Source organism: Histidinibacterium lentulum (assembly GCF_003789055.1).
In the GTDB taxonomy this organism is placed as follows: Bacteria; Pseudomonadota; Alphaproteobacteria; order Rhodobacterales; family Rhodobacteraceae; genus Oceanicola; species Oceanicola lentulus.
The window spans coordinates 1-56581 of sequence record NZ_ML119086.1 but is presented as its reverse complement, the minus strand read 5'-3'; the positions used below and the strand labels follow the sequence as shown (position 1 = coordinate 56581).

Below are 56581 nucleotides of genomic sequence, written 5' to 3'. Positions count from 1 at the left end.
CCGCATCAGCCCGGCGTCGGGATCGCGCCCCGGCGCCCGCGCCCGCTCGTTCGCCCGCTTCATCGCCGCCACCGAGAGTCCGCTTGCCGCGGCCATCTCCAGCATCTCCGCGGCGGAGCGGAAGGGGAAGGGTATTGGAGGGCCGTCATCGGTATCCTTGCCCGCGGCAAGCTCCGCCTCGGTCAGAACGAAGCCGCCGCCCACGGAATAATAGGTCTCCTGCACCACCTCGTCGCCCTCGGCGTCGGTCGCGCGCAGGATCATCCCGTTGGCATGGCCGGGCAGGGCCCGCTCGTAGTCGAAGAGAAGATCGCGCGCGGGCACGAAGGCCAGCACCCCCAGCCCCTCGGGCGCCAGGGTGCCCTCGGCCCGGATCCGCGCCAGCTCCGCCTCCGCCCGGTCCGCGTCATAGGTGCCCGGCAGGACCCCCGCGAGCCCGAGGATCACCGCCCGGTCGGTGGCATGGCCCACGCCGGTGAAGGCCAGCGAGCCGTGGAGCGAGGCGCGCAGCCCCGCCACACGAAAGGGCTGGGCGCGCAGAAGGTCGAGAAACCGGCCCGCCGCCACCATCGGTCCCATGGTATGAGAGGACGAGGGGCCGATGCCGATCTTGAAGAGGTCGAAGACGGAGAGGAACATGCTTCCGAGCTATGGTTCCGCGGCGCCACCTGCCAGTCCGGCAAAGACCTTCCCCCGTGCGAATGCGACCCTGGCCTATCCGGGAAGCGCTGCAGGCCACCGGGGCCCTGCCTGCGTTTTTCTGGCCCGCAGAATGCGTGGGGAGTCGGCCGCAGACCGATGGGTGCAGCGCCCCCGCCCGAGCGCGCAGCGCGGCGAAACCGCTGCCTGGCCACCGGGAAATTCGCCCTCGCAGGAGACCCCCGTTCCGGTGTAGACCCTGGCGCATCTTCTGAAGGACCGCGCCCATGCCCGAGCTTTCCCCCATCGACAAGGCGAAGTTCGCCGCCGCGAAACGCGCCGCCGAGTTCGTCGAGGACGGCATGCGGGTGGGGCTGGGGACGGGCTCCACTGCGGCCTGGCTGGTGCGTTGCCTCGGTGAACTGGTGCGCGAGGACGGCTTGCGGATCACCGGAGTGCCCACCTCGAGCCGGACCGCCCAGCTCGCCCGCGACGCCGGCATCACCGTTGTCTCCCTCGACGAGGCGCGCTGGCTCGACATGACCATCGACGGCGCCGACGAGTTCGACGGCCGGCTCAACCTCATCAAGGGCGGCGGCGGGGCGCTGTTGCAGGAAAAGATTGTTGCCACCGCTTCGGACCAGATGATCGTCATCGCCGATATCTCCAAACAGGTCGAAACGCTCGGCGCCTTTCCCCTGCCGGTGGAGGTGATCCCCTTCGGCTGGCAGACCACCAAGGTGCTGGTTGAGGAGACGCTGATCGGTCTCGACGTGCTGGGCCGCGAGTGCGGCGTGCGGATGGCGGGTGACGCGCCCTATGTGACAGACGAAGGCAACTACATCCTCGACCTGCATCTCCACCGCATCGGTAACGCGCGGCAGCTCAGTCTGGTGCTCAACCAGATCCCCGGCGTCGTGGAGAACGGGCTCTTCATCGACATCTGCGACATCCTCGTGATCGGACAGGCCGACGGCCGCGTGGCCGTGCGCGACATCAACGAGGGCACGCTCGAGGAGAGCAGGCTCGACTTCGCCGAGACGACGAACCTCTTCTCCGACATCCTCGATTGATCTTCGCGCCACGGTGAGGGCCTCCGTAGGGTGGGTTTCCAACCCACCTCCCGCCGGAGAGGCCATCGCTCCGGGATCGGTGGGTCGCAAACCCACCCTACCGGCAATTCCGACTGTTCCGCGCGCGCCTCCAGCTACCCCGCGCGCCGCCAGACCTCCGCCCGCCTGGCCACATAGGCGGCCATCGTGCCGCCGGGCCGGCCGAGGACCTTCGCGAGGTCGCGGCTGACCTCGGCGCTGCGCCCGAAACGCAGTCCCAGGTGCAGCGCGGTCTGCACCGCCGCCTGGCCCCAGGGCTGCCCGGCCCGCCGCAGGTGGCGCAGGTAGCCCGGGACCGAAGCGGGGACATACCGGATACGGCGACCCAAGGCTTCGGTCAGCAGCCCCGCGACCTCGCCCATGGCCACTGCCTCGGGGCCTGTCAGGTGCCAGGCCGCGCCTGCATGGCCGCCGGGATCGAGGAGGCACGCGGCCGCAGCCTCTCCGACGTCTGCGAGATCGACGAAGGCTATCCGCCCGCGCCCCGCCGGAACGTAGATCCGGTCCGCTTCGCGGATGTCGCGCAGATAGGCGTCCTCGAGGTTCTGGGCAAAGAAATCGGGACGCAAGACTGTCCAGTCCCGCTGTCCGCCGGCCGCGAGCCGCGCCTCGACCTTCGCATGGGGCAGGACGGGCAGCCGGTCCGCCCCGGCGACAGACAGAAAGACCAGATGCCGCACCCCCACTGCACGCGCCCGGGTCACGAAGGGACCAAGGGTGGCCGCGATGTCGGCGATTGCCGGCGGGCGCATCAGGAACAGGGCCTCCACCCCCGCGAGGGCGGCGTCCCAACCGCCCGGATCGGTGAAATCGAGCGCCCGGTCCTCGGGCTGCCCGGGGCGCCGCACGCCGCGCAGCGGCACGACGCCGCGCCGGGCGAGGGCCGCACAGACCTCCCGCCCGGTCTTTCCGGTCGCACCGGTCACGAGGATCGCCGGGGCGGACGACATGGAACCTCCCGTTCCGGGGCGGCCGGGGCGCCCTGCGTGCCCCCGGACTGGCCATCGCCGCAAGGCTATGGGATACCCTTGGCGACAAGCAAGACGAGGACAGGATGAGCGGGCACGACTACGACCTCTTCGTGATCGGCGGCGGCTCGGGCGGCGTGCGCGCGGCCCGGCAGGCGGCCGCGACCGGCGCCCGGGTGGGGCTCGCCGAGGAATACCGGATGGGCGGCACCTGCGTGATCCGGGGCTGCGTGCCGAAGAAGCTGATGGTCTTCGCCTCCGCCTACCGCGAGATCTGCGAGGACGCCCGCGGCTACGGCTGGTCGATCGGCGAAGGCAGCTTCGACTGGCCCGGCTTCCGCACCCATCTCAACGCCGAACTCGACCGGCTAGAAGGCGTCTACCGCAAGCTCCTCGACGGCTCTGGCGTCACCATCCACGACGCCCGCGCGACGCTGAAGGACCGCAACACCGTGGCGCTTTCGACGGGTGAGACGGTGACCGCGACGACGATCCTCGTGGCCACCGGCGGCCATCCCGTCCGGCCCGATATCCGCAATGCCCATCTCGGCATCAGCTCCAACGAGATCTTCGGGCTCGAGACCTTGCCGAAATCCATCCTGATCGTCGGCGGCGGCTACATCGCCTGCGAGTTCGCCTGCATCTTGCACGGGCTGGGCGTCGAGGTGACGCAGTACTACCGCGGCGCCCAGATCCTGCGCGGCTTCGACGAGGAGGCGCGGGGCCTTATCGCCGACGCCATGGACGCTCGCGGCATCGCGATCCACACCGGCACCAACATCGTGGAGATGGCCCCCGCCGATGCGGACCGCCCGGCAGAGCCCGCAGGTGCCACCATGGGCAGCGACGTGCGCCACGCCGCAGAACTGGCGCCCGAGGCCGCGGGGCAGGGCGGCCCGATCCGCGTCAAGGCCACCAACGGCGACGAGCGCGTCTACGACGCCGTCCTCTTCGCCACCGGGCGCGATCCCAACAGCCGTGGCCTCGGCCTTGAGGATGCGGGCGTGGAAATCGGCCGCCGCGGCGAGATCAGGGTCGACGCCTACTCCCGCACCACGGCGGAGAACATCTACGCCATCGGCGACGTCACGAACCGCATCGCCCTGACCCCCGTGGCGATCCGCGAGGCCATGGCCTTCGTCCGCACCGTCTTTCACGACGATCCCACCCCGGCCGACCACGACCTCGTGCCCTCGGCGGTCTTCACCCAGCCCGAGTTCGGTACCATCGGCCTGACCGAGGAGGAGGCCCGGGACCGCGAGCCGATCGAGGTCTACTGCACCTCCTTCCGCCCCATGCAGACCGCCTTCATCGGTCGGCCCGACCGGGTGCTGATGAAACTGGTGGTCAGCCACGAGACGCGGCGCGTTCTCGGCTGTCACATCGTCGCACCGAACGCGGGCGAGATGATCCAGCTCGCGGGCATCGCGGTGAAGATGGGTGCCACGAAAGAGGACTTCGACAGGACCGTTGCGGTTCATCCGACCATGTCGGAGGAACTCGTGACAATGCGCGAGCCCGTGAGGCGGGGGTGAGGACCGGTTGAATTCCGGGGGACGGCCCACAGATTGCATATCAAGATATACTCCGGCACGGACGGGGACACCTACAGGAGGACGAGGCCAGATGGCAGGCAACAACGGAGGCCCCTGGGGGGGCGGTGGCGGCAACCGCGGCGCGGGAGGCGGCGGTAACGACGACGACCGGCGGCCGGCGCCCGGCCGCAGACCCGGTGAGACACCCCAGATACCCGAAATCGACGACCTCATGAACCGTGGCCGCGAGCAGTTGCGCGTCCTGATGGGCGGCGGCGGCGGCCAGAACGGCTCGGGCGGCGGTGGCGGTGGCGGCGGCGGTTTCAGGATCACCCGCGGCATGGTCGGCATCGCGGCGTTGGTGGCGGTAACGGGATGGCTCGCAGCTTCGGTCTATACCGTGCGACCGGAGGAACAGTCGGTCGAATTCCTGTTCGGCGAATACCTCAGCACCGGGATGCCAGGCCTGAACTTCGCGCCCTGGCCCGTGGTCACCTACGAGAAACTGCCTGTGACTCGCGAACAGATCATCGACATCGGCGACTCCCGGAGCGGGGCGACCGAGAACGGTCTGATGCTGACCGGGGACGAAAACATCGTCGACATCGACTTCCAGGTGGTCTGGAACATCAACGATGCGGCGCGTTATCTGTTCAATCTCTCCGATCCGCCGCAGGCCATCGCCGCGGTTTCGGAATCCGCGATGCGCGAGATCATCGCGCAGTCCCAGCTGGCGCCGATCCTCAACCGTGACCGTGGTCCGATTGCGGACAGGCTTCAGGGCCTGATCCAGGACACGCTCGACAGTTACGACAGCGGCGTCCAGATCATCCGCGTCAACTTCGACCGGGCGGATCCGCCCGAGCCCGTCATCGCCTCGTTCCGCGCGGTGCAGGCCGCATCCCAGGAACGTGACCGGCTGCAGAACCTCGCCGACGCCTATGCGAACCGGGTTCTCGCCGAGGCTCGGGGTGAGGCCGCGCAGATCCTCGAAGAGGCCGAAGGCTATCGTGCCCGTGTCGTCAACGAGGCCGAGGGCGAGGCGAGCCGCTTCGCCGCGATCCTTACCGAATACAGCCAGGCTCCGGACGTGACGCGCAAGCGGATCTTCCTCGAGACGATGGAACAGGTATTCTCGAACACAGACCTGATCCTGCTAGACGACCAGGGCGAAGGCGGGTCCGGCGTGGTGCCCTACCTGCCGCTTGACCAGCTGCGCCGCGGCAGCAGCGCGACGACCAACGGAGAGATGAACTGATGCGAAAGACAGCATTCCTCATTCCGATCCTGGTGGTCGCGATCGCGTTGGTCTTCTCCTCGCTTTTCGTCGTGGACGAACGCGAGAAGGGGCTGGTGCTGCGCTTCGGACGCGTGGTGCAGGTCAAGGAAACCCCCGGTCTGTATTTCAAGGTGCCCTTCATCGACGAGGTCGTGCGCTACGATGACCGGATCCTGAGCCGCGATCTCGATCCGATCGAGATCACCCCGCTCGACGACCGCCGTCTCGTGGTCGATGCCTTCGCGCGCTACCGGATCGCCGATGTCGAGCGGTTTCGTCAGGCCACCGGTGCCGGAGGCCAGCAGGCCGCGGCGCTTCGGCTCGACTCGATCCTGAGAGCCCAGGTTCGCGAAGTGCTTGGTCAGGTCACCTCGAATGACATCCTGTCCACGGACCGGGCCGAACTGATGCTTCGCATCCGGAACGGCGCCATCCAGGAGGCACAGCCGCTCGGGATCGAAGTGATCGACGTGCGCCTGAAGCGGACCGATCTGCCGCAGGCCAACCTCGAAGCGACCTTCCAGCGGATGATCTCGGAGAGGGAGCGCGAGGCCGCGGACGAGATCGCCCGAGGCAACGAGGCCGCCCAGCGGACCCGGGCCGCCGCGGACAGGACCGTGGTGGAACTCGTCTCCGACTCGACCCGTCAGTCTGAGATCATTCGAGGTGAGGCCGACGCGCGCCGGAACAACATCTTCGCCGCGGCCTATGGGGCCGATCCCGAGTTCTTCGAGTTCTATCGCTCGATGACGGCTTACGAGCGGGCGCTGCGGGGTGAAACGACCCGGATGGTCCTGTCGCCGGACAGCGAGTTCTTCACCTTCCTACAGGGGGCCAACCCGCGGGCCGTCGATCTGGAGGCAGCGGCAGAGGCAGCGGCCGAAGTGATCGAGGCGCTCGAACTGCCGAACACGGACGACCTCGAAGGCGTGCCGTCGGTCGATGAGATGCCCAACGCCGACACGCTGAGGGAGGAGATCGAAGAGAGCGTGCCAGAACTGGCGCCGGACAACGACCCCGAAGGATGAGGCACACCACATGACCACCGCCCTTCTGGCGCTGGGTCTCGTGTTGATCGTGGAGGGGCTGGCCTATGTGCTGGCCCCTTCGCTCGTTGAGAACCTGCTCGCGGCTCTTCGGTCGCTCTCGCTCGACCAGCGCCGCCTCGTCGGTCTCGCTGCCATGGCGCTCGGCGTGGCGCTACTCTGGCTCGACCGGACTCTTGGCGCCTGAGCCGGCGGATAACCGCGATCCTCCGACCTCCGCTGGTCGCCGGGAGGCTTCAAGCGACGCAGCCAGGGCGCGCCGGCCTCTCCGGACACGAAGGGAGCGCCCGTGGATCCCGCCGCGCGCTCTTCGGTACGCCCGCGCCCGGATGGCGCGGGGCCGAGACGTCCGTCAGGTGCCGTAGGCGCGCGTCTCCTCCATCACTTCGGCCGCTGCATCGACCAGCAGGCCCGAGACAAGATCGCATTCCTCGACCGTCAGCCGCGCGGGCAGCCGCACGTCGCACGCCTTCATCAGCATCGCCCGCGTCTTCGGCAGTACCCAGTCGCGGCCGAGGAACTTCCAGTTCCAGAATGCCCGCGCATTGTCCTCGCTCAGCCCGAAGACCTGCACCTTGATGCCCTTCGCACCCGCGGCGGCGGCGAAGGCGCGGGTCTCGGCCTCATCCATGCCCACGACGTTGAACTGGATCGAATCCGGCGCCCGCTCCTCGGGGGCAAGCTTCTTCGGCACCTCGAGCCATGGAGAGGCCTCCAGAGCCGCCGCCACCCGGTCATGGTTCCGCCGCCCGTCCCGCACACGGCGCGCCACCTCTCCCAGCTGCGGCCGGATGATTGCCGCAGCGAGGTTCGACAGGCGCAGGTTGTAGAGGGGCAGGGTATTCTGCACCTCGGCAAAGGCCGCCTGCAAGACGGGATGCTTCTTCCAGTTGTGCTCGTAGGCACCCGACATGATCACTGCCCGCGCGATCAGCTCCGCGTCGTCGGTGATCATGATCCCGCCCTCGCCGGAATTCACCAGCTTGTAGGACTGGAACGAAAAGCAGCCGACCCGCCCCAGCGTGCCGATGTTGCGCCCGTGCCAAGTGGTGCCCAGCGAATGCGCCGCATCCTCCACGACCGGCACCTCCGCCTGCGCCGAGAGCGCCATGATCGCGTCCATGTCCGAGGTATGCCCGCGCATGTGGCTGATCAGCACCGCGTTCGCGCCCGGCAGTTTCGCCGCGAAATCGTCCATGTCGATGCGGTAATCGTCGCCGCAGTCCACCAGCACCGGCTCGCAATCGGCATGGATGACCGAGGAGGGCACAGCGGCAAAGGTGAAGGCCGGGATCAGAACCTTCGCCCCCCGCGGAAGCCCCAGCGCCTTCAGTGACAGGAACAGCGCCGCCGAACAGGACGAGACGGCCAGCGCGTATTTCGCACCAAGAAGGTCCGCGAATTCCCGCTCCAGCAGCGCCACCGGCGCGTTCTCGGGCGCCGTGTAGCGGAACAGATCGCCCGAGCTCAGCAAGCGTTCGACCTCGGCGCGGGCGGCCTCGGGGATCGGCTCGGCGTCGTAGACATTGGGCGGAAGGGTCATGTTTTCAGCTTTCCCAAAAGTGCCTTTAAGAGAACCCTAACATGGCCGCCCGCTCCGGGCTACGCCAAACCCCGCGCTCCCGCCCGACCCGCGGAAGTGTGACTCGCTTGCACGGCCCCGTCCGGCCCCACCTGCCGGCTCACTCGGCCCGGCCCACCGCAACGGGCCGCAGCTCCCGCACGAGCTTGCGCCGCATCGCCGCCTCGAACTCCTCGAAACCCAGCGCCACCTCCACGAAGGCCCCGGGCCCGCGCAGGACCTCCGCCCGGAAATAGGCGACGAGCTCGCCGATCTCCACAAGCCGCCGCGGACCGGCAACATCCGCCTCGGCGCCGATCACAAGCCCGTTGACCACCATTCTCCCCGGAAGGGCGCCGGGATCGATCTCTCCGGGCCTCGGTCCGGTGTTGGACTTGCCGTCCCCCGACAGATCGAGCGTCAGCTGCCAGCACACGCCGTTCTGCTCGCGCAGCATCCGCGCACCGGTCAGGATCGCCGCCCCGAGGGCGGTCGTCGGCTCCGACTGCTGCCTCACGCCCCCGTGCAGCACGGCCACCGCTCCGGCCAGCGCCTCGGCATCGCCGATCTCGGTCCAGGGCAGCAACACCCTCTGCGCCGCGGGCCCGCTCCATTCGAAGACCGCGAGCCGCACATGCCCAGGACCCGCGAACAGCGCCTCCGCCACCTCCGGCGCGGTGAGCGCCGCCGCCACGCCGTCTCTCTGCAACCGGTATTCCGCGCCGTCGACCGAGCCCGAAACGTCGAGTCCCAGAACCAGCGCCTGCCGGCACGGCCCCGCACCCTCCGCCAGGACCGCCACCGGCAGAAGCAGCGCCAGGATCGCCCCGAGCCGCCTCACCGCTTCCGGTCCCCCAGCGCGCCGATCGCCTGGGCGCCAACCTCCCGCTCGAGCTTGCGGCGCATCGCCCGCTCGAAATCGGCGAAACCGTCCGCCACCTCGAGAAAGGCCAGGGGCCCCAGCAGGACCTCGCGCGCGTACCAGTCCCGCAGCGCGATATCTCCGGCCTCGGCGCCGCCCTCCTCGATCACGAGGCCGTTCACCGTGATCCCCTCGAAGGGAAAGGCCTCGTAGGTCAGGCGAGGCCCGAAGCCGTCGTTGTTGATGCCGTCCCCCGAGACATCCACCGTCTGCCGCAGGCAGCGCGGCGCCTCCCGCAGCATCGTCGAGGCATGGCCGAGGGCATGGCCCATGGCGGTGGGATACTGGTTCGTGCTCCGGCGCGATTCCGCGACCTCGGCCGCTGCACGGGCGAGATCGGCCTCGGATCCGATCAGCCTCCAGTCGAGGATGACCGTCTGGTTCCAGCGCCCCGACCATTCGAAGGCCGCGAGCGCCACCGGCAAGTCGCTGGCGAGAAAGGCCGCCGCCACCTCCGGCGCGGCCAGCGCCGCAGCGAGACCCTGCCGCTGGAGCCGGTCCTCCTCCGCATCGACCGAGGAGGAGACGTCGAGCGCCAGGACAAGCGCCACCCGGCAGACGATCTCCTGCGCCGGCGCGGGCCCGGCGGCGGCGAGCCCGAGAGCCGCGGCGAGCGCCCGAACCCCGCCGCCGCGCCGCGGGGCCGGGGCAGGGCGCCGCCGCCCCGGTCCGGCCATCGGCGCTACCAGTGCCCGGTATTCTCCATGCTGGACCAGGGCTCCGCCGGCGGCAGTGCCTCGCCCCTCTGCAGAAGCTCGATGGAGACGTTGTCGGGTGAGCGCACGAAGGCCATACGTCCGTCCCGGGGCGGGCGGTTGATCGTCACGCCGTTCTCCTGCAGGTGCGCGCACATCTCGTAAATGTTGTCCACCTCATAGGCCAGGTGGCCGAAATGCCGGCTGTCCGAAGGCAGCCCCTCGTCCCCGTCCCAGTTGTAGGTCAGCTCGACGGGCGTCTCGTGCTGGCCCGGGGGCGCGAGGAACACGAGGGTGAACCGGCCTCCATCGTTGTCGGTCCGCCGGGTCTCCTCCAGCCCGAGCAGCTTGTAGAAGGCGATCGAGGCGTCGAGGTCCTTCACTCGGACCATGGTGTGCAGATAGCGCAGGCTCATGCCGTACTCCCGGAATGTCTCGGTTACGGGCGCGAGCCTAGCACGTCCGGCCTCGGCGAAAAGCCCGCCCGGGGCTTGCCCGCGCCGTCACCGGCGCTTCGCGTCCTTCGGGGTCGTGGTGCGCCGGCGACGCCCCGCTCACACCTCCCCCGCATATGGCGTGAAAGACGTACCTGCAGAGCGCGCTCTCCGCCGCGTGCGCCGCCCGCTCCACACTCCGGGACGGCGCGCCGCCGTCCTTGGCAGTGCAGGCGCCCTCCGCCGGATCCGGAGGTCGGATCAGAAGGCGGACCGGAAGGTCAGGCCGACGCCCGTGCTTTCGGTATCGAAACGGCTCACGTTGCTCTCTGTGCGGGTCCGCTCGGCATTGATCACCGGCCTGAAACCGTAGACCTCCACCTGCGGGACCGGCACGGCAAGGCGCAGGGCATGGCGCGTGTCGGTGCGGGTGTCGATCACGAAGAGGCTTTCGTCGTAATTGCGCTCCTCGAGATCGTAGGCCACCGAAATTCCGGAGCCCGAGAATTGCCAGCCGAGTGTGACGGCACGCGCCTCGTAGGCCTTGTCGAGGCCCTCGGCCTCCACCACGCGCCCCCTGAGGCCCAGGGACAGCACGCCGCCGCCGTCGAAGACATGCTCCCAGCTCGCTCGGAGGGCCAGCGCTTCGCTCGTGTCGCCGTCCGTCTCCTCCAGCGTCTCCCAGGTCGCTCCGAAGCGCAGCCGGTCCGACTCCGACAGGGTAACGGGTCTGGTCACACCGGCGCGCAGGAAGTCGAGATAGGGCTCGCCGCCGTACCAGAAGCGCCCGCGCGACAGGTCGAACTGCCAGGGATCGCGGCCACCCGCAGGCAGCCAGAAATGCCCGAGACCGAAGGTCAGCTGCGCCTCCGCGTAATCCGACCCCTGAGCGTCCGGCACCAGGTCCTTCGCCTCCGACGACAGACGGTAGGTCCGGCCAAAGCCGGTGACCTCGGCATAGGTCAGGCTGCGCGCGCCCTCGCGCAGCTTGTAGCGCAGGTTGCCGCCCAGGGTGAACTCGGTGCCCGACAGGGGCTGGCTGTCGCCCGTCAACAGGAAGGTGAAGGGCAGGCCCTCGATGGTCAGGGTCTCGTTCGTGGTCCCGTTGTTGATGTTGTCCGAGGGGGCCACGTTGAACTCGAGCTGAAAGGACAGGGGGTTCAGCCGCCGTACATAGGCATAGTCCTCGGCCACGGACTGCGCCTCCGCCGGGTTCGGCGCATGCTGCCGCGCCCGGCGAAGCCAGAACTGCGAGCGGGTATGGGCCTCCTGCTGGCTCAGCGCGAGCGCCGCGAGCCGGGCCGAGGCATAGCGCGCGGGCTCCACCTCCGCCGCCGCCCAGGCGCGCCGCGCGGCGTTGAGGCCGCTCTCGTAATCGCCCATCGCGATGGCGCTCTCGGCCCTCAGGATCAGCGCCGGCACATCCGCGGCATCCCGTTCGAGCAGCGCGTCGGCCATCACCGCCGCCGCCCCAGCGTCGCCCGCAGCCAGGGCCCCCGCGGCCGCGGTCATCAGCGCCTCGGGCGACACGCCGTCCTGCGCCCGCGCCGCGCCGCCTGCACCGAAGCCCAGCGCGGCGGCGACCAGGGCCGCAACGGTCACGCGGGATCCGGACCCGCGGCGGCGCCCCCGCTGATCTGCCCTTGCCAAGTCGTCGCTCCCTAGCGGTAGAGGATGAAGCCGCCCGTTTCCTGAGCCGGGACGTCGTCGCGCGGATCGGTCGAGGTGATCACCATCACGCCGGTAATCTCGCCGCCATCGGCGCGGTCCGTCAGATCGCCCGAGATGACGGCGAAATAGGTACCGGTCTCGTATTCCTCCGGGGCGTTGGCGCCGTCGGGCACATAGGTGCTGAGCACCTGGCCGGTGATCTCGCCGTTGCGATCCACGCTGCTGCCCTCGCCGTCGGTGATCACGAAGACCACGTCGGGGTTCGGCAGCTGGCCCTCCTGATTGCCCGTGGCGATCGGCGTGCCGTCCGCGTTGAAGAACTCCCGGTTCGCGATCCGGCCCTTCACGCCCGCGTTGGCGTTGAAATCGTTGAAGTCGATGTCGACCGTCATGTCGCCGCGCACGAACTCCAGCCCGCCGCGCGCGTCGAAGACACGGATCCCCGCATAGTCACCAGAGAAGTTCGCCTGGCCCTCGGTCGGCAGCACCACGCCGCCCTCACGCTCGTAGACGAAACCACCGAAGCCGAAGTTGACGTAGCCGCCCGTGCGAACGATGGCGAAGGAGCTGCGCGGGACCGTCTCGCCCGCGTCGTTGCGGACAGTGTTCTGGCTCACCCCGAGGATCGCGCGGTAGGGCACGATCTGTCCCACCTGGTCGCCGTCTAGGAAGTCGGTGACCTGCACGTCCGCCTCGTAGACCGCATAGCCGCCCATGGAGCCGATCGCCCGCCCCCGCTGGTAGGTGTTGAACCCGTCGAAGGCGAGGTTGTCGACGGTGAACGTGTCGTTCTCGCGGTCGTAGACCACCGGGGAGATGATCCGCCCGCCGCCCTGCTCGTTGCGGGGCTCGAACCGCCGGATCGAGCCGTCGGCCTGGGGCTCGGTCGTGCCGGGCGGAAGCTCGGCCCCCGCGACGCCGTCGGGCTGGTCCGCGGTGTCGTCGCCTCCTGTGCCGGTGCCGCCGGTGCCGGTCGGATCGTCCGCCGCGGGCTCTTCGGTCTCGTCGCCGAAGTCGAAGGGCTGTCCGTCGCCATCGCCGCAAGCGGACACGAGAGCGAGCGCCGAAACGGCGATCATCAGTCGGAACATTGGGTCACCTGCTCTAGCTCAAGGTCCCGGGTCTTCGCCCGGCGTTACCCCGATTTCTTCTCTCCGGCTGACCTTCTGTCAACGCCCGCGGTCCCGGGCGCAGTGAACCTCCCCGCCCATGTTCCCGATTTGCCACGGATTTTCGGCTCTTTTCCCGGGACGGACGCCAGATATAGTAGCCTGGACCGCTGCCACGCATAGGAGACCCCCATGTCGCTCACCCCCGAGCAGGAGGCCGAGATCGCCGCCCTCCGCGCCGAACCGCGCCCGACCCTGCGCGCCGTGTCGCCCGGCATGGAGGCCCATCTCTTCCTCGCGCGGCCCGTGCTCGACCACGGCTTCGTTCGGGTGATCGACTACATGGGCGACGATGCCGCCATCTGCCAGGCCGCCCGCGTCTCCTATGGACGGGGCACCAAGGCCGTGTCGAACGACGAGGGCCTGATCCGCTACCTGATGCGGCACTGGCACTCCACGCCCTTCGAGATGTGCGAGCTGAAACTCCATGTGAAGCTGCCGGTCTTCGTCGCCCGGCAATGGATTCGCCACCGCACCGCCAATGTGAACGAGTATTCCGCCCGCTATTCGATCCTCGACCGCGAATTCTACATCCCCGAACAGGAGATGCTCGCCGCGCAATCCGTGGTCAACAACCAGGGCCGCGGCGAGGCCCTGTCGGGGGAGGAAGCCGCCCGGGTTCTCGACTGGCTGAAATCCGACGCCGCCCGGGCCTATGACCACTACGAGGCGATGATCTCCCAGGAAGGACAGCAAGGCCTCGCCCGGGAACTCGCCCGGATGAACCTGCCCGCGAACATCTACACGCAATGGTACTGGAAGGTGGACCTGCACAACCTCTTCCATTTCCTGCGCCTGAGGGCGGATGCCCACGCCCAATACGAGATCCGCGTCTACGCCGAGGCCATCTGTGCCATGGTCAGGGACTGGGTCCCCGCCGCCTACGGCGCCTTCGAGGATTACCGGCTCGGGGGGGCGGTATTGTCGGCGAAGGGAGTGGAGTGCGTGCGGCGGATGCTGAAGGGCGAAAAGGTCACTCAGGAAACAAGCGGGATGAGCAAGGGGGAATGGCGGGAGTTCTTGGGGGTGGTAGAACCGTAGGGTGCGCGTTCCTGCGCAACGATCCACCCTTCCTTCTGCCGCGTCGAAGGACAGTATATCGCTGACGTTCGCCCATAATTTCCGATCATCCACCGAGGATCTGGTGCGTAAGAGCGGATGCCGGCCCACCCGGAGACGTGACGGTCCGGGCGCGGGTGTCAACGCCGCGGCGGGAGGCGGCGTCCGGAGTTTGCCCGAGCGGCCCGGCGGCGGAGAGGTGTTTCCGGCCGTTTCTCACGGCCTCAACCCATCGGCCAGCCCGCGCGGATCAGGAGGAGGGACAGGACCAGAAGCGCGGCTTCGACCGCGAAGAAGAACAGCCGCTCTGGAAGGATCTGCGTGATCCGGTATCCGATCCACGCTCCGAATACGGCGATCGGCGTAAGGATCGCGGCCTGTCGAAGCTGGTGCACATCAAAGAGATCCAGCGCGATGTAGGGCGGAACCTTGGCCAGGTTCAACAGGGCGAAGAGTATGGTCGACGTGCCCGCGAACACCATCTTCGGCAATTGCTGCGGGATGACGTAGATCTGAAAGGCGGGACCGCCGGCGTGAGCGACGAAGCTGGTGAACCCCGATATGGCCCCCCAGAACAATCCCTGTGGAACCCGTGCCGGGTGCGGTTCGCTTGCGCCGCGGATCCGGGTCCACATCCGCATCGCGACAAATCCGAGGCCAACGATGCCCACGGCAAGCCGCACGGCATCGTCGTCCGTCCACCCGGCGAGCAGCCAGGCCGCAACGATGCCGATCAGCCCGGCCGGGAAGAGAATGTAGAGATTTCGCCGCGAGAAGGACCGCCGGTAGATCCAGAGGCCGTAGATATCGCTCACGATGTAGACCGGAAGAAGCAGAGCGGCGCCCTCGAGCGGGGACATCACCAGCGACAGGAGCGGTACGCTGAGCATCGCGACCGCAGGCAACCCGCCCTTGGTCGCGCCGACAAAGAAGGCTGCGACGGTCGCGGTGATCCAGAAGAGGAGTGTCTCTGGCATTGTGATTGATGTGCCCGTCGTCACCCCGTCGCGGTCCGGCCAGAACCGATGGTCGCCGGGCACCAATGCATCTTGGCGCGCCGAGGCTCAAGGCATTGTCTGCCGCCGCGCAGCGGAATGCAGGCAGATGCAAGCCTCGCGCTGGCCCGGGCATGGGCCGGTCCAGGCGGGAAGCCGGGGGTCCACTCCCCGCGGCCGGAAGGCGCGTCGCCGGCAGCCGCCTCGGGCCCCGCATGGTGCCGCGCGTCGGGCGAGACTTCACTGTGTCTGGACATCCTCGTGCGCCCGACCGACGCTCCGGCGCGGGAGACTCGGGCAAGCAGGAGGAGACGCCGATGACCACGATACTGATCCGAAACGGGCTCGTACTCACGCTTGCCGAGAACAGCGCGCCGCTCCCCGGGCACGATATCGTCGTGAAAGATGGAAGGATCGAGCGGATAGCGCCTGACATCGACGCAGGGGCCGCCGACGAGGTCATCGACGCCGGTGGCATGATCGTGATGCCCGGGCTGGTGAACGCCCATATCCACACCTGGCAGACCGGCCTGCGGGGTCTCGCGCTGGACTGGACGGCGACGAACTATTTCCGGGCGATGCATGCTGGCCTTGCCGGTTTCTTCACCCCGGAAGACATTCATATCGCCAACCTCGTGGGCGCCCTGAACCAGCTGAACTGTGGGGTGACCACCATCGTGGACTGGCATCACAACAATCCTACGCCTGACCATTCCGACGCCGCGATCGACGGGCTCGAGGATGCCGGGATCCGGGCGATGTTTCTCCATGGCTCCGCCAAACCCGACCCGAAGCCCGGCCAGAAGCACTTCTCCGAGACCCCGATGAACCGGGCGGAAGTGGAGCGTCTGAGACAAGGACGCCTCTCCCGCGACGACGCACTGGTGACCATGGGCCTCGCGATCCTCGGGCCGCAGATGTCGGTGGAGGAGGTAGTGCTGCAGGATCTCGGCATGGCGAAGGACCTCGATCTCGTGGTGTCGATCCACCACTCGGGGGCGAAGATGCCTGCGCCCGAGGGCTATGTCCGGGCCGCCGAGGCGGGGCTCGTCGACCGCCGGGTGAACATCGTTCACGGTAACGAACTGACGGACCGGGACCTCGGCGTGCTGGTCGATCACGGCGCCACCTTCAACGTGACGGCCGAGGTCGAGATGCAGATGTGCTACGGCGATCTGCTCTCCGGTCGTCTTCTTGAGCGCGGCGTTCCGTTCTCCATCGGTACCGATATCGAATGCGCCTATGGAGCGGACATGTTCGCCTGCATTCGGTTCACCTTGCAGGCGGAGCGCTACCAGACCAGCAAACGGATGCTCGACGAAACCGGCGAGCGGCCGCATCCGCAGCCGATCACCGCGCGGCAGGCGCTGGGATGGGCGACGATCGAGGGGGCCCGGCTGGCGCGACTCGAGCGACGGACCTCCACGCTCGAGCCGGGCAAGGCGGCGGACCTGATCCTGTTGCGCGCCAACGATCTGAACATTGCCGGGGCCTTCGATCCGTATCGTGCGGTGGCCGGCTACGCCAACCCGGGCAATGTGGACACGGTCATGGTCCAGGGACGGATCCACAAGCGCGGCGGGCACATGCTGCGCAGCGACATTCCGGATCTGCAGGAGCGCCTGGTCCGGTCCGGCCGGCGGATCTTCGGAGAATTCAAGGCGCGCGCGGCCACCGCCGAGTATGCCTGAGCCGCCCCGGTGAGCTGTATCGGCGAGCATCGAAGTCTCGCGCCGTCGATGCCGGGCATCAGTATTCGACGCTCGTCGATTCCGCGCTCATGCGTGGAGGCCACCGGGAGCGCGAGGTGTACGACCGGGACTCATTTTCCCTCACGCATCTCGCCTTCGGCCCGATGCACTCGCGGTAGGGTTCATGCGTCAGGGCAAGAGCTCGGAAAGCGCCGGGCGATCGCGCGGCACCGGTCCTATCGACCCATGACCACCGAACTCCCATCCAGGGCCTCGGAAAGCCTTAGAGATCAGTACTTCAGGTGGTTTTGGCTCCGGCGGTAGGGATCGAACCTACGACCAATTGATTAACAGTCAACTGCTCTACCGCTGAGCTACGCCGGAACACGGAGGTGCCTATAGCAACGCTCCGCAGGGGCGTCCAGAGGTCGTGTCACGTTTCCTTGGAGCAGCGGGCCAGGCGGTAGCGGGCGTCGAGGGCGAGGCGTGGGACGGCTTCGGCAAGCCCGCGGTCGCAGAGATCGACGAGATGCGCCAAGAGGTTGCGCGCGGCGGCAGGATGCATCTCGGGCGGAGTGTCGGCGTAGACCTGCATGGTCAGCGACGCAATATCCGAGAGGTCGCTTTCCGACAGAGCCGCGAGGATCGCCTTTTCCCGGGCAAGGCGGTGGGCGAGGAGGGTGTCGATCCTGTCCGCGGGGACGTCGACCGCGGGCCCGTGGCCTGGCAGGAGACGGGCGAGACCCATGTTCCGCAGCCGGATGCAGGAGGTGCGGAAGTCGCCGATGTCCCCGTCGGGCGGAGATATCAGCGTCGTTGTCCATCCCAACACGAGATCGCCAGAGAAGCCCGCATCGCCCGAGACGAAGCACAAGTGATTGCCGAAATGGCCGGGTGTGTGGAACGCGCGCAGGGACCAGTCGGCACCGTCGAGACTTTCGCCATCGGCCAGTGTGATGTCCGGCCGGAAGCCCTCGGCCACGCCCTCGCCGCCGCCGAGTCCGCCTGTTCCGGCCAACGCCTCCATCGCTGTACTGCGTCCGGCCCGGACGTCGCCGAAGGCGAGGATCGGCGCACCGGTGCGTCGCGCCAGTGGTGATGCAAGATCTGTATGGTCGCGATGCGCATGGGTCACCAGAACGGCCCTCACCGGTCGTCCCCCGATCGCGGCAAGCAGTGCCTCGAGATGAGTTGCCATCGCCGGGCCCGGATCTATCACGGCGAGGTCTCGATCGCCGAGGAGGTAGCTGTTGGTTCCAGGCCCCGTCATCGGCGAAGGATTGGGTGCGAGGACCCTGACGATGCCGTCCGCGATGGTCTCTGGTCTTCCGGGGGTCATGCCTTTCCCTCCTTCTGCGCGGAGACTAGCGTCATCGCATGTCGTTCGGCTGGCTCAAGAGATACATGCCCAGGGGCCTCTACGGGAGGGCCGCCCTGATCCTTCTGCTGCCCATTTTCGGGCTGCAGGTGATCGTCACGGTGGCGTTCATCCAGCGCCACTTTGCCGATGTGACCACCCAGATGGCCGAGTCGATCGGATATGATCTGCGGCTGCTGGCGGAAACGGTTCGCGAAGCGCCCGATCCAGAGACGGCCCGCGCCGCGATCGCGGATCTCGCGCCGTCACTGGGACTTGTGGCCAGTCTCGAGGCGGGTCCGACCCCTTCGGCCGATCTTGTCCGGTTCCTCGATCTCTCGGGCGGGATCGTGATCGCGCGGCTGCAGGAGGAGGTGACGGGGCTGCGGGCGACGGTGCTGCCCGATCACAGGGACGTAGAGGTCTGGCTGGACACACCCCACGGTCCGCTCCTGATCGAGTTCGACCGCGACCGGATCTCGGCGTCGAACCCGCACCAGCTGATCGTGCTGATGCTGTTCTTCGGAATTCTGCTTTCGGTCATCGCCTATATCTATCTGCGCAACCAGCTGCGTCCGATCACCCGGATGGCCCATGCCGCGGAGGAATTCGGCAAGGGGCGGATCGAGCCCTATACACCGTCCGGCGCCACCGAATTGCGCGCGGCGGGACGCGCTTTCGTGGAGATGCGGGGCCGGATCGAAAGACAGACCCAGAGCCGGACGATGATGCTCTCGGGTGTCAGCCACGACCTGAGAACGCCACTGACCCGTCTCAGGTTGGGCCTGTCGATGCTCGACGAAGAAGAGGCTGCGCCCCTTCTGAAGGACGTGGACGAGATGCAGCACCTACTCGATACCTTCCTCGACTTCGCCCGCGACAATGCCGAGGACGCACAGGCGGAGGCCGATCCCGTGACTCTCGTCCGTGCGGCAGTCGAGGACGCCCGCCGCGCCGGCCGCAACGTGTCGCTCGGGTCCGGGACGCCGGAGGAAGCGCAGGTGATGGGGCTGCGACCGATGGCGCTCCGCCGTGCGCTCGACAATCTCCTTGGAAACGCCGTCCGCTATGGCACCCGCGCGGTAGTGACCGTCCGGACGACGCCCCGCGCGGTCACGATCATCGTGGAGGACGATGGCCCCGGAATTCCGCCCGAAGCGCGCGATCAGGCGGTGCGTCCCTTCGTCCGGCTCGACCCCGCCCGGAATCAGGACCGGGGCAGCGGCGTCGGTCTCGGCCTCGCGATCGTGTCCGACGTGGCTCGTGCCCATGGCGGCGTTCTGCGGTTGGGCACGAGCGAAGACCTGGGCGGGCTGAAGGCAGAGCTCCGGATCGCGCGCTGAAGGGCGTTGCGCTTGATCGGTGGCAGAGTTTCCGTCACATCCTGCGATATGCCGTCCGGACCATATCGCCCAGAGGAACCCTGTCTGCGCATCCGCATCGTCTTCGGTGAGGACGAAATGATCGGGCCGGGCAAGGCGGACCTTCTCGACGGGATCGCGCGGTTCGGGTCGATCGCCGCGGCGGGCCGGGAGATGGGAATGAGCTACAAGCGCGCCTGGGACCTTATCGGGACGCTCAACGCGATGTTCCGAGCGCCGCTCGTTGTGAGCACTCGAGGTGGTCCGGGCGGTGGCGGCGCCGTCCTGACCGATCTCGGACGCGAAGTCCTGGCGCGGTATCGGACAGTCGAGGCCGAGGCCACAACAGGATGCGCCGGAAGCATCGCCGCCCTGCGTGCACTTCTGAGGGATATTCCCGATCAACCATAACGCTTGACCCCAGGCCTTCGAGGGGTCGATATGTTTGCCGAAACATATCAGAGATTGGAGCCCCCGCGATGCTCAGGTCTGCCCAGGTCGTTGCGGTCGCGCTTGCATGGACTGTGTCGGGTCCCGCCACGGCCCTTGCGGAGGAGATCACCGTCTTCGCCGCCTCCAGCCTTACCGATGCCATGGCGGAAATCGAGGAGAGGTTCGAGGCGGCCACCGGTCATGACCTCGTCGTTTCGCTGGCTGGCTCCTCTGCCCTGGCGCGGCAGATCCAACAGGGTGCGCCGGCGGATATCTTCATCTCGGCCAGTCCGGACTGGATGGATGCGCTGCAGGCGGACGGTCTTCTGGAGCCCGGCACGCGGTTCGATCTGCTTGAGAATTCCATCGTGCTGATAACATCGGAGGGTGGGATGGAACCTGTCGACATCGGGCCGGGCTTCGACCTCGGGGCGATGATCGGGGACGGGCCGCTCGCGATGGCTCTGGTCGACGCCGTGCCTGCCGGCATCTATGGCAAGGCGGCACTTGAAAGCCTCGGCCTGTGGGCAGACGTCAGCGGCCGCGTCGCACAGGCTGACAATGTCCGCGCCGCGCTTGCCTTCGTTTCAGCCGGAGAGGCGCCGTTCGGCATCGTCTATGCCACGGATGCGCTGGCCGAGGAGACGGTGTCGGTGGTGGGCAGATTTCCGAAGGACACCCATCCTCCGATCGTCTACCCCGTGGCGGAAGTGGCGAACCGGGACAGCGAATCAGCAGCGGCGTTCATGGACTACCTGCGCGGGTCGGAGGCGCGGGAGGTCTTCGAGCGGCAGGGGTTCGTCGTGCTGCCGGACTGATCGATGACCGGGTGGCTCGGCCCCGAGGAATGGCAGGCGGTGGCGTTGTCCCTGAGGGTCGCGTTCTGGGCGACGCTGTTCAGCCTGCCGATCGGGATCTTCGTGGCCCTGGCCCTGGCACGCTGTTCCTTTCCCGGAAAGCAGCTTCTCAACGGACTCGTTCACCTGCCTCTGATCTTGCCGCCGGTGGTGACGGGCTATCTGCTCCTTTTGACGTTCGGAACCCGGGGCCCGGTGGGTGGTCTCCTGGCGGATCTTGGGATCGTTTTCGCCTTCCGCTGGACCGGCGCCGCCCTGGCCGCGGGGGTCATGGCCTTTCCTCTGATGGTCCGCGCGATCCGGCTGTCGATCGAGGCGGTCGACGTCAAGCTCGAACAGGCCTCCGCCACTCTCGGCGCGCCGCCGGTCTGGGTGTTCCTGACGGTGACCCTGCCGATGGCCTTGCCCGGCATCGTCGCGGGGACGATCCTCGCCTTCGCCAAGGCCATGGGGGAGTTCGGCGCCACGATTACCTTCGTCTCGAACATCCCCGGTCAGACCCGCACGATTCCGTCCGCGATCTATGCCTTTCTGCAGGTGCCGGGCGGAGAGGGCTCGGCCATGAAACTGGTCGTCGTCTCGGTCGTGATCGCCATGGGCGCGCTTCTCCTGTCCGAGGTGATCGCCCGTCGCGTGGCGGCCCGGGTCGGGGGCGCGTGATGCTCGAGGTGTCGCTGCGACACCGCTTCGACGGTTTCTCGCTCGAGGCAGGATTTCGCGCTCCGCCCGGTCTCACGGTACTGTTCGGTCGCTCCGGTTCCGGCAAGACAACGGTCGCCAACGCCGTGGCGGGGCTCCTGATGCCCGAGGAGGGGCGCATTGCTTCCGGCGACTGGACGCTGCTCGACACGTCGGCCGGTGTCAGGATGAAACCGCATCGCCGCAGGATCGGCTATATCTTCCAGGAGGGGCGGCTCTTCCCCCATCTCTCGGTCCGTCAGAACCTCGCATACGGCGGTTGGTTCGCCCCCCGGGTGGCCCCACGGGAGGACATGGGGCGCGTGGTCGATCTGCTCGGCATCGGAGCCCTTCTCGAGCGTCGGCCCGGCGCGTTGTCGGGCGGTGAGAAGCAGCGCGTAGCGATCGGCCGCGCGCTCCTGTCCGCGCCGCGGCTCATCCTCGCCGACGAGCCACTCGCTGCGCTGGATGAGGCAAGGAAGGCGGAGATCCTGCCCTACTTCGAACGGCTGCGGGACGAAGTCAGCATTCCCATCCTGTACGTCAGCCATTCTGCTTCGGAAGTCGCGCGCCTCGCCACCACGGTGGTGGCAATGGAGAAGGGCCGCGTCGTGGCACAAGGGCCGGCCGCAGAGGTGCTGGGCGACCCGGCGGTCCTGCCGGCCGGGGCGCGGGAGGCCGGGGCGATTCTCACCGCTCATGTGGCCCGGCACCACGACGACGGGCTTACAGAACTCGATGCGTCGGGTATTCCGCTGTTCCTGCCGCAGGTCGCTTCGCCGCCGGGCGCCGCGCTGCGCATCCGGATCGCCGCCCATGACGTCATGCTCTCGCGCGATCGTCCATATGGCATCTCGGCGCTGAACATCCTTCCCGGGACGGTTCGGGAGATCCGTCCCGGGGAAGGACCCGGCGCCATCGTGGCGATCGACACCGCATCGGGGCGGGTGCTTGCCCGGATCACTCGCCGGTCGGCGCAGGCCCTGCATCTGGAGCCCGGGGTCGCGGTCCATGCCATCGTCAAGACCGTCTCCGTGGCACCTTCCGACATCGGCGGCGGGACCTGAGCGCCTCCTCAGTGCATCATCGCCTCGGCGCCTCGGGCGAGCGACATCATGATCGTGAGGGTCAGAAGGACGGACGCCCCACCGAAAGCGAGGCCGATCATCGAAACCAGCCCGTCCCGCTCGACCAGGCCCACGCCGAAGATGAACAGCGAGACCGCGGGGAACCAGCCGCTGAACGGCACCGGGAGGAACAGGGCGAATGCGATCACGAAGAGCAGCACACCGAGAAACCGCTCGTTCCGGCGCGCGAACAGCAGTGTGTAGCGCGGGGTCAGCACGCGCTCCAGCCGTCGCGTGACGGGTCTGAGGCGCAGGACCGTGCGCCGCAGCTTCACCGGATCGAGCTTCAGGCGCGCCAGAGGTCCCGGCAACCTCACATGAGGGAAGCCGAGGATGATCTGGCCTGTCGTCACAAGAAGGGGCAGGGCGGTGATGAGCGACGATCCCGGCGGAAGCGGCAGCAGGGTCAGCAGCGAAAACACGACGATGGCCCAGCCGAACGAGGTTTCTCCTAATTCGGTCAGGAGATTGCCTAGCGTCAGCTTGCCGTTCCTGTGCTGGTTACGGGAAGTCCGCAGGATCGGGAGCGACAGTGACGGCCGCCGTCGTGATCCGTCCTCGCGGTGCATGTGGTTCCTTTCAAGCTTCTCTCACGCATATCAGGCCGGGGCTGCGGCTTTGCAATCAAAAGACGCGGGTTTCTCGGTTGCGGCCTTGCAGTCAGCCACCGGCTTGAGTCCGAGCGATACCCGCCTGAAGAAGGCTCTGGCGGTCCTCCCCGGCGGCGCCGCGGACCGGTGCGGGGGGACCTCGCACCGTGGCAGGAGCGCGCCCGTGCGGCGCTGACCGGGCACCCCTCCGGAGCACACCTTTTCATCTCAGCCGTACTCCGACTAGAAGGTACCACTCCTGCATCCCGGACAGATCCATGCCCCTGACCGACCCCGATCGTCTGCTGCCTGTCGAAGAGAGCCAGCGTAGCCTTGCGCGTGACCTGTACGACAGCGTGGCCGACGCGCCGATCCTCAGCCCCCACGGACATTGCGACCCCCGATGGTTCGGCGAGAACGCCCGCTTTCCGAACCCGGCGGAGCTGTTCGTCGTCCCCGATCACTACGTCTTCCGGATGCTGGTCAGTCAGGGCGTTCCGATGGCGGACCTTGGCGTTCCCCGGGTCGATGGCGGGCCGGTGGAAACGGATCCGCGGACGATCTGGCGGCGCTTCGCCGCAGGTGCGCACCTCCTGCGAGGGACGCCCTCGGCGATGTGGCTCGACCATTCGTTCGAACACGTCTTCGGTCTGACGGAGCCGCTCTCTCCCGCGACTGCCGATGCGCAGTTCGACCACATCGAGGACTGCCTCGGGAGGCCCGAGTTCCGTCCCCGCGCCCTGTTCGAAAGGTTCGGGATCGAAGCGCTGGCCACGACCGAGGGCGCGCTGGACGATCTGCGCTGGCACCGGATGATCGCCGAGAGCGGCTGGCGGGGCCGGGTGATCACCACTTACCGCCCGGATGCCGTCATCGATCCCGAGTTCGAGGGGTTTGCCGACAATGTGGCACAGCTGGGCGCGCTGACCGGCGAAGACACGGCGAGCTGGAAGGGCTACCTTGACGCCCATCGCGCGCGGCGAGCCTTCTTCCGCCAGCATGGTGCCACAGCGACAGACCACGGCCACCCCACCGCCCGCACCGAGGACATGGGCACCGCCGATGCAGCCGCGCTTTTCGACAAGGTGCTGCGCGGTGCCTGCACGCCCGAGGAGGCCGAGGCATTTCGCGGCCAGATGCTGACCGAGATGGCGCGGATGAGCCTCGAGGACGGGATGGTTATGCAGCTTCACGCCGGCTCCTGGCGCAACCATTCGCGCACGGTGTTCGAGACCCATGGCCGCGACAAGGGCTTCGACATCCCGCGGCCTACCGATTTCGTGGGCAACCTGAAGCCGCTTCTCGATGCGGTGGGCATGAATGCCGACCTGACGGTGATCCTCTTCACGCTTGACGAGACGACCTATGGCCGCGAGCTGGCCCCCCTTGCGGGAGCCTATCCGGCGCTTCGTCTGGGCCCGCCCTGGTGGTTCTTCGACAGCTACGAGGGCATCCGCCGTTACCGCGAGATCACGACGGAAACCTGCGGTTTCTACAATACCGTCGGCTTCAACGACGACACCCGTGCCTTCTGCTCGATCCCTGCGCGCCATGACGTGGCGCGACGAGCGGATTGCGCCTACCTCGCCACGCTCGTGCGGACCGGGCGCCTGAGGGAGGCCGAGGCCTTCGAGGTCGCACAGGACCTCACCCACCGGCTGGCAAGGAAGGCCTATCGCCTGTGATCATCTGAGGGCGTCTTGCGTTTTCGCGGGCATCACCGACCGGCGGTGCCGACGAAGCCTCCTGCCGCAAAGGAACGGTCGGAAACTCGGGGAGGCGGCATTCCAGGGTGCCGTCCAGCAGCCGCGAGGTTGTCGTGCCGCGTCGCACATCGTCCCCTCGACCGCCCGGGAAGACGTCCGCTAACGGGGGCGCTGCGGCCTTTCTCTGGCCGTCGTCGCCGCGCTATGTCACGGAGACGCGCTCTATGCCGATGGAGGCTGTCTTGCCAGATGTCCCACGCCTGTCCCGCAGCGTTCCGGCCGCGAAGGTGGGGATCGTCCATCTCGGCCCGGGGGCCTTCTTCAGATCGTTCGGGGCCATCTTCACCGAGGACGCCATGGCCGCCCATGGCGGCGACTGGGGCATCTGCGCGGTCTCACTCAGGAGCCCGTCTGCCCGTGACCAGCTCGGACCGCAGGAGGGGGTGTACACGTCCGTCACGCTGGCTCCGGAAGGGCGGCATCCCCGCGTGATAGGGTCCGTTTCCCGCATTCTGGTGGCGCCCGAGGATCCGCAGGCCGTGCTGGACGCAATGACGGCCCCCGACGTGCGGATCGTCTCGCTGACCATCACCGAGAAGGGCTACTGCCATGAGCCGTCCACCGGACTCCTGCGACTGGAGCATCCGGACATCCGCGCCGATATCGAGGCGCCGTCGCGGCGAAAGTCGGCACCGGGTCTTGTGGTCGAGGCACTCGCAAGGCGCCGGGCAGAGGGACATCCGCCCTTCACCGTCCTCAGCTGCGACAACCTGCCTGACAACGGCCGCCTGGTGCGCGGCGTCGTCCTCGACCTTGCCCGGGTTCTGGATCCGGCTCTCGCCGCCTGGATCGAGCAGACCGTCCGCTTCCCCGCGACCATGGTGGACCGCATCACTCCGGCCACGACCGTGCACGACATCGCCGGGCTGGCCCGAAGCGAAGGGTACCACGATCCCGCCTGCGTCGTGCATGAACCCTTTCGCCAGTGGGTGATCGAGGACGACTTCACGGACGGCGCGCGCCCCGCCTGGGATGCCGCCGGGGCGCAGTTCGTTCGCGACGTCGCACCCTTCGAAACGATGAAGCTCAGATGCCTGAACGGCACCCATTCTGCACTTGCCTATCTCGGCTATCTCGCCGGGCACGGAACCATCGCCGACGCCGTGGCGGACCCGCCCTTTGCGGCGCTCTGCCGGCACCTGTGGGAGAGGGAAATCCTGCCGACCGTGCCGCAACCCGAAGGCGAGGATCTCGTCGCATACTGCGACGCGCTGCTTGACCGGTACAGAAACCCCGCGATCTGTCACCGCACGTGGCAGATCGCCATGGACGGCAGCCAGAAACTGCCGCAGCGGCTGCTCGGCACCGTTCAGGACAACCTCGCCGAAGGACGTCCCGTGCCGGGCCTCGCTCTCGCCGTTGCGGCCTGGATGCGCTATGTCGGCGGCGTCGACGAGGCGGGCGGCGCGATCGACGTCCGCGATCCGCTGGCCGACCGGCTCAAGGCGGCGTCTGAGGGCGCCGACGAACCGTCGGGCAAGGTGGCTGCGCTACTGGCGGTCGGGGACGTGTTTCCTTCAAGTCTCGCCAGCGATCGGGTCTTTCGTGAAGCGGTAAGCGGGGCCTATGAAGGCCTGTGCCGCATCGGAGCGCGCGCCATGGTCGTGGCGCTGACCGGTGCCGAGCCAAACTGACGGAGCGATCGCGATGTCCGAACCCATCCTGCTGCATCCCTCCGACGATGTCGTGATCCTGACCGAGAAGCGGGAAGGCATCGCCGCGGGCCACAAGATCGCGCGGCATGGCGTGGCCGAGGGTGCGCCGATCCGCAAGTTCGGTCAGATCATCGGCTATGCCTCTGCGCCGATCGCGGCGGGCGAGCATGTGCACAGCCACAACTGCAACATCGGGGCCCATGACCGCAGATACGAGGCGGGGGCGGATCTTGCGTCGGCGCGAGCCGCGGTTTCGCCGCGCCCCGCAGCGGAGTTCCTGGGCTATCGCCGCCCCGACGGCAGGGTCGGAACGCGCAACTACGTCGCGCTCTGCGCGACGGTAAATTGCTCGGCCACGGTGATCCGGCGGGCGGCGGAAGAGCTCCGAACAAGCGGTGTCCTGGGCAGCTATCCCAACATCGACGGCGTCTTTGTCCTCGCGCATGGCACCGGTTGCGGCATGGCCTCCGAAGGGCCGGGTTGGGACAACCTGCAGCGCGTGCTCTGGGGCTACGCCACTCATCCCAATGTCGGAGCGGCAGTCTTCGTCGGCCTCGGCTGCGAGGTGATGCAGCTCGCACGGATGAAGGCCGCATTCGACGGCCCCGGTGTCGGACAGCAGCGGTTCCACGGGCTGACCATCCAGGAGACCGGCGGCACCCGCGCCACCATCGCCGCGATCCGGGAGCGGGTCGAGGCGCTGTTGCCGGAGGTGAACGACATCTCGCGCAGCCCTTGCTCCGCATCGGATCTCTGCGTGGCGCTGCAGTGCGGCGGATCGGATGGTTATTCCGGCATCACCGCGAACCCCGCGCTGGGCGTAGCCTCCGACCTGATCGCGGCGCAGGGCGGTACGGTGATTCTCGCGGAGACGCCGGAGATCTACGGCGCCGAACAGCTCCTGATCCGCCGCGCCGCAAGCCCGGAGGTGGCGGACAAGCTGCTGGAGCGGATGCGGTGGTGGGAGGACTACACCGCGATGCACGGTGGTTCGATGGACAACAACCCATCGCCCGGCAACAAGGCCGGCGGGCTGACCACGATCCTGGAGAAATCCCTTGGCGCGGCGGCGAAGGGTGGATCCGGGCCGCTGTCGGAGGTGGTGCGCTACGCCGAGGCTCCCAGCGCGCACGGCCTGATCTTCATGGACACACCGGGCTACGACCCGGTCTCGGTGACGGGGCAGGTGGCGGGCGGAGCGCAGATCGTCGTGTTCACCACGGGACGCGGCTCGGCGTTCGGCTCGAAGCCGGCACCCACGATCAAGCTGGCAACCAACGAGCGGCTCTTCGCGGCGATGTCCGACGACATGGACATCAACTGCGGCGATATCCTCGGAGGTGGCGTGTCCGTCGCCGAGAAAGGGGAGGAGATCTTTGCCGAGGTTCTTGCCGTCGCTTCCGGGAAGACGTCCCGCAGCGAGGCGCTGGGTCTCGGCGACCACGAGATCCTGCCATGGCAGATCGGCGCGGTCATGTGGAGCGCGGGCGCGATCCGGACATCCGCCTGAGCCGTGGCTTGCGCCGGCTTCGCAGCTTTGACGCACCCTCCGGAGATTGTGGCCTCGAAGGCCAGTTCCGGCCGGCTGACTCTATCAGCCGCCGGTGGCGGTTTCCCCGCGCCCCGCGTATTGGCTATGTTCAGTCCGATGAAATCGCCGAAGCCAGGGTTGCGTTCTCGAAACGGGTATCGACATGGCAGAGATCGATGCGAACGTCTTGAAGTCGAGAAGATGAAGCTGAACCAGAGCGCAAGATTGTCCGTCGCGCCCATGATGGACTGGACGGACCGGCATTGTCGCGTCTTTCACCGTCAGCTGTCGGGGCGGGCGCTGCTCTTTACGGAGATGGTTACCGCTCCCGCGCTGGTCCGGGGGGGGGCGGTGCATCTGCTCGATCATTCGGCGGTGGAGCATCCGGTGGCGCTCCAGTTGGGCGGAGCCGATCCGGCTGAACTGGCCGAGGCTGCGCGTCTGGGGGCCGCGGCGGGGTTCGACGAGATCAACCTCAACTGCGGCTGCCCGTCCGACCGGGTGCAGTCGGGGACCTTCGGCGCCGTGCTGATGAAGTCGCGGGACCTCGTCGCCGAGTGCTGTGCGGCGATGATCGCGGCGCAGCCCCGGGAGGTGACGGTCAAATGCCGGATCGGGGTCGATGATCAGGAGCCGCGGGACGTGCTGCCGCGCTTCCTCGAGGCGATCCGTACGGTCGGCGTGCGGCGGGTGACAATCCATGCCCGCAAGGCGTGGTTGCAAGGGCTGTCGCCGAAGGAGAACCGCGAGGTGCCGCCGCTCGATCACGGGCTGGTGCTGGAGATGAAGCGGGCGTTTCCGGACCTCCACGTCTCGCTCAACGGCGGGATCGTCTCACGGGACGGGGCGCGGGGCTGGCTCGGGCGCGGGCTCGACGGCGTGATGATCGGACGGGCGGCCTATCACGATCCGGCCGGGGTCCTGCTCGGTGCGGATGCCGACATCTTCGGCGAGCCCGGGACGGCCATGACCCGTGAGGCCGCGGCGCGGGCGATGCTGCCCTATATCGAGGCAGAGCTCGTGAAAGGCGCGCGGCTGCACCAGATCACGCGGCACATGCTCGGGCTGTTTCACGGCCAGCCCGGGGCGCGGGCGTGGAGGCGGCGGCTCGGCGAAGAGGCGGTGCGGGAGGGCGCGGGTCCCGAAGTTCTCGAGCGCGCCCTCGCGGCACTTCCGGAGGCGGCGCTCGCGGCCTGATCGGAAGGCATTGCCACCGCCTGTCGGGGGGGCCAGAACGGGTCTTCCAGACGGGTGGAGCGAACGGACATGCCGGAGACGGAACTCATTCTCGCCATGGCGGCGATGCTGCTTGTGATCGGGGCGGTGGCGGGTGTCCTTGCGGGCCTGCTGGGCGTGGGTGGAGGGATCGTGCTGGTGCCGGCCTTCTTCTACGCCTTCACCGTGCTGGGCTACGAGGGGCCGATGCTGATGCAGCTGTGCCTCGGGACGTCGCTGGCGACGATCATCGTGACCTCGGTCCGGTCGGTGCTGGCGCATCATCGCAAGGGGGCGGTGGAGTGGGACATCCTGAAAAGCTGGGCGCCGGGGATCGCGGTCGGTGCCGTGATCGGCGTGGTCGTCGCGGCGCGGCTGCGGTCGGACGAGCTGCAGGCGCTCTTCGGTGGGCTCGCGCTGATCGTGGCCGTCTACATGCTGCTCGGCCGGTCGGAATGGCGGCTGGGGCAGGCGATGCCGCGGGGCTGGCTGAGGGCGGTCCTGGCGCCGCTGGTGGGGGGGCTGTCGGTGCTGATGGGGATCGGCGGCGGATCGTTCGGGGTGCCGCTGATGAGCCTCCACGGCGTACCGATTCATCGGGCCGTCGCGACGGCGGCGGGGTTCGGGCTCGCCATCGCGGTGCCGTCGGTGCTGGGCTTCCTGATGCTGGAGCTGCCCGCGGACTCGCGGCCTCCGTTCACGCTGGGGGCGGTCAACGGGGTGGCCTTCGTGCTGATCATCGCCATGACTCTGATCACGGCGCCCTGGGGGGCGGCGCTGGCGCACCGGCTGGATGCGCGGCCCCTGAAGAGGGTGTTCGGGCTGTTCCTGCTTGCGGTCGCGGGGAACATGATCTGGGAAGCTCTTGGATAGTCCGGGCGGGCGTTACACGATGAAACGGTCTGCAAGTTACGGTTATAGATAGTTTTTTCGGAGAAAGTCGTGATCGGCTGCGCGCGGGCCGGATCACTGGGAGACTTCGGCGCGCGGGAGCGGTCCCGAGATGGGGGCGCATTGTAACATACTGGTTTTTAAAGGATTATCGAAAGGAGGATGTGTCGGGGGTGCCGGGCCGAAGTCCCGGCCGACGGCAGCGCCGGGGTGGGGGCTATCCCCCGTCGCCAGATCCGGGGCATGACTGGTTCCGGATGGGCTTTCGGAAGGGACACCGGATCATGACGGCAGCGGCAGATGCGCGGTTCTGGAACCGCATGGCGCGGCGCTATGCGCGGGCGAAGCTGTCGGACCCGGAGGGCTACGAGCGGACGCTCGAGAGGGTGCGGAAGCTTCTGACGCCTGAAAGCAGCGTGCTGGAGCTGGGCTGCGGGACCGGGTCCACGGCGCTGCGGCTTGCGGGCGGGGTCGCGCGTTATCTTGCGACCGACATCTCGGACGGGATGATCGCCATCGCGGAGGAGAAACTGGCGGCGGACCCGATTCGCGGGCTGACGTTCCGGGTGGCGACGGCGGAAGAGGTGGCGACGGAGGACCCTGTCTTCGACGCGGTGCTGGGATTCAATTATCTGCACATGGTGCGGGACACGGAGGGCACGCTGGCCCGCATCCGCGACATGCTGAAGCCAGGCGGACTATTCGTGACGAAGACGCCTTGCGTCCGGGAGATGAACCCGTTGGTCGGCCGCGCGCTGCTGCCGGTGCTGCGGGCGGTGCGCCTGGCGCCGCATGTGGCGGTCTTCGGAGCGGAGGAACTGGCCGAGCGGATCGGACAGGCGGGGTTCGAGATCGCGGCCATCGAACGGCACGGGGCCAAAGGGCGGGAGTTCCGCCCGTTCATCGTGGCGCGAAAGGAGTAGGGCATGTGTTCATGCGCACCGGGTCTCTGGACGCAGGCGGTTGCCCGGGATGGTGCCCCGGGCCGGGGGGCGCCCGCGACAGGTGCGCAAGACCGCGCGCCTTAGGGATCGTTGGCTGTGCGGGCCGCGGCCTCGGCGCGGCGTGCGGCGCGCCGGGCGGCCCGGCCGCCCTTGCGGCCGCCGAGCTGGCTTTCGCGGGCGGGCAGTTCGGCCATGATGCGCCGCCGGTCCTCGGGCGAGAGGCGGGACCAGAGGCCGATCTCCTCGATCCGGCGGAAACAGCCGGTGCAGATGCGCGCCTCGGGGTGGATCACGCAGATCTTCACGCAGGGGCTTTCGATCTCGCGGCGGCTCCAGACGGCCTCGCTGTCGTCGGTCATGCCTCGGTCTCCAGTCTGATGTGGCGCAGCCGGTCCAGCAGACCCTGAAGGATCACGGCGGCGGCGACATGGTCGATGACCTCCGCCCGGCGCCGGCGCGACGTGTCGGCCTCGAGAAGGGCACGCTCGGCGGCCACGGTCGAGAGGCGTTCGTCCCAGAACGCCATGGGCCGGTCGGTCAGCCGCGCAAGATTGCGGGCGAAGGCGCGGGACGATTGCGCGCGCGGTCCTTCGCTGCCGTCCATGTTGCGCGGCAGGCCGAGCACGATGCCGGCGATCTGCCGGCCCTCGGCGATCTCCATGAGGCGCGCGGCGTCGAGGGTGAATTTCCGGCGCTTGACCGTCTCGAGCGGAGTGGCCACCGAACGCAGCCCGTCCGAGACCGCCACGCCGATCGTGTGCGTCCCGAGATCGAGCCCCATGAGCGCGCCGGCGCGGGGCAGGGCGGCCGCGAACTCCTCTGCCGCGTCGCAGATCATTCGAGACCCGACCGTTCGGCGGCGGCCTCGACCGTGCCGAGATCCTCGGGCCGGGTGGCAAAGCGCTGCCGCGCCTCGCCGAGGATGGCGCGAGCCTGGTCGGTCTCGCCCAGAACGACCTTGGCGGAGATGAGCCGCGCCCAGTCCTCGGCGCTGCCGCCCTCGTTGGCGAGGCGTGTTTCGAGGCCCGCCACCATGTTCTCGATCATCGCGGCGCGCGCCTCGGGGTCCATGTCTTCGGCGGCGGCGATCTGCTCTTCCGTCGGGCCGCGGCTGTCGAGGGGCGGGAGCGTGTAGTCCTCTCCGGCGCGGAAGGCGGCCTCCTCGATCTGGCCCCGGGCGAGGCGGACATGGGCGTTCTCGGGCGGGCCTTCGGCGATCATCGCGCGCCAGAGGCGGAAGGCCACGTCGGGCCGGTCGGTCTGGGCATAGAGGAGGCCGATGTAGTAGCGCGCGGCGAGATTGTCCTCGTCGAGGACGAGAATGCGGGAGGCCAGTTCCTCGGCCTCGGGCGACACCACCCCGGCGGTGGCGGCCACCATGAGGTCGAGCAGTCGCTCCCGGTCGGGGAGGCGGGCCTCGTCGCCGCGGATGGCGATGACCCGTTCCTGCGCCGCGCGGGCGGCGGGATAGTTGCCAAGGGCGGCCTCGTGGCGGGCCAGGAGCTGCCAGCCCTCGAGGTCGTCCGGCCGACCGGGAACGATCTCGCGCAGGCGCTCGACCATCTCCATGTAGTCGTCCGGCGCATCCTCGGCGGCGAGGGAGGCGCCGGCGGAGGCTTCCTCGAGGGCGAGCTGGCCGGGACGGGCGGCGCGCATCTCCTCGGAGGCGGCGATCCGGGCGGCGCGGGGGATGTCGGCATAGGGGCCGGTCCCGTCCACCGCGCCGAGACGCCAGTAGAGCCCGCCTGCCACCGCCACGACGGCGAGCCCTGTGACGACGGCCGCGGCCCGTGTGAGCCAGGCCGGAGCGCTGCCCGAGGCCCGCCGTTCGGCCCGGTCGGCTGCAAGGAGGCGGCGCGCGATCTCGGTGCGGGCGCGGGCGGCCTCGTCCGCGTCGATCACGCCGCGGTCGACATCGCGGTCCAGCTCCTCGAGCTGGGAGCGGTAGAGGGCGACCTCGGGCGGCTCCTCGGTGCCCGCGCTGTCGCGCAGGAGCGGGAGCAGGATCAATCCGGTGACGAGGAGCGCCGCCACGCCGCAGACGAGAAAGAAGATCATCGAGCCGTTCGTTCCCTTGGTTTGCCGTCAGATAAGCCGCCCGGGCGCCCGCGGGAACCCCCGGGACGGCCGCGCACGCCCCCCGCGACAACTGGCCCCTCCGGGCATGTCGGTTTTCCGGCGTCTTGTGCCGTTGACAGCCCACCGGCGCGGGGGCGAAGGGTTCATCTCACGCGGGCGGGGTCCGGGGCCCGGGCAGGGATTCGAGGGGACGACGGAGACGATGAAACGCTATTCCGCTTTCGCCGTCGCGCGGGAGGCCCTGCGCCATCATCTGGGCTGGGAGAGGGCCTGGCGCTCTCCGGAGCCGCAGAAGAGGTACGACGCGATCATCGTGGGCGCGGGCGGACACGGCCTCGCCACGGCCTACTGGCTCGGAAAGAACCACGGCATCCGCAATGTCGCCGTGCTGGAGAAGGGATGGCTCGGTGGCGGCAACACGGGCCGGAACACGACGATCATCCGCTCGAACTACCTGCAGGACCCGTCGGCGGCGATCTACGAGAAGGCGCGGTCGCTCTACGAGACGATGAGCCAGGACCTGAACTACAACGTGATGTTCAGCCCCCGCGGCGTGCTGATGCTCGCCCAGACCCACCACGAGGTGCGGGGCTACCGGCGCACGGCCCAGGCGAACGCGCTGCAGGGCGTGGAGACGGAATTCGTCGGCCCCGAGCGGGTGAAGGAGCTCTGCCCGATCATCAACCTGTCGGGACCGCGCTACCCGGTGCTGGGTGCGCTCTGGCAGCCGCGGGGCGGGACGGCGCGCCATGATGCGGTGGCCTGGGGCTATGCGCGGGCCTGCTCGGACATGGGCATGGACATCATCCAGAAATGCGAGGTCACGGGCATCCGCCGCGAGGGGGGGCGCGTCGTGGGCGTCGACACGATGCGGGGCGCGATCGGATGCGACAGGCTCGGCATCGTGGTGGCGGGGCATTCGGGCGCGCTCGCCGACATGGCGGGCTTCCGGCTGCCGATCGAGAGCGTGGCGCTGCAGGCGCTGGTCAGCGAGCCGATCAAGCCCTGCATGGACGTGGTGGTGATGGCCAATACCGTGCACGGCTACATGAGCCAGTCCGACAAGGGCGAGATGGTGATCGGCGGCGGGGCGGACGGGTACAACAACTACACCCAGCGCGGCAGCTTCCACCATGTGGAGGAGACCGTGCGCGCGCTCTGCGAGACCTTCCCGATGATCTCGCGCCTCAAGATGCTGCGCTGGTGGGGCGGGATCGTGGACATGACCGGCGACCGCTCGCCGATCATCTCGAGAACGCCCGTGGAAGGCGTCTACATCAACTGCGGCTGGGGCACGGGCGGGTTCAAGGCGATCCCCGGCTCGGGCTGGGCGATGGCGGAGCTGATGGCGAAGGGGACGTCGCCGCTCGCCGATCCGTTCTCGCTCACGCGGTTCCGGGAGGGACGGTTCATCGACGAGTCGGTGGCCGCCGGGGTGGCCCATTGACCGGGGCCGGCTGGAACCGCCCCCGGGGGGGGCACGTTGCCGGGAAGACGCCCTTCCTGACCGCGAGGACCCCATGGCCGACGCCCCGAACTCCCGCACCCGCACCGCGATCTTCGTGGCGCTCGTCCTGCTCATCGCCGTGCTGGGCTGGGTCGTCCTGTTCCAGGACGGCGGGGTCGAGCGCGACTCCGATCTGCAGGTGCCCGCGGACGCGAACCCCGACGCCAGCCTCGACGAGACCGCCGAAGAGCTGCCGCCCCTCGACGACGAGGCGGTCCTCGAGGAAATCCAAGAGGGCGGCCCCGAGACCGGCGAGACCGTCGAGGAGGCGTTCGACGGGGCCGACGAGGCGGTGGAGGACGCTCTCGACCCTGCCAGCGATCCCGTCGCCGTCGACGATATCGCCGACCCCGAGGAGCGCTAGCGCCCGAGGCGCGTTCCGGCTCTTGCATCGCGGGGTCCAGCGGTTATTTCTCGCCCTCCGAGGGGATACGGAGGGACGAAGATGGGCCGAATGCGGGACAGGCTGCCGGACAGCCAGTGGTTCGAGCGGCACAAGGGCAAGCTCGGCGGCTTCCTCGCCGGGAGCCTCGGAACGATCGTTCTCACGCTGTTTCTCGTCGTGGCGATCACCGGCGAGCCCCACGGCCGCACCTTCCAGCCCTCGCCCAACGTGGTCTATCCCGACTGGTGACCGCGCCCGGCTCCGGGCGAGCTTCCCGGAGGCCTTACCATGCTGACCTTGCGCTGCCCCGCCTGCGGGGTCATGGCGGATGAAACCGAGCTTGCCCCCGGCGGCGAGGCGCATCTGACCCGGGAAGGGCCGGGCAGCACCGACGAGGCCTTCGAGGCCTATCTCTTTCTGCGCAAGAACCCGCGCGGCGTGCACTTCGAGCGCTGGCGCCACGCCATGGGCTGCGGCAAGTGGTTCCACGCCGCGCGCTGCACCGTGACGCTCGAGGTGTTCGGCACCTATCCCGCGCAGACCTCCGGGCCGCCCGAGGAGATCCTCGCGGCGATCGAGGCGCGCCGGCCCGGCTGGCAGGGCTGATCCCATGTCTCATCTGGCCGGAAATACTCGAAAAACCTCCATCGACATGGGCAGGGAGGGCGTGGCATGAGCACGCGTCTGGCCACGGGCGGCCGCTTCATCGACCGCAGGCAGCCCCTCGGATTCAGCTTCAACGGCAAGCGGCTGACCGGCTATGCGGGCGACACGCTGGCCTCCGCGCTTCTGGCGCAGGATCAGATGCTTGTGGGCCGGTCCTTCAAGTACCACCGGCCGCGCGGCCTGGTGGCCGCGGGGGCGGAGGAGCCCAACGCGCTGGTGAACCTCGGGTCCGGCGACCGGCTGGAGCCGAACCAGCGCGCGACCACGACCGAACTCTTCGAGGGGCTCGAGGCCCGCAGCCAGAACCACTGGCCGAGCCTCGAGGTCGATGTGGGCGCGGTGAACCAGCTTTTTGCGCGGTTCCTGCCCGCGGGCTTCTACTACAAGATGTTCATTCATCCGCGCCCCTTGTGGAAGCATGTCTACGAGCCGTTCATCCGCCAGTCGGCGGGGCTCGGGAAGGCGCCGGACGCGCGCGATCCGGATACCTACGAGCACATGCATGCCAATGTGGATGTCCTCGTCGTGGGCGGCGGGGTCGCGGGGCTCGAGGCGGCGCTGACCGCGGGGCGGGCGGGCCGGCGGGTGATGCTGGTGGAACAGACAGCCCATTGGGGCGGGCGCGCATTGCTGGACGGCGCCGCCGAAGGCGGCGCCCGGATCGACGGCGAAGCCGGCGAAACCTGGGTGAAGACTGCCGTCGAAGCCCTTGAAGAGATGCCGAATGTCACGCTGCGGACACGCTGCATGGGGGCCGGCGTCTATGACCACGGCGCGGTCATCGCCCATGAGCGGCTGACCGATCATCTGCCCGGCGCGGCGGGGCCGCGTCACAGGCTCTGGCGTATCCGCGCGGGCCGCATCGTGCTGGCGACGGGCGCGATCGAGCGGCCGCTCGCCTTTGCGGGGAACGACCGGCCGGGGGTGATGCTGGCCTCGGCGGTGCGCGACTACATCTCGGGCTGGGGCGTCTCGCCCGGCGACCGCACGGTGATCGCCGCCAACAACGACGACGCCTATCGCACCGCGCTGGCGATCCATCACGCCGGGCTCGAGGTGGCCGCGATCCTCGATGCGCGGCCCGCGCCATCGGGGCCGCTGGTGCAGGCGGCGCGGGACCTCGGCCTGCGCATCCTGCCGGGCAAGGGCATCGCGAAGGTCAAGGGCCGGGGCCGCGTCGAGGGTGTCGCGGTCTGTGCCCAGGCGGGCGAGGGATCGGTACTGGAGGAGATCGCCTGCGATTGCGTGGCCATGTCGGGCGGCTGGTCGCCCGTCGTGCACCTGTGGTCCCACACGGGGGGCAAGCTGACCTGGGACGCGGAGCGGGCGTTCTTCCGCCCCGACCCGGACCGGGCGCCCACGGGCGCGGACGGGCGCCCGAACGTGGCGGTCGTGGGCACGGCGAACGGGCATCTGGGGACGGAGGCCGCGCTCGGGGATGCGGCGCGGCAGGTCGCGGCGCTGGTCGGGGGCAAGCCGGTCTCGCACAAGGTGGACGAGCCGGCCGAGGGGCCGATCCTGCCGGTCTGGCTGATGCCGCAGGGCGCGAAGGCGGAGCTGCGCGCCAAGATGTGGCTCGATTATCAGAACGACGTGAAGGTGACCGACGTGCAGCTCGCCGCGCGGGAGGGATTCGAGAGCGTCGAGCACACCAAGCGCTACACCACGCTCGGCATGGCGACGGATCAGGGGAAGCTGAGCAACATCAACGGACTGGCGGTTCTTGCTCGCGCATTGGGTGAGGATATTCCGCAGGTGGGCACAACCACCTTCCGCCCGCCCTACACGCCGATTTCCATGGGCTCCATTGCCGGAGAGGCGAAGGATGCGCTGTTCCAGCCCGTGCGGCGCACGCCGATGCAGGACTGGCACGAGGCCCGGGGCGCCTATCTGGAGCCCGTGGGCCACTGGCGACGGCCCTACTGCTATCCGCGGGCGGGCGAGAGCCATGCGGAGGCGGTCGCGCGGGAGATCACCGCGGTGCGCTCGGGCCTCGGGCTGCTCGACGCCTCGACGCTGGGCAAGATCGTGGTGAAAGGGCCCGACGCGGGGCGGTTTCTCGACATGCTCTACACCAACATGATGTCCAACCTCGCCGTGGGCCGCTGCCGCTACGGGCTGATGTGTTCGGAAAACGGCTTTCTGATGGACGACGGGGTGGTGGCGCGGCTGTCCGAGGACAGCTGGCTGTGCCATACCACCTCGGGCGGCGCGGACCGGGTCCATGCCCATATGGAGGAATGGCTGCAGACCGAGTGGTGGGACTGGAAGGTCCACACGGTCAACCTCACGGAGCAGTATGCGCAGGTCGCCGTGGTCGGCCCGCAGGCACGGCGGGTTCTGGAAAAGCTCGGCGGGCTCGATGTTTCCGGGGCGGAGTTCAGGTTCATGGACTGGCGCGAGGGCAGGCTTGGCGGCCATCCGGTGCGGGCCTTCCGGATCAGCTTCTCGGGCGAGCTGAGTTACGAGATCGCGACGCCCGCGGGGCAGGGCCTGGCGCTGTGGGAGAAGCTTCTGGAAGCGGGTGAGGAGTTCGGCGTAACTCCTTACGGCACCGAGGCCTTGCATGTGATGCGGGCCGAGAAGGGCTTCATCATGATCGGCGACGAGACGGACGGGACGGTGATCCCGCAGGATCTGGGGCTCGACTGGGCGATCTCGAAGAAGAAGGCCGATTACATCGGCAAGCGCGCCCAGGCGCGCAGCCACATGACCGATCCCGCCCGCTGGAAGCTGGTGGGGCTCGAGACGCTGGACGGGTCGGTTCTGCCCGAGGGCGCCTATGCGCTGGCGGAGGGCAGGACGCCGAACGGCCAGCGCGCGACAGAGGGGCGGGTGACCTCGACCTACCATTCGCCGACGCTGGGACGGGGCATCGCCATGGGGCTCGTGCTGCGCGGGCCGGAGCGGATGGGCGAGGAGCTCGAGTTCAACACGGTGGAGGGCGGCAGCGTGCGGGCGCGGATCGTCTCGCCCGTGTTCTACGACGCAGAGGGGGAGAAGCAGAATGTCTGAGGTCACCGTGACCCGGATGGCGCCGGGCGGGATGATCACCCTCAGGGGCGATCCTGCCGAGGTGGGCGCCGCGGCGGCGGGGGTGACGAGGGCAGAGGTTCCGGGGCCGCTGACGATCACCGGGGACGGGGTGCGGGGCCTTGGCTGGATGGCGCCGGACGAGCTGCTGATCCTGCTGCCGGCGGACGAGGTTGCCGAAGCGCTCGAGAGGCTCGGCGCCGATCTCGACGGGGTGCATCACCTGGCGGTCGATGTCAGCGACGCGCGCAGCCGCTTCGCGCTCGAGGGCCGGGGCGTGCGCGACATCGTGCAGAAGCTGACCCCGGCGGACCTGTCGGAGGCGGCGTTCCCGGTCGGATGCCTGCGCCGGACGCGGCTCGCGCAGGTCGCGGGGGCGATCTGGATGGCAGAAGAGTCACGGATCGAGGCGATCTGTTTCCGTTCGGTAACAGACTACGTGGAAACCCTTTTGCGCACCGCCGCGGAGGCTGGACCGCCCGGGTTCCACGCCCCACTCTGATCTCGACGGCCATACCTGGGGGGCAAGGTATGGAGGGAACGGCATGCGTCCGTTCTACGAGCAGCAGTTCTACAACAACCGCCCGAAGGCAAAGGGCGGAGAGGATTACCTGGCGGACTTCGTCAACGACTTCACCTCGTGGCACGACGCCTGCCTGCGGGAGGCGGCCACGGTCATGCCCGGGGGAGATTACATGACCGCCTGCAGCGCCCTCGACCGGCGCGAGTTCCGGCGGATCGTGCGGGCGGGCGTGGGCGGCTACCTGCGCAAGAACGGCGAATGGCCCGATTTCTTTCGCCCGCGCAGTTTCGGCGCCATGAACATCCTGCACTCGATCCTGATGCCTCTCGAGACTGGCCGGATCCCGGCGGACAAGCTCAAGGCGGGCAGCTACATCCCCGCGAAATACCGCAACCGCTGCCGCCCCGCCGAGGTGTTCCGGCAGTGGGGGCCGGGCGAGCGGCTCAGCTTCGCCGGGCTGCCCGGGGGCAAGTATTACCTGAAGTCGAACCACGCCTCGGCGCAGGTGATGAAGATCCAGCTGCCCTGCGATACGGCCACGCTGGAGGCGGCGCAGGCGGCGGTGGACGGCTGGCTGGCCACGGATTACGGGCGGCATTCCTCGCAATGGTGGTACGGCTTCATCGAGCGCCGCGCCTTTCTCGAGGAGGACCTGAATTCGGGCACCGAAGAGCCGCTGACAGATTTCCGGTTCCACATCATCAACGGCCGGATGTCGGTCCTGCAGATGGACGTGGGGCTGGGCACCGAGGACCGGCATAATCCGGTCTACGACAGCAATCTCAACTACATGCCGCACGATTTCCTGCGCAAGAACCTGCGCGAGGAGCCGCTGCCGCAGAATACCGAGCTGGCGCGCGACATCGCGGTGGAGATCGGCCGCCAGTTCCAGTATTGCCGCGTGGATCTCTATCTGCGGGGGGACGAGGTGTTCCTCGGCGAGCTGACATTCCTGCCCAACGCCGGTCGGCGGCATGTGCGGTCTCCCGAGCTCGACGAGATGCTCTGCGCGGACTGGTCGCCGATGCCGCGCTTCGTGCGACTGGAGGAGGTGGCGGCCCGTCAGGCCGCCTGATCGCCGCGGCGGTCACGGAACCTAAATCTCAGCCGGTCAAGGTGGCGCCATGCGGATAACCTCCATCACTCCCATGAAGGACGAGGCGCCGTTCCTTCTGGAATGGGTCGCCTATCACCGGTTGATCGGTCTGAACGACATCCATGTCTTCTCGAACGATTGCAGCGACGGCACCGACCTGATGCTGGAGCGGCTCGACGATCTCGGGTTGCTGCGGCACTACTCGAACCCGTCGATGATCATGGACGCGCAGAACCATCATCAGCAGATGCTGCGCTATGTGAACACATGGCCGCGCCTGCGCCGGTCGGACTGGGTCGTGAACATGGACGTCGATGAATACATCTGCGTCAACGCGGGGCGGGGCCGGATCACCGATCTGTTCGACGCGGTTCCGGCCGCCAACATGATCGTCATGTCGCAGCACAATTTCGGCTGCGGCGGGATCGAGACCTACGAGGACAAGCTGCTCACGGAGCAGTTCCGCTGGTCCTGGAGCCTCGACGCCGCCTATCACCGCAAGCTGAACCGGCGCGGGACGAAGACGCTGACCCATGCCTCCGCGGAAGCGCTGCAGTGGCGCAATCATTCCCCGGTCTTCGAGGCCGGGAAGACGGACCGCGTGCGCCCGGTGAACGGAAGCGGGGAAGACCTGACAGGTCTCGACCTGACCGAGGACGTGAAGAGCCTGCTTGCCCCCGACTACGGCTTCGGTCTCGTTCAGCTCAATCACTATGTCCTGAAGTCGGTGGACGCCTTTTTCCTGAAGGTCGCGCGCGGCAATGCCAACCATCCCGACAAGGACTACGCGATGGGGTACTGGCGGCGCTACGATCACAACCACCATCACGACGAGAACATCGCGCGGTGGCAGGACGACGTGCGCGCCTTCCGGGACGAGCTGATCGCCGACGCGGAGCTCGGTCCGCTCCACCATGCGGCTGTGGCCCGAGCACATGAGACGATCGCGGCGGTCAAGGCGACGGAGGCGGGAGTGGCCCTGTCAAACCACCTGCGCCGCTACCGCAGCCGCAACCCCGTGGGCGGCGATCGGGCGGACGACGGCGAGGGTCCTGCCCGTCAGGCGGTCTGAGGGACTGCCTTCTCATTCATCTGGCCGGGGATACCCCGCCGGAGGCGTATCCTCCTGATCTCAGACGTTCTCACTGGTGCTCTGAGACCAGCCGTATCCGGGGCTGAGAGACTGGGTCTCCGTCCTGCCACCGAGCGCATCCGCGTCGGGTGGCCGGTCTCCGGCGGGCGATGGCCAGCCGGTCTCCTGCCCGGGATGAAGGACCCCATGCCTGCGTGTCACGGGACCGCCCACCGGGCCCGGCAGCGCGCCGGTCCGAGCGGAAGCCGCGCTCCCGCGTGCAGGCTCCGGGCTGCCCCGATCAAACGAGGCCGCTCCTATGCGCCCGTTGAACCTTGGACTGCGAGTATCCAGGGCTGATCGTGGCGAAGTGGGTGGAGGGCAAAGGGCGGTGATGGCCGCTACGCGGGCGAAGTCGGGAACGGAAACGCTTCCGCTTTCGGCCCGAAGCTGTGATCGCTCAAGAAAGCGCCTGCTCTTTGCCAATGCGTCGGCACAAGCTCTTGGGTTCGTTCGAGGTCCTCAGTCCTTCCATCGCCCTGTTCGGCGTCGGCACGGGCGGAAATTAAGGCCCGGTCATTGCGGGCCGGGGGGCCATAACCTACACTCTTTTGCAGGCTTCCGAGATCTAAGTGTGGACGAACGCAGCGTCATTTCCGATCTTCAGCGCCGCCTCGCTCTCGCGGGGGCGGCCCTGTCCGACAGGGCGGAGGTCGAGGACGCCTTTCGTGAAGCGAGGGACCTGCGCCGCGCCGCGATCGAGCGGCTGAACGATGGCGATGAAAGACACCGGCTTCTTCTCCTGAGCGGCGCGCAGGCCGTCTGGGAGACCGACGCGGCCGGCGTGGTCGTGGCCGACAGTCCCAGCTGGCGCGCCTATACCGGCCAGACCCTCGATAAGTGGCTCGGTTATGGATGGCTGGAAGCGGTCCATCCCGAAGACCGCGCCTTCGCGGAGCGGCAATGGCGACAGGCGGTCGCCGGGCGCAAGCTCGTGGACGCCGAGTTCCGGCTTCGCTCCCCCAACGGCGACTGGCGCTGGACCAACGTGCGGGCCGTGCCCGTACTCGATGATCGGGGCAACATCACGAAGTGGTCCGGTCTGAACGTCGACATCGAGGCCCAGAAGCGTCTCGAGGCGGTGCTGCAAGACGTCGAGGCGCGGCAGGCCTTCGCCCTCGAGCTCGCCGACCGTCTGCGGTCCGCGGGCGATCAGCGGGCCGCCGCCACGGTTGCGGTTGAGCTCCTCTCGAGGCAGCTCGATCCGGACCGATGCTTCATCGCCAGCTTCAACGGTCCTGATGATCCCGTCTCCATCGAGGCCGAATGTAGTCGCGATGGGCTGGACCCCCTGCCGGACAGGCTTCGGCCCACGGACTTCCCGGAGGGTCTTCGGAACGCGGCCGAGGGTCTCCTCGTCGTCGACGATATCCGGAACCATGCCGGCCTGTCGGACCTCGATCGCCGTGCGCTCGACGGGATCGCGCTGGCCTCCTTCATCGTCGCGCCGCTGCACCGGGGCGAAGACGGCATGAGCCGGGCCCTCGTGGCTGGATCGGCCAGGCCGCGGCAATGGAGTCGGGGCGAAACCACCCTTCTGACAGAGGCAGCCGAGCGCACCTGGTCCGCCATGGAACGCGCCCGGATCGACGAGGCCTTGCGCGAACGCGAGGAGCACCAGCGCTTCCTCCTGCGGTTCTCGGACGCGCTGCGCGCCGAGCCGGACGCGGATGCCATCGCGCATCGGGCGATCGGCATGCTCGCCGAGCACATGCGCCTCGACCGCTGTTACGTCGGCATATACCGTCTGGCGGAGGACAAGGGCGTCTTCCCGCATCAGGTCGGCAACGACCGTATTTCGCCCATGCCCGCGGAAGTCCGCCTGTCGAATTTCCCCGAAGCCATGCGGGTGGCCTTCGAACGGACGCTCGTCATCGAGGACGTCGCGGTCATGGCGGACCTCTCGGAAACCGACAGGCGCAGCTTCGAAACGCTCGGCCTGCGGTCGCTGGTGGCCTCGACCTTGCGCAAGGGCATGAATCGACCGCTATGGGCGATCGTGGCGGCATCGGCCGATCCTCGGCGCTGGACGCGCGGAGAAATCGCGCTCATCGAGGAGGCCACCGAACGAACATGGTCCGCGATGGAACGCGCCCGGAGCGACGCGGCGCTGCGCGAGAGCGAGGAGCTTCGCAGCATCGCGCTCGAAAGCGGCGGGATGGGGGCCTGGAGATGGGACACCCGGGACCGATCGGTCCGGGCGGACGAGGTCGTCCAGAGCCTGTGGGGCGTCTCGGCGCAAGAGCAGCCCCATCGGGTCTCGGTCTACGCCGATCTGATGCGTCCCGAAGGCGCGGCCTGGCTCGACCGCGTGATGGCGCAGAACATCGAGCCCGGCGAAAATTTCGAGGATCAGGTGCAGGTGGCCAGCGGCCCGACCGCAGGCCGCTGGGTCGCGTTGCGCGGCCGGGCCGAGCGCGAGCGCCCCTGGATCATCAACGGGGTCAGTTTCGACATCACCGAGCAGGTGCTGGCGGAGCAGAGGCTTCGCGAGAGCGAGGCGCATTTCCGCCTGATCGCGGACGCCAACCTGATCGGCATCGGCTTCGGCGGCGCGAGCGGAGAGGTCACCTACATCAACGACGAGATGCTCCGCATGATGGGCCGGACGCGGGCGGAGTTCGAGGCGGGCGAGATCAACTGGGCGGAGTGCATCGCGCCGGAGGACAGACAACAGGTCGCGGAGACGCTCGCGATCCTCGAGCGAGACGGCGTCGTGGCCGGCTTCGAGCGGAGCTTCCTCAAGCCCGACGGCGAACGGACCCGTTTCGTCGGCGCCTCGGCTTTGACGACGACGGGCGACGGCATGCATGTGAGCCTCGCTCTCGACATGACCGAACGTGTACGGGCCGAGGAACGGCAGACCATGCTGATGGCCGAGCTCGACCATCGCGTGAAGAACATCCTTGCCGTGGTCCAGTCGATCGCTCGTCAGAGCCTCGGCCGCGGCAAGGGCGTTGGTCCGGAGGCGACGGAGATGCTCATCGGCCGTCTGAACGCGCTGGCGCAGTCCCATGCCCTTCTCGCGGAGAGCCGGTGGGAGGGCGCGCGTCTCGCCGACATCGTGGAGAGCGCCGTCGCTGCCTATCGCGGCGACAGCGGCGAGCGCATCGTTGCGGAAGGGCCGGACCTGAAGGTCACGCCGAAGGCCGCCCAGACCCTTAACCTCGCGGTCCACGAACTCGTGACGAACGCGGCGAAGTACGGCGCCCTGTCGCGCGACGGCGGCCACGTGACGATCCGCTGGCGCCTTGCGGGCGACCGGAGCGAGCGCAGGCTCGTCGTGACCTGGGCGGAACACGGCGGCCCGCCCATCGAGGAGCCGCCGGCTCGGAAGGGGTTCGGCTCGAAGCTCATCGAGCAGGTGCTCAAGTTCGAACTCCATGGGGAAGTCTCGCTCGACTACGCGCGCGAGGGGCTCCGCGCCACCATCGACCTGCCGATCGAAAAGCTGAGGGTTCAGGACGGCAAGCGGGCATCCGGCGTCCGGAAGGAGAGGACGACCACCTCCGGCTACACTGAGGACCTGAAGGGCAAGCGCGTCCTCCTGATCGAGATGAGCACCTCGTCGGTGAGGAAACGGCGCTGGCGCTCAACGACGCCGGGTGCTTCGTGGAGGGTCCCATCGGCAGCCTCCCCGAGGCGCTCCGGGTCGCCGCGGCGGAGGATTTCGACGCCGCCGTGGTCGACATCAATCTCGGCGACGAGTTCGCCTGGCCCGCCGCCCGCGTCCTGAAGGCCCGCGGCATCCCCTTCATCTTCGCGACCGGCTATGCCGCGTCGCTGGAAGCGCCCGCCGACCTCAGCGACGCGCCACGGGTGGAGAAGCCGTTCGATCCGAAGAGGCTGCTGTCGGCGCTTTCAAGCGCCTGAGGCGACCGTGCTTTGCTGTGATTTGCGCCGGTGATCGGTGCCCGCTTTCCGCCTTCCTTTACCACTCATGACATTCTGTACGCGTCGACCCTCATATGGAACTTTTCTTGGGTGCCTGATGTTGTTGTTCTTTAGCGGGCAACTTCCCGGGCATGATGGCTTCCATCACCTGCTTCCGCGGAACGATGTTTTGCGCCTCGGGTGACGCAGGAGTGCATTTCCACTATGCTCACGACCATGCGAGACTGGATGCCCCAATCTTCGCGTGCGTCGGGCGAAATGGCCGATCTCATGCACGAGACGGACTGGCTCGCTACGCCGCTCGGTCCCCGCGAGGCCTGGCCGCCAGTACTCGTCATGGCGACGCAACTGATGCTGGCGACGCCGAACCCGGCATTCGTGCTCTTCGGGACGCAGGACGCCGTCCTCTACAACGAAGGTTATCGGTTCTTCTTGGGTGACAGGCATCCTGCCGCGCTCGGCCAGCCTCTCCGAAACGTCTGGCCCGAACTCATGGATCGCCTCGAGCCACGACTTCTAGCGATCCGGGAAGGCGAGCCACAGATCTTCGAGGAACAGGAGTTCCACATTGGTCCCGAAGATGCGGGACGGTGGTTCATAGGTCACTGGGTGCCGCTCCGAGACGAAACCGGGGAGGTGGTGGGCATCTTCGGAGAAGCCCAGGAGACGACAGGTCGCGTGGAGGCCGAGCGAGCCCGCGCCTGCGCGGAAGCGGCCCTTCGGGAGCGGGAAGGACGGCTTTCGTTTCTCTTCGACCTGACGGAGGCCCTACGGCCCCTCCATGATCCGGTCGAGATCGAGTTCGAGGCGTGCCGGCGGCTGGCCGAGTGGCTGGACGTGGACCGGGCCTACTACGTGGAGATCGATGAGAAGGCAGGCCTCGCCCGCGTGAATCGGGATTTTGCTCGCGGAGACTCACAATCCATCGTCGGGTGTCACCAGCTTGCTGACTTCACATGGTCGCTCGAACTCCTGCGAACCGGCGATCCCACCGCAATCATGGACGTCAGGACGTCGCCGCTGGTACCGCCGGGTGATCTTCACACCTGCGAAGCGCTCCAGATCATCGCCTGCGTCGGCACCCCGCTCATCAAGAGGGGCGTCGTGGTCGGATCGCTCAACGTCACGCATCCCGAGCCGAGGGCATGGACTGAACAGGAGACATTGGCGCTCCAGCAGGTGAGCGAGCTGATCTGGGCCACGACCGAAAGGGCACGAGCCGAGACTGCGACCCGCGCCAGCGAAGAGAAGTACCGCCGCCTATTCGAGACCATGGACGAAGGTCACCTGCTCGCGGAGGTCATCCGCGACGACCGCGGGAATGTCGTGGACATGTTGTACACCGAAGCGAACCCCGCGGCCCGCGCGATGGTGAAGGCCAATTTCACCGGCCGCCGCCTGAGCGACGTCGGGGACGGCTTCGAGCCGCACTGGTGGGAGATGCCAGCAATGGCGCTGGACACCGGCGAGCCGCAGCGCGCCGAGCTATACGCCGAACCGCTCGGACAATGGTTCAACGTCGGCGTCACGAAGGCTGGATCAGACCGCGTGTCGATCCTGTTTCGCGACATCACCGCGCGAAAGGAGCATGAGGCGGAGCGGGAGCTTCTACTCGGCGAGCTGAACCACAGGGTCAAGAACATGCTGGCCGTGGTAATGTCCATCTCGTCCCAAACCATGCGGACCGCGCCCGACATGGGCGCATTCGCAAGCGCGTTCACGAACCGCGTGCAGTCCCTCGCACGCGCGCATGCACTCCTGTCCACGCGTCACTGGAAGGATGCCGATCTGAGCGAGGTCGTAAATGACGCACTTTCACCCTTTGCTGGACCCACCCTCGAGCGGGTCACGGCGGATGGACCCGGGGTCCGACTGAAGCCGAACACGGTCCTCACGCTCTCGCTCGCGCTTCATGAGCTCGGCACGAACGCCGCGAAGTACGGCGCCCTATCGGTCGCAAAAGGACGCGTGCGGGTTTGCTGGAGTCTCGACGAGACTGGCCGCATCGGCCTTGACTGGACCGAGAGCGGCGGGCCGACGGTTCGGCAACCGAGGCGCAAGGGCTTCGGCAGCAGGCTCCTCACGAAAGGCGTTGCGCGCGAGCTTGATGGCGAAGTCACCCTCGACTACCGCCCCGAGGGCCTTGCCTGTCGCATCGAATTCGCGCCGGGAGTGCAGTCATGACGAACGTCCTGTCCGTGCTTGTCATCGAGGATGAGGCCCTGATTGCGATGGAGCTCGAATGCCTGCTCGAGGATCTGGGCCACAACGTCCGAGGCGTCGCCGGCTCGGTGAACAGTGCGGTGCGACTTGTGCAGGCCTGCGACGGAGAGGTCGATGCCGCTCTTCTCGATGCGAACCTCGGAGGAGACTCCGCCATTCCTGTCGCTGAAGCCCTCGTCGAAGCCGGGACGCCTTTCGTCATCACCTCTGGATACGAGCAGCACGAACTTTTTGGGCGTGGCTTCGACGCACCGGTCGTCCGCAAACCCTATCGCGAAGCCGACATTGCCGATGCTCTGACCCAGATCGCTCGGCGTAGGGCAGAGGGTGACCAGGGTCAGGACGATTGATGTGCATGAGGCCGCCCGGTCTGCTTGATTCAAGCTCCCGAACTGACGGGGGTGATGATGAGCAATCCTTTCTGGCTGACCGTCGCTCAGATGGAGCGGCTGAAGCCGTTCTACTTCAAGAGCCACGGCAAGCCGCAGGTCGATGACTGGCGCGTGCTGAGCGACCAGCCAGTGGATTTTCGCACATGGTTACAAACCGCATCAACAGTTGTGATTGCCAGCGGCGCTGAATAGCGGCTGTATCTGTCAGTTGGCGCGGAGCCCGGTCCCGACGATCATGCACTGCACGGCCCCGTCCTCGCCCTTTCCGTGCGTGATGCCGGGACATCACGGAAGAATAGCCCGCGCGGCCCTTGAATCCGTTGTCACTAAGTGACAGATAGTCTGCGTGTCACTTAGTGACTGTTGGACGGGAGCCGAACCCGCCATGGAACTGAAGAAACAGAACCCAATGGCATCACCTCGAGGGAACGGAGGCCTCCAAGTGACCGACGACGCGAGATTGGAAATCGCTCGGCTAGAAGTCTCCCGGCACGCAGCGAGACTGTTCTGGGAGAAGGGCTTCGATGCGACGAGCGGAAACGACATCGCCGCCGCGGCCGGCATCTCGACGCGAACGGTCTGGCGATATTTCCGGTCCAAGGAAGCCTGCGTCGAGCCTGTGCTGAAGGTCAGTGAACTGCGTTTCGCTGTGCTGCTCGGGGAATGGCCGAAGACCGAAAGCATCGAGCAATATCTGGCCCGGTCCGTGACGGCTTTCGTCTCGGACGAAGCCTTCATCCGCGACAGCATCGCCGCCGTCCGGATCCTTGCGATCCTGCATCGCGAGCCGGCGCTGCGCTCGGCCTGGCTCATGGCGTGTCATGCAGCCGAGATGGAGCTTCGCGGTGTCATTGCCGACCGTGCGGCGCAGAGTGCGGAGGATTTCGAGGTCAGGCTCTGCGCAGCATCCATCACGGCCGCGATGCGTCTGGTGGACGAGGAGATCAGCGCGGCCGTGATCAACGACGGGGTGCAGGTGAGTTCGGAAGAAGCGACCGCCCGCATCATCTCCGCGATCCGAGGCGCCGCGACGCTGCCGATCTGCGATGCCGTCACCTGACAATAATCCCAAAGCTGGCCAACGCCGATTGGCGCGCCTCCCAGAAGAAAACGGACACGCAATCATGACGGCCAGATCAGCCGGAACCTCCGGATACGGGCCCACACGGGCAGGGCGTCGAAAGACGTCTGCAGGGGAGGAAGGGCCCACGATGGCGTGGCAATGCCTGAAAGGCGCTGCCGCGGCGCTGCTGATCTCAATCGCCCCGGCCGTTGCACAGGAGACCCCGCCGATGACCTACCCCGAAACCCCTCAAGGCGATGTCGCGGAGATGCATTTCGGCATCATGGTCGCCGACCCGTTCCGCTGGCTGGAAAACGACCCGCGGCAGGATGCCGAAGTTGCGGACTGGATCGAGGCACAGAACGCAGTTTCCGCTCCGTACCTGCAAGACCTTGCGGGCCGGGATGCCTTCCATCGCCGGCTGACCGCCATGTTCGATCACGAAACGCTCTTGCCGCCAGTCGAGCGCGGCGGCCTCTACTTCTTCAACCGCAACGGCGGGCTCGACAACCAGTCGCAGCTTATGGTGCGGGAAGGCGCCGATGGCCCGAGCCGCGTGCTGATCGACCCGAATACCTGGTCCGACGACGGTACCGTGGCCCTCGCGGAATGGGCCGCCTCCGCTGACGGTGCATTCGTCGCCTTCGCCATGCAGGACGGCGGATCGGATTGGCGGACCATTCGAGTGATGAACACGTCGACAGGGGAGATGCTGGAAGACGAGGTCGAGTGGGCGCGCTTCACCGCCATCGACTGGCATCCCGACGGGTCGGGATTCTACTACTCCCGGTTCCCCGAGCCGGAGGCGGATTTCAACGCAAGCGTCGAAAACCATGCCGTCCATTTTCATCGGATCGGAACCTCGCAATCGGAAGACCTGCTCGTTCACGCGCCAACACCCGGGCGACCGCTGCTGCACACAGCCGTCGTGACGCCGGACGGCCGGTATCTGATGGTCTACACGACCGCACTGACCGGGGGCGTCGCGGTGACGGTGACGGACCTTGAAGCCGAGGACGCAGCGCCGAGAACCATCGTCGATAGCTACGATGACATGTGGCTGCTTCTGGGAAGCATCGGCACCGAAATGTTCTTCGCCACACAGAATGGCGCGCCTCGGGGTCGGGTCGTGAAGATCGACCTTTCGGATGAGCAGCCCGAGTTTTCAGATGTCATTCCCGAGCGCTCGGATGCCGTATTGTGGCAAGGGGGCTCCGCGCTCGTCGGCGATCGCCTGCTCTTGTCTTACACGGTCGATGTCCAGTCGCAGGTCGAACTTTATCGGCTGGATGGAACGCTCGACGGTACAGTTCCGCTCCCGGGGCCCGGCACGATGGGTGCCGTGAAGGGCCGACCCGGCGATAACGAAGCCTTTTTCGCCTTTACCAGCTATGACGCGCCGATGACCATTCTGCGCCTCGACGTCGCGGCGAAGGAGACGACGGTCTGGGCCGAGCCCGAAATCGCCATCGATCTCGATATGATCCGTGTCGAGCCGCATTTCTACACCTCGGAAGACGGCACGCGGGTTCCGTTGTTCGTCGTCCGGCGCAATGACATCGAGGGTCCGGCGCCGACGATGCTGCACGCCTATGGGGGATTCGGGATCAGCATGGTGCCGCATTTCTCGCCCGCCGCCATGGCCTGGGTCGCCGAGGGCGGCGTCTATGGCCTGGCGAACATTCGGGGCGGCGGCGAATACGGCCAAGCCTGGCATCATGCCGGTCGGCGCGCCAACAAGCAGAACGTGTTCGACGACTTCATCGCCGCCGGTGAATACCTGATCGACAGCGGCATCACGCCATCCGACGGGCTTGCGATCCATGGCGAGTCCAACGGCGGATTGCTGGTTGGCGCGGTCGTCAATCAACGTCCGGATCTGTTCGCGGCAGCCTTGCCGGGGATCGGCGTGCTCGACATGCTGCGCTTCGACCGCTTTACAAGCGGAGCCACGTGGGTCGAGGAGTTCGGCAGCCCGTCCGTCGAAGAGGAGTTCCAGACCCTTCTTTCGTATTCGCCCCTGCACACGATCCGTGAGGGCGTGCGCTATCCGGCCATTCTCGTGACCACGGCCGATACGGACAACCGGGTCGTTCCGGCCCATTCGTTCAAGTATGCAGCCGCCTTGCAGGCGGCCGACATCGGCGACCGGCCGCATCTGCTGCGTGTGGAAACCCGTGCCGGGCACGGGGCGGGCAAGCCGACCGCGATGGTCATCGACGAGTTCGCCGACATGTGGGCGTTTGCAGCCCATTGGACCGGCTTGGAGGTGACGGAAGCCGATTGAGACCGTCAGAGCGGAAGGGTGTCACTGGCGCGGGCCGGGCACCCTTTCGATCGGTCGATCAATCGAACTGCCCGGAAAGACGATCAGTATGATTACGAAGACAGGGGTGAGCCGGATATGGAAAAAGCGAAAGAGACGATGCAGCTGAATGGGGTCAGGCTCGACGAGCGAGTTGTTCCGGTGCCGACATCCATCAGCCATTCTGCGCAGTTGAAGCTGCATGGAGCCGTGGGTGGAGATAGCGTCCCGCACAGCGCCTCCTACGCGATGCCCGGTCCGGAAGACCACCATGCCTGGCGCCGCCTCAGGGCCGCGACCGACGCGCATTATGCATCCAGGCTGAAGGCAACCCGGTCCGAAGTCACCGCACAGACGACGACAGAGCAGATCGGGACTGCGACGGTTCATGTGGCAAGCCCCGCCGACCTGCGAAACAGCGAAATCGTCTATATCGATCTGCATGGTGGGGCGTTCGTCTTCGGGGGTGGGGACGCATGCCGCGACAGCGCGCGCGGTGTCGCCGACCTGCACGGGGTGCGGTGCTACGGCATCGACTATCGTATGCCCCCCGATCACCCCTTTCCGGCAGCGCTCGACGATTGCCTGAGTGTCTATCGGTACGCCGTTCAGAAATACGGTGCCGACCACGTCATCATCGGCGGCCGGTCTGCTGGTGGCAACCTGGCCCTCGCAACCGTGTTGCGCGCGCATGACGAAGGCCTGGCGCTGCCCGCCTGCCTGATCCTGCTCTCGCCCGAAGTCGACCTCACGGAATCGGGCGACAGTTTTTCTGCAAACAGGACGCTGGATGTGAACCTGCCGAACCCGCTGATGTCCGCGAACCGGCTTTATGCGAATGGCGCGGATCTTGCGCATCCGTACCTGTCGCCTCTGTTCGGGACCTTCACGACGGCCTTTCCGCCGACCTTCATCCAGAGCGGCACCCGGGACCTGTTCCTGTCGAGCGCCGTTCGGCTGCACCGGAAACTGCGCAAGGCGGCGGTGGTCACGGAATTGCATGTCTTCGAGGCCATGCCACATGGCGGGTTCGGCGGGACGGAAGAGGACGGGGAAATCGCCGAGGAGGTTGCCCGTTTCCTTCGCGCCAATGTGCGCGGCATGCCGGACAGGTCAGCCCGGTGATGCGGCTTTCGAACCGATACGTCAGGAGGAGGGTCGTGAGATCACGCAGAGCCCCGGCTCCCGGCGCGGCAAGATCCCGATCTTGGACAATGACCGATGAGAGGACAGCACAATGACCCAGATCCATCCAGCACATGGTTCCGAGGTTGAAGCACGAGCACGCATCTTGGCGCTTCTCGATCACCATTCCAAGGTGGCCGGGAAATCATTCAGGTCCGAGATGGTGTTCCTCGAGGCGCGTGAAGGCGATCTTTACCTCGGTGGCCTCGCCGCCCGGTTCTCGCTGGATCTGAAATGGGTGTTCGTCGAGCTTTTGGCGGTGGCCGAGGAGGGGCGCGGCAAGGGGATCGGTCGCCAGCTGATGGCGCGCCTCGAGGAAGAAGCACGCGTGCGGGGGATGGACGGGATATGGCTCGACACGTTCTCGTTCCAGGCGCCGGAGTTCTACAGGCGCCAGGGCTACAGCGAATTCGGTCGGATCGACGATTACCCGGAGAACGAGGCCAGGCTGTTTTTTGCCAAGCGCCTCTGAGGTTTGAAGTTCTGTCTTACCAAGCGTGATCGCTTTTCGTGAGACCCGGCTCTTGGGTCTAGTCCCGGCTTATCCCGTCCACGAAATCCGCAATCGAATCCACGACCGAGGCCGCGATCGGGATGTCCGGGTCGGCGTAGGTCGCGAGGTTCGCGCCAGGGTCTTGCGATCCCACGATCTTCAGGACGTGATTGACGTCCGCGAGCAAGGCGAGGGTGGCGTCGGGCGCCGCATCCGCCAGCATCCGTGCGTCCGCCACGCCGACTTGCAGGTCGCGCGTGCCTTGGAGAACGAGCATGGGACGCTCGACCCGGGACGCCAGTTCCGTCGGATCGCGGGACATTGCGTCGATCAGGAAGCCCTGAACCTCCGCGCCGAAGAGGGGCCGCAGGGCGGGACTGATGGTGCTCGCATCGACCCGCTCGCCGCGCCTCAGCGTGGCAAGTGCCGCCTCGGCCTCCTGCAGGAAAGGCGCGTTCGCGGGGTTGGCGCGCAGTTGCTCGGCGATCACCTCGTCCAGGGGACGGCCGATGCTGGCGATCAGGATCAATCCGCAAGCGTCCGCGATGCGCCCGATGGCGGCCAGGGCGACCAGTCCGCCCTCGCTGTGCCCGATGGGGATGACGCAGCGCGTGCCGTCCCTCGCCGGCAGCCTTGCCCGGATTGCGGCCGTCCATGCAAGAAGGTCGTCGCCATAGCCCGCGATTGTCACATCGTTCGGGTCCGAAATCGCGCCTTCGGAGCCGAACATGCCGCGCTTATCGATGCGGACCGAGGGGTAGCCCTGCTCGGCCAGCGCCTCGGTCAGCAGCCTGTAGGGCGCGGCCGTGATGCCGAGGGGCGAATTGCCGTCGCGGTCCGTGGGCCCGGAACCGGGCACGATCAGGAACACCGGCACCTCCGGCTCAAGCGGCCCAGTTGCGTTCGGCAGTGTCAGTGTTCCCGCGAGTGGGCCGATCGGACCGGATGCGGCCATCTCTTCTTCAATCGGCATTCTGTCTCCTATTCCCAGCTTGCCGCCTGTTTGGGCGCTGGCGAGCGACGTCATCGAGAAGGCAAGGGACATCGCAGTCAGGTGGGCGAAGATGACGCGGAGAGGTTGCATGAGGATGACGTTCCATGGAGCCGTTGGGACAGGATTGCGGCGCACCGCGGTCTGACGACGGGTCCGGATCGCTTAGCCATGCGGAGCCGCCAGTTCGACGCCCGGCGCGTGCAGACCCTGGGCCGAGAGCGTGAAGATCTCGAAACCTTCTGCCGTCACGCCGATCGAATGCTCGAATTGCGCTGACAGCGACCTGTCCCGCGTCACGGCGGTCCAGTCGTCGGCGAGCATCTTCACCTCGGGCCGACCGAGGTTGATCATCGGTTCCACGGTAAAGATCATCCCCTCGCGCAGCTCCGGTCCCGTGTTCGGTCTTCCGACATTCAGGATGTTGGGCGCGTCGTGAAAGACCTGCCCGATGCCGTGCCCGCAGAAGTCGCGGACGACGGAACACCGCTCGGATGCCGCGTAACTCTGGATCGCATGCCCGATGTCTCCCAGCCGCGCGCCGGGACGAACCGCCCCGATGCCGCGCATCATCGCCTCGTGCGCGATGCGGACCAGCCGCTCGGCCGCTCTCTTGGGTTTGCCCACGGCGTACATGCGGCTTGAGTCGCCATACCAGCCGTCAAGGACAAGCGTTACATCGACGTTCACGATATCGCCCTCGTGCAGCTTTCGCGCGGTCGGGGCACCGTGGCACACCACGTGATTGACCGACGTGCAGCAGGCGTATGCGTAGCCTTTGTAGCCGAGTGTGGCCGGTCGGGCGCCGTGGGTCGCGGCGAAGTCGAGCACGAATGTGTTGATCTCGGCCAGGGGCGTTCCGTCCCCGACCAGCCCGGCGATCTCGTCCAAACATCGGGCGGTCAGTGCCCCTGCGCGGCGCATGCCCGCGAAGGCGTCGGGGCCATAGATCTTGATGCGTTCCGTCCTCCGGGCGCTCTCGGCGGGCGGAGCGACTGGAAGGTTGATATAGGTGGCCACCCAGTGCGCCCTTCGCTGTTGGGAATTCCTGTTCTGGTACAGCTTTGCTGCATGTTGGATAAGCAAAGCGCGCCGTGCCTGTCTCTCACTTTGACTAACGCTTCAACCGCCACGGCTCGCTGAAACAGAACTTCCTTTTCGGAGGGCCGGCCAGAGATGGAACTCAGGCAGCTCAGATATTTCCTCGGCGTGGTTGCAGCCGGCAGCTTCGGCAAGGCCGCGTCGCGCCTGCACGTCGCCCAGCCTGCCTTGAGCAGACAGATACAGGCATTGGAGCATGACCTGGGGGTGAAGCTCCTTCATCGATCTGCCCGCGGAGTCGAAGCGACGGAGGCCGGCCAGAAACTTCTTGAGCACGCCGAATACGTGCTCAAGGCTGCCGACCATCTCCGGGTCGAGGTCCGGCACCTGGGGAGCGAACCGGCCGGCGAAATGGTGATCGGCATGCCGCCGTCGCTCGCCTACCTTGTTGCACCCGAGCTGATCCGACGGTGCAAGTCGCTTTATCCAAAGGTATCGATCCGGCTCATCGAAGCCTTAAGCGTGTTCCTTGTCGACTGGGTCGAACTCGGCAAGATCGATCTCGCCATCCTCACGGTCGGCTCGGAAGGAGATGCGATCGAGCGCCGCGAACTCGCCATCGAGGAACTGGTCCTTTGCGGCGTACCGGAGTTGCTCCCGGCCAGTATCCAGGATGTCCGCCTCGAAGACCTGCGTGGATATCCCATCGTCATTACCCATGGCTTCCTCACCGTGCTCGAGCCGTGGTTCGCTTCGACCAGGGTAAGGCCAACCTTCGAGATGGAACTCGACAGCATTCCGATCCTTCGAGAACTGATCCGCCGAGGGGAGCACTGCACCATCGTGCCTTACTCGATGGTCCACGACGACGCGATCTCAGGCAAGCTTCGCGTGCTTCCGATCCGCGAACCCGATATAACTCGATCGATCGATCTGGCGCGCAGTACGCGCCGTCCAAAGTCCATCACAATGGAAGCGCTCGGCGAACTCATCGCGGAGGCGGTTTCCGGAATTCCCGTCCGGACGGAAGCCTAGAGGTCGGCTGCCGTGCTGGATTCGACCTCCGTCAACACGCCGCACATGTCCCGGGGGTGCAGGAAGGCGAAGGACCGACAGAGGACATTCCGCGCCGGACCGGACACCACCGCGCACCCGTCGGCCTGAAGCTGACCCAGGGTCGGTTCGAGCTCATCGGCCGAAAGGCTCAAGTGATGCAATCCGCCGTTCGGATGCTTCCGAAGAAACGCGGTGAGCGGGCTGTCGGGGGTAACCGCCCGATTGAAGCCGCCTGCCTGATTGCGGGGTTCCGAGCTAAGACACGTGCATAACGACGTCGTTAGCGACGTGTCTTATCGGAAGGTGCCATGCTGGGCGAGGTTTTGGGTGTCGAACG

Annotated in this window: 51 protein-coding genes, 1 tRNA gene and 1 pseudogene (1 of these 53 cut by a window edge); 36 read left to right on the top strand and 17 right to left on the bottom strand. The window is 67.5% G+C overall.

What is annotated here, in order from left to right; genetic code table 11:
* Nucleotides 1-639: the start of an L-serine ammonia-lyase gene (locus tag EAT49_RS12570; RefSeq protein ID WP_123642684.1), read on the bottom strand. The gene continues 735 nt to the left of window position 1, outside the view; 639 of the gene's 1374 nt are visible here — the first part of the coding sequence; the start codon lies at nt 637-639; its stop codon lies off the left edge, out of view.
* Nucleotides 640-926: 287 nt separating this feature from the next.
* Between EAT49_RS12570 and rpiA the strand changes: the two genes are divergently transcribed.
* Nucleotides 927-1712 (top strand): ribose-5-phosphate isomerase RpiA, encoded by a 786-nt coding sequence (gene rpiA / locus EAT49_RS12565; RefSeq protein ID WP_123642683.1) that lies wholly within the window; start codon nt 927-929, stop codon nt 1710-1712.
* Nucleotides 1713-1846: 134 nt separating this feature from the next.
* On the opposite strand, the gene EAT49_RS12560 is transcribed toward rpiA, so the two are convergent.
* Entirely contained in the window at nt 1847-2701 is an 855-nt protein-coding gene (locus EAT49_RS12560; RefSeq protein ID WP_123642682.1) for an NAD(P)H-binding protein, read from the bottom strand.
* A 104-nt stretch (nt 2702-2805) separates the two neighbouring features.
* On the opposite strand from EAT49_RS12560, the gene EAT49_RS12555 reads away from it, so the two are divergent.
* From EAT49_RS12555 to EAT49_RS12540, 4 genes are all read left to right on the top strand, one after another.
* A complete protein-coding gene (locus EAT49_RS12555; RefSeq protein WP_123642681.1) occupies nt 2806-4254 on the top strand; it encodes an FAD-dependent oxidoreductase in 1449 nt (482 codons plus the stop codon).
* 91 nt (nt 4255-4345) lie between these two features.
* Nucleotides 4346-5512 (top strand): FtsH protease activity modulator HflK, encoded by a 1167-nt coding sequence (hflK, locus tag EAT49_RS12550; protein ID WP_123642680.1) that lies wholly within the window; start codon nt 4346-4348, stop codon nt 5510-5512.
* Nucleotides 5512-6561 (top strand): protease modulator HflC, encoded by a 1050-nt coding sequence (gene hflC, locus EAT49_RS12545; protein WP_123642679.1) that lies wholly within the window; start codon nt 5512-5514, stop codon nt 6559-6561. Before hflK ends, hflC begins: the two co-directional genes overlap by 1 nt.
* A 10-nt stretch (nt 6562-6571) precedes the next feature.
* Complete coding sequence (locus tag EAT49_RS12540; RefSeq protein WP_123642678.1) at nt 6572-6766, top strand: DUF2065 domain-containing protein; 195 nt, start codon at nt 6572-6574, stop codon at nt 6764-6766.
* A 165-nt stretch (nt 6767-6931) separates the two neighbouring features.
* Here EAT49_RS12540 and EAT49_RS12535 read toward each other — a convergent pair whose 3' ends face one another.
* From EAT49_RS12535 to EAT49_RS12510, 6 genes are all read right to left on the bottom strand, one after another.
* Nucleotides 6932-8122 (bottom strand): DegT/DnrJ/EryC1/StrS family aminotransferase, encoded by a 1191-nt coding sequence (locus EAT49_RS12535; RefSeq protein WP_123642677.1) that lies wholly within the window; start codon nt 8120-8122, stop codon nt 6932-6934.
* Nucleotides 8123-8261: 139 nt separating this feature from the next.
* Nucleotides 8262-8981, bottom strand: coding sequence for a DUF1194 domain-containing protein (locus EAT49_RS12530; RefSeq protein WP_246003841.1), 720 nt, complete (start codon nt 8979-8981; stop codon nt 8262-8264).
* Complete coding sequence (locus tag EAT49_RS12525; protein WP_123642676.1) at nt 8978-9739, bottom strand: DUF1194 domain-containing protein; 762 nt, start codon at nt 9737-9739, stop codon at nt 8978-8980. The genes EAT49_RS12530 and EAT49_RS12525 overlap by 4 nt, the downstream gene beginning before the upstream one ends.
* 5 nt (nt 9740-9744) lie before the next feature.
* Entirely contained in the window at nt 9745-10173 is a 429-nt protein-coding gene (locus EAT49_RS12520) for a VOC family protein (protein ID WP_123642675.1), read from the bottom strand.
* 279 nt (nt 10174-10452) lie between these two features.
* A complete protein-coding gene (locus EAT49_RS21720; protein ID WP_123642674.1) occupies nt 10453-11793 on the bottom strand; it encodes a porin family protein in 1341 nt (446 codons plus the stop codon).
* Nucleotides 11794-11852: 59 nt separating this feature from the next.
* Nucleotides 11853-12953, bottom strand: a complete 1101-nt coding sequence (locus EAT49_RS12510) for a hypothetical protein (protein WP_123642673.1) — start codon at nt 12951-12953, stop codon at nt 11853-11855.
* Between the two features lie 210 nt (nt 12954-13163).
* Here EAT49_RS12510 and thyX point away from each other — a divergent pair, with 210 nt between their 5' ends.
* Nucleotides 13164-14072 (top strand): FAD-dependent thymidylate synthase, encoded by a 909-nt coding sequence (thyX, locus tag EAT49_RS12505; RefSeq protein ID WP_123642672.1) that lies wholly within the window; start codon nt 13164-13166, stop codon nt 14070-14072.
* Nucleotides 14073-14314: 242 nt separating this feature from the next.
* Here thyX and EAT49_RS12500 read toward each other — a convergent pair whose 3' ends face one another.
* On the bottom strand, nt 14315-15067 hold the full coding sequence (locus EAT49_RS12500) for a sulfite exporter TauE/SafE family protein (RefSeq protein ID WP_185020742.1): 753 nt from the start codon (nt 15065-15067) through the stop codon (nt 14315-14317).
* 335 nt (nt 15068-15402) lie between these two features.
* On the opposite strand from EAT49_RS12500, the gene EAT49_RS12495 reads away from it, so the two are divergent.
* Nucleotides 15403-16776 (top strand): amidohydrolase family protein, encoded by a 1374-nt coding sequence (locus tag EAT49_RS12495; RefSeq protein WP_123642671.1) that lies wholly within the window; start codon nt 15403-15405, stop codon nt 16774-16776.
* Between the two features lie 309 nt (nt 16777-17085).
* On the opposite strand, the gene EAT49_RS12490 is transcribed toward EAT49_RS12495, so the two are convergent.
* Both EAT49_RS12490 and EAT49_RS12485 read right to left on the bottom strand, forming a co-directional pair.
* A tRNA-Asn gene (locus tag EAT49_RS12490) sits at nt 17086-17160 on the bottom strand.
* Nucleotides 17161-17209: 49 nt separating this feature from the next.
* Nucleotides 17210-18115, bottom strand: a complete 906-nt coding sequence (locus EAT49_RS12485; RefSeq protein WP_123642670.1) for an MBL fold metallo-hydrolase — start codon at nt 18113-18115, stop codon at nt 17210-17212.
* Nucleotides 18116-18153: 38 nt separating this feature from the next.
* On the opposite strand from EAT49_RS12485, the gene EAT49_RS12480 reads away from it, so the two are divergent.
* The 5 genes from EAT49_RS12480 to modC all read left to right on the top strand — a co-directional run bounded on the left by EAT49_RS12480 (nt 18154) and on the right by modC (nt 22528).
* Nucleotides 18154-19476 (top strand): ATP-binding protein, encoded by a 1323-nt coding sequence (locus EAT49_RS12480; protein ID WP_123642669.1) that lies wholly within the window; start codon nt 18154-18156, stop codon nt 19474-19476.
* 117 nt (nt 19477-19593) lie between these two features.
* Nucleotides 19594-19905, top strand: coding sequence for a winged helix-turn-helix domain-containing protein (locus EAT49_RS12475; RefSeq protein WP_342773824.1), 312 nt, complete (start codon nt 19594-19596; stop codon nt 19903-19905).
* A gap of 68 nt (nt 19906-19973) precedes the next feature.
* Nucleotides 19974-20744: a molybdate ABC transporter substrate-binding protein gene (modA, locus tag EAT49_RS12470; protein WP_123642667.1), complete on the top strand. Its 771-nt coding sequence runs from the start codon at nt 19974-19976 to the stop codon at nt 20742-20744.
* Between the two features lie 3 nt (nt 20745-20747).
* The gene (gene modB / locus EAT49_RS12465; RefSeq protein ID WP_123642666.1) at nt 20748-21443 is read left to right on the top strand and encodes a molybdate ABC transporter permease subunit; all 696 of its coding nucleotides are present in this window, start codon (nt 20748-20750) and stop codon (nt 21441-21443) included.
* Complete coding sequence (gene modC / locus EAT49_RS12460; RefSeq protein WP_123642665.1) at nt 21443-22528, top strand: molybdenum ABC transporter ATP-binding protein; 1086 nt, start codon at nt 21443-21445, stop codon at nt 22526-22528. The genes modB and modC overlap by 1 nt, the downstream gene beginning before the upstream one ends.
* An 8-nt stretch (nt 22529-22536) precedes the next feature.
* Here the strand turns inward: modC and EAT49_RS12455 are convergent, their stop codons facing one another.
* Entirely contained in the window at nt 22537-23157 is a 621-nt protein-coding gene (locus EAT49_RS12455; RefSeq protein ID WP_123642664.1) for an exopolysaccharide biosynthesis protein, read from the bottom strand.
* 299 nt (nt 23158-23456) lie between these two features.
* Between EAT49_RS12455 and uxaC the strand changes: the two genes are divergently transcribed.
* The 6 genes from uxaC to EAT49_RS12425 all read left to right on the top strand — a co-directional run bounded on the left by uxaC (nt 23457) and on the right by EAT49_RS12425 (nt 31159).
* Nucleotides 23457-24863 (top strand): glucuronate isomerase, encoded by a 1407-nt coding sequence (gene uxaC, locus EAT49_RS12450; protein WP_123642663.1) that lies wholly within the window; start codon nt 23457-23459, stop codon nt 24861-24863.
* Nucleotides 24864-25114: 251 nt separating this feature from the next.
* Nucleotides 25115-26578, top strand: a complete 1464-nt coding sequence (locus tag EAT49_RS12445; protein ID WP_123642900.1) for a mannitol dehydrogenase family protein — start codon at nt 25115-25117, stop codon at nt 26576-26578.
* Nucleotides 26579-26591: 13 nt separating this feature from the next.
* Complete coding sequence (locus EAT49_RS12440) at nt 26592-28109, top strand: UxaA family hydrolase (protein WP_123642662.1); 1518 nt, start codon at nt 26592-26594, stop codon at nt 28107-28109.
* Nucleotides 28110-28331: 222 nt separating this feature from the next.
* Nucleotides 28332-29327 (top strand): tRNA dihydrouridine(20/20a) synthase DusA, encoded by a 996-nt coding sequence (gene dusA, locus EAT49_RS12435; RefSeq protein ID WP_123642661.1) that lies wholly within the window; start codon nt 28332-28334, stop codon nt 29325-29327.
* Nucleotides 29328-29396: 69 nt separating this feature from the next.
* Nucleotides 29397-30218, top strand: a complete 822-nt coding sequence (locus EAT49_RS12430) for a sulfite exporter TauE/SafE family protein (RefSeq protein ID WP_123642660.1) — start codon at nt 29397-29399, stop codon at nt 30216-30218.
* Nucleotides 30219-30520: 302 nt separating this feature from the next.
* Nucleotides 30521-31159, top strand: coding sequence for a class I SAM-dependent methyltransferase (locus EAT49_RS12425; protein ID WP_123642659.1), 639 nt, complete (start codon nt 30521-30523; stop codon nt 31157-31159).
* A gap of 101 nt (nt 31160-31260) precedes the next feature.
* On the opposite strand, the gene EAT49_RS12420 is transcribed toward EAT49_RS12425, so the two are convergent.
* Genes EAT49_RS12420 through ccmI form a run of 3 tightly spaced genes read right to left on the bottom strand, consistent with a single transcriptional unit; the run spans nt 31261 to nt 33238 of the window.
* On the bottom strand, nt 31261-31539 hold the full coding sequence (locus EAT49_RS12420) for a DUF1289 domain-containing protein (RefSeq protein ID WP_123642658.1): 279 nt from the start codon (nt 31537-31539) through the stop codon (nt 31261-31263).
* Nucleotides 31536-32018, bottom strand: coding sequence for a Holliday junction resolvase RuvX (gene ruvX, locus EAT49_RS12415; protein ID WP_123642657.1), 483 nt, complete (start codon nt 32016-32018; stop codon nt 31536-31538). Before ruvX ends, EAT49_RS12420 begins: the two co-directional genes overlap by 4 nt.
* Entirely contained in the window at nt 32015-33238 is a 1224-nt protein-coding gene (gene ccmI, locus EAT49_RS21715) for a c-type cytochrome biogenesis protein CcmI (RefSeq protein WP_123642656.1), read from the bottom strand. The genes ruvX and ccmI overlap by 4 nt, the downstream gene beginning before the upstream one ends.
* A gap of 223 nt (nt 33239-33461) precedes the next feature.
* On the opposite strand from ccmI, the gene EAT49_RS12405 reads away from it, so the two are divergent.
* The 17 genes and pseudogenes from EAT49_RS12405 to EAT49_RS12325 all read left to right on the top strand — a co-directional run bounded on the left by EAT49_RS12405 (nt 33462) and on the right by EAT49_RS12325 (nt 53135).
* On the top strand, nt 33462-34706 hold the full coding sequence (locus EAT49_RS12405) for a sarcosine oxidase subunit beta family protein (RefSeq protein WP_123642655.1): 1245 nt from the start codon (nt 33462-33464) through the stop codon (nt 34704-34706).
* Between the two features lie 73 nt (nt 34707-34779).
* Nucleotides 34780-35130 (top strand): hypothetical protein, encoded by a 351-nt coding sequence (locus tag EAT49_RS12400; RefSeq protein ID WP_123642654.1) that lies wholly within the window; start codon nt 34780-34782, stop codon nt 35128-35130.
* Between the two features lie 90 nt (nt 35131-35220).
* Nucleotides 35221-35400 carry a hypothetical protein gene (locus tag EAT49_RS12395; RefSeq protein ID WP_148078736.1) on the top strand — a complete coding sequence of 60 codons (180 nt, stop codon included), beginning with the start codon at nt 35221-35223 and terminating at the stop codon, nt 35398-35400.
* A gap of 39 nt (nt 35401-35439) precedes the next feature.
* Entirely contained in the window at nt 35440-35757 is a 318-nt protein-coding gene (locus tag EAT49_RS12390) for a sarcosine oxidase subunit delta (RefSeq protein WP_123642652.1), read from the top strand.
* A gap of 66 nt (nt 35758-35823) precedes the next feature.
* A complete protein-coding gene (locus tag EAT49_RS12385; RefSeq protein ID WP_123642651.1) occupies nt 35824-38832 on the top strand; it encodes a sarcosine oxidase subunit alpha family protein in 3009 nt (1002 codons plus the stop codon).
* Nucleotides 38825-39352: a sarcosine oxidase subunit gamma gene (locus EAT49_RS12380; RefSeq protein WP_123642650.1), complete on the top strand. Its 528-nt coding sequence runs from the start codon at nt 38825-38827 to the stop codon at nt 39350-39352. Before EAT49_RS12385 ends, EAT49_RS12380 begins: the two co-directional genes overlap by 8 nt.
* 43 nt (nt 39353-39395) lie before the next feature.
* A complete protein-coding gene (locus tag EAT49_RS12375) occupies nt 39396-40448 on the top strand; it encodes an ATP-grasp fold amidoligase family protein (protein WP_123642649.1) in 1053 nt (350 codons plus the stop codon).
* A gap of 49 nt (nt 40449-40497) precedes the next feature.
* A complete protein-coding gene (locus EAT49_RS12370; protein ID WP_123642648.1) occupies nt 40498-41541 on the top strand; it encodes a glycosyltransferase family 2 protein in 1044 nt (347 codons plus the stop codon).
* 634 nt (nt 41542-42175) lie between these two features.
* Complete coding sequence (locus tag EAT49_RS12365) at nt 42176-45337, top strand: PAS domain-containing protein (protein ID WP_185020741.1); 3162 nt, start codon at nt 42176-42178, stop codon at nt 45335-45337.
* Complete coding sequence (locus tag EAT49_RS12360; protein WP_185020740.1) at nt 45283-45474, top strand: response regulator; 192 nt, start codon at nt 45283-45285, stop codon at nt 45472-45474. Before EAT49_RS12365 ends, EAT49_RS12360 begins: the two co-directional genes overlap by 55 nt.
* A 225-nt stretch (nt 45475-45699) precedes the next feature.
* On the top strand, nt 45700-47679 hold the full coding sequence (locus EAT49_RS12355; protein ID WP_123642645.1) for a PAS domain-containing sensor histidine kinase: 1980 nt from the start codon (nt 45700-45702) through the stop codon (nt 47677-47679).
* Nucleotides 47676-48068, top strand: coding sequence for a response regulator (locus EAT49_RS12350; RefSeq protein ID WP_123642644.1), 393 nt, complete (start codon nt 47676-47678; stop codon nt 48066-48068). The genes EAT49_RS12355 and EAT49_RS12350 overlap by 4 nt, the downstream gene beginning before the upstream one ends.
* Before the next feature lie 57 nt (nt 48069-48125).
* Nucleotides 48126-48230, top strand: a pseudogene (locus tag EAT49_RS12345) (IS5/IS1182 family transposase); the annotation flags it as partial.
* Nucleotides 48231-48552: 322 nt separating this feature from the next.
* Nucleotides 48553-49170, top strand: a complete 618-nt coding sequence (locus tag EAT49_RS12340; protein WP_221181460.1) for a TetR family transcriptional regulator — start codon at nt 48553-48555, stop codon at nt 49168-49170.
* Nucleotides 49171-49402: 232 nt separating this feature from the next.
* Nucleotides 49403-51460, top strand: a complete 2058-nt coding sequence (locus EAT49_RS12335) for a prolyl oligopeptidase family serine peptidase (protein ID WP_246003840.1) — start codon at nt 49403-49405, stop codon at nt 51458-51460.
* A 117-nt stretch (nt 51461-51577) separates the two neighbouring features.
* Complete coding sequence (locus EAT49_RS12330; RefSeq protein WP_221181459.1) at nt 51578-52603, top strand: alpha/beta hydrolase; 1026 nt, start codon at nt 51578-51580, stop codon at nt 52601-52603.
* Between the two features lie 112 nt (nt 52604-52715).
* Nucleotides 52716-53135 (top strand): GNAT family N-acetyltransferase, encoded by a 420-nt coding sequence (locus EAT49_RS12325; RefSeq protein WP_123642642.1) that lies wholly within the window; start codon nt 52716-52718, stop codon nt 53133-53135.
* Between the two features lie 58 nt (nt 53136-53193).
* Here the strand turns inward: EAT49_RS12325 and EAT49_RS12320 are convergent, their stop codons facing one another.
* Nucleotides 53194-54129, bottom strand: a complete 936-nt coding sequence (locus EAT49_RS12320) for an alpha/beta hydrolase (protein ID WP_123642897.1) — start codon at nt 54127-54129, stop codon at nt 53194-53196.
* A 183-nt stretch (nt 54130-54312) separates the two neighbouring features.
* Nucleotides 54313-55167, bottom strand: coding sequence for a type I methionyl aminopeptidase (map, locus tag EAT49_RS12315; protein WP_221181458.1), 855 nt, complete (start codon nt 55165-55167; stop codon nt 54313-54315).
* A 156-nt stretch (nt 55168-55323) separates the two neighbouring features.
* On the opposite strand from map, the gene EAT49_RS12310 reads away from it, so the two are divergent.
* On the top strand, nt 55324-56223 hold the full coding sequence (locus EAT49_RS12310) for a LysR family transcriptional regulator (RefSeq protein WP_123642641.1): 900 nt from the start codon (nt 55324-55326) through the stop codon (nt 56221-56223).
* Nucleotides 56224-56581: the final 358 nt, after the last annotated feature.

What these genes read in the sequence shown, in the direction of transcription:
- EAT49_RS12445 (WP_123642900.1), top strand. Translation starts at nt 25,115, where the DNA reads ATGGAGGCTGTCTTGCCAGATGTCCCACGCCTGTCCCGCAGCGTTCCG.
- modC (WP_123642665.1), top strand. Translation starts at nt 21,443, where the DNA reads ATGCTCGAGGTGTCGCTGCGACACCGCTTCGACGGTTTCTCGCTCGAG.
- EAT49_RS12520 (WP_123642675.1), bottom strand. Translation starts at nt 10,173, where the DNA reads ATGAGCCTGCGCTATCTGCACACCATGGTCCGAGTGAAGGACCTCGAC.
- EAT49_RS12350 (WP_123642644.1), top strand. Translation starts at nt 47,676, where the DNA reads ATGACGAACGTCCTGTCCGTGCTTGTCATCGAGGATGAGGCCCTGATT.
- EAT49_RS12420 (WP_123642658.1), bottom strand. Translation starts at nt 31,539, where the DNA reads ATGACCGACGACAGCGAGGCCGTCTGGAGCCGCCGCGAGATCGAAAGC.
- modA (WP_123642667.1), top strand. Translation starts at nt 19,974, where the DNA reads ATGCTCAGGTCTGCCCAGGTCGTTGCGGTCGCGCTTGCATGGACTGTG.
- EAT49_RS12555 (WP_123642681.1), top strand. Translation starts at nt 2,806, where the DNA reads ATGAGCGGGCACGACTACGACCTCTTCGTGATCGGCGGCGGCTCGGGC.
- EAT49_RS12495 (WP_123642671.1), top strand. Translation starts at nt 15,403, where the DNA reads ATGACCACGATACTGATCCGAAACGGGCTCGTACTCACGCTTGCCGAG.
- EAT49_RS12560 (WP_123642682.1), bottom strand. Translation starts at nt 2,701, where the DNA reads ATGTCGTCCGCCCCGGCGATCCTCGTGACCGGTGCGACCGGAAAGACC.
- EAT49_RS12335 (WP_246003840.1), top strand. Translation starts at nt 49,403, where the DNA reads ATGACCTACCCCGAAACCCCTCAAGGCGATGTCGCGGAGATGCATTTC.
- EAT49_RS12430 (WP_123642660.1), top strand. Translation starts at nt 29,397, where the DNA reads ATGCCGGAGACGGAACTCATTCTCGCCATGGCGGCGATGCTGCTTGTG.
- dusA (WP_123642661.1), top strand. Translation starts at nt 28,332, where the DNA reads ATGAAGCTGAACCAGAGCGCAAGATTGTCCGTCGCGCCCATGATGGAC.
- EAT49_RS12375 (WP_123642649.1), top strand. Translation starts at nt 39,396, where the DNA reads ATGCGTCCGTTCTACGAGCAGCAGTTCTACAACAACCGCCCGAAGGCA.
- EAT49_RS12500 (WP_185020742.1), bottom strand. Translation starts at nt 15,067, where the DNA reads ATGCCAGAGACACTCCTCTTCTGGATCACCGCGACCGTCGCAGCCTTC.
- thyX (WP_123642672.1), top strand. Translation starts at nt 13,164, where the DNA reads ATGTCGCTCACCCCCGAGCAGGAGGCCGAGATCGCCGCCCTCCGCGCC.
- EAT49_RS12330 (WP_221181459.1), top strand. Translation starts at nt 51,578, where the DNA reads ATGGAAAAAGCGAAAGAGACGATGCAGCTGAATGGGGTCAGGCTCGAC.
- hflK (WP_123642680.1), top strand. Translation starts at nt 4,346, where the DNA reads ATGGCAGGCAACAACGGAGGCCCCTGGGGGGGCGGTGGCGGCAACCGC.
- uxaC (WP_123642663.1), top strand. Translation starts at nt 23,457, where the DNA reads ATGCCCCTGACCGACCCCGATCGTCTGCTGCCTGTCGAAGAGAGCCAG.
- EAT49_RS12540 (WP_123642678.1), top strand. Translation starts at nt 6,572, where the DNA reads ATGACCACCGCCCTTCTGGCGCTGGGTCTCGTGTTGATCGTGGAGGGG.
- EAT49_RS12355 (WP_123642645.1), top strand. Translation starts at nt 45,700, where the DNA reads ATGCTCACGACCATGCGAGACTGGATGCCCCAATCTTCGCGTGCGTCG.
- EAT49_RS12385 (WP_123642651.1), top strand. Translation starts at nt 35,824, where the DNA reads ATGAGCACGCGTCTGGCCACGGGCGGCCGCTTCATCGACCGCAGGCAG.
- ccmI (WP_123642656.1), bottom strand. Translation starts at nt 33,238, where the DNA reads ATGATCTTCTTTCTCGTCTGCGGCGTGGCGGCGCTCCTCGTCACCGGA.
- EAT49_RS12395 (WP_148078736.1), top strand. Translation starts at nt 35,221, where the DNA reads ATGCGGGACAGGCTGCCGGACAGCCAGTGGTTCGAGCGGCACAAGGGC.
- EAT49_RS12400 (WP_123642654.1), top strand. Translation starts at nt 34,780, where the DNA reads ATGGCCGACGCCCCGAACTCCCGCACCCGCACCGCGATCTTCGTGGCG.
- EAT49_RS12485 (WP_123642670.1), bottom strand. Translation starts at nt 18,115, where the DNA reads ATGACCCCCGGAAGACCAGAGACCATCGCGGACGGCATCGTCAGGGTC.
- EAT49_RS12525 (WP_123642676.1), bottom strand. Translation starts at nt 9,739, where the DNA reads ATGGCCGGACCGGGGCGGCGGCGCCCTGCCCCGGCCCCGCGGCGCGGC.
- EAT49_RS12405 (WP_123642655.1), top strand. Translation starts at nt 33,462, where the DNA reads ATGAAACGCTATTCCGCTTTCGCCGTCGCGCGGGAGGCCCTGCGCCAT.
- EAT49_RS12390 (WP_123642652.1), top strand. Translation starts at nt 35,440, where the DNA reads ATGCTGACCTTGCGCTGCCCCGCCTGCGGGGTCATGGCGGATGAAACC.
- modB (WP_123642666.1), top strand. Translation starts at nt 20,748, where the DNA reads ATGACCGGGTGGCTCGGCCCCGAGGAATGGCAGGCGGTGGCGTTGTCC.
- EAT49_RS12480 (WP_123642669.1), top strand. Translation starts at nt 18,154, where the DNA reads ATGTCGTTCGGCTGGCTCAAGAGATACATGCCCAGGGGCCTCTACGGG.
- EAT49_RS12320 (WP_123642897.1), bottom strand. Translation starts at nt 54,129, where the DNA reads ATGCCGATTGAAGAAGAGATGGCCGCATCCGGTCCGATCGGCCCACTC.
- hflC (WP_123642679.1), top strand. Translation starts at nt 5,512, where the DNA reads ATGCGAAAGACAGCATTCCTCATTCCGATCCTGGTGGTCGCGATCGCG.
- ruvX (WP_123642657.1), bottom strand. Translation starts at nt 32,018, where the DNA reads ATGATCTGCGACGCGGCAGAGGAGTTCGCGGCCGCCCTGCCCCGCGCC.
- EAT49_RS12510 (WP_123642673.1), bottom strand. Translation starts at nt 12,953, where the DNA reads ATGTTCCGACTGATGATCGCCGTTTCGGCGCTCGCTCTCGTGTCCGCT.
- EAT49_RS12370 (WP_123642648.1), top strand. Translation starts at nt 40,498, where the DNA reads ATGCGGATAACCTCCATCACTCCCATGAAGGACGAGGCGCCGTTCCTT.
- EAT49_RS12325 (WP_123642642.1), top strand. Translation starts at nt 52,716, where the DNA reads ATGACCCAGATCCATCCAGCACATGGTTCCGAGGTTGAAGCACGAGCA.
- EAT49_RS12455 (WP_123642664.1), bottom strand. Translation starts at nt 23,157, where the DNA reads ATGCACCGCGAGGACGGATCACGACGGCGGCCGTCACTGTCGCTCCCG.
- rpiA (WP_123642683.1), top strand. Translation starts at nt 927, where the DNA reads ATGCCCGAGCTTTCCCCCATCGACAAGGCGAAGTTCGCCGCCGCGAAA.
- EAT49_RS12310 (WP_123642641.1), top strand. Translation starts at nt 55,324, where the DNA reads ATGGAACTCAGGCAGCTCAGATATTTCCTCGGCGTGGTTGCAGCCGGC.
- EAT49_RS12535 (WP_123642677.1), bottom strand. Translation starts at nt 8,122, where the DNA reads ATGACCCTTCCGCCCAATGTCTACGACGCCGAGCCGATCCCCGAGGCC.
- EAT49_RS12440 (WP_123642662.1), top strand. Translation starts at nt 26,592, where the DNA reads ATGTCCGAACCCATCCTGCTGCATCCCTCCGACGATGTCGTGATCCTG.
- EAT49_RS12475 (WP_342773824.1), top strand. Translation starts at nt 19,594, where the DNA reads ATGATCGGGCCGGGCAAGGCGGACCTTCTCGACGGGATCGCGCGGTTC.
- EAT49_RS12380 (WP_123642650.1), top strand. Translation starts at nt 38,825, where the DNA reads ATGTCTGAGGTCACCGTGACCCGGATGGCGCCGGGCGGGATGATCACC.
- EAT49_RS12425 (WP_123642659.1), top strand. Translation starts at nt 30,521, where the DNA reads ATGACGGCAGCGGCAGATGCGCGGTTCTGGAACCGCATGGCGCGGCGC.